General features: G+C 45.2%; 59 protein-coding genes and 1 pseudogene (1 of these 60 cut by a window edge). 8 read left to right on the plus strand and 52 right to left on the minus strand.

Going from position 1 to position 57,090, the window contains the following annotated elements:
- Positions 1-281 precede the first annotated feature (281 nt).
- From DWZ76_RS07775 to DWZ76_RS07800, 6 genes and pseudogenes are all read right to left on the minus strand, one after another.
- Entirely contained in the window at positions 282-1,685 is a 1,404-nt protein-coding gene (locus DWZ76_RS07775) for a glycosyltransferase (RefSeq protein WP_118472341.1), read from the minus strand.
- Positions 1,682-2,260, minus strand: a complete 579-nt coding sequence (locus tag DWZ76_RS14945) for a hypothetical protein (RefSeq protein WP_147353128.1) — start codon at positions 2,258-2,260, stop codon at positions 1,682-1,684. Before DWZ76_RS14945 ends, DWZ76_RS07775 begins: the two co-directional genes overlap by 4 nt.
- 509 nt (positions 2,261-2,769) lie before the next feature.
- On the minus strand, positions 2,770-4,944 hold the full coding sequence (locus DWZ76_RS07785) for a hypothetical protein (RefSeq protein WP_118472343.1): 2,175 nt from the start codon (positions 4,942-4,944) through the stop codon (positions 2,770-2,772).
- A 3-nt stretch (positions 4,945-4,947) separates the two neighbouring features.
- On the minus strand, positions 4,948-6,447 hold the full coding sequence (locus tag DWZ76_RS07790; RefSeq protein ID WP_118472344.1) for a CotH kinase family protein: 1,500 nt from the start codon (positions 6,445-6,447) through the stop codon (positions 4,948-4,950).
- Entirely contained in the window at positions 6,431-7,108 is a 678-nt protein-coding gene (locus DWZ76_RS07795; protein ID WP_118467686.1) for a DUF4956 domain-containing protein, read from the minus strand. Before DWZ76_RS07795 ends, DWZ76_RS07790 begins: the two co-directional genes overlap by 17 nt.
- A gap of 11 nt (positions 7,109-7,119) precedes the next feature.
- Positions 7,120-7,815, minus strand: a pseudogene (locus DWZ76_RS07800) (polyphosphate polymerase domain-containing protein).
- Positions 7,816-8,392: 577 nt separating this feature from the next.
- Between DWZ76_RS07800 and cobI the strand changes: the two are divergent.
- From cobI to DWZ76_RS07820, 4 genes are read left to right on the plus strand one after another with little or no spacing between them, the layout of a single operon-like run.
- Positions 8,393-9,088: a precorrin-2 C(20)-methyltransferase gene (gene cobI, locus DWZ76_RS07805; RefSeq protein ID WP_333549078.1), complete on the plus strand. Its 696-nt coding sequence runs from the start codon at positions 8,393-8,395 to the stop codon at positions 9,086-9,088.
- On the plus strand, positions 9,081-9,923 hold the full coding sequence (locus DWZ76_RS07810) for an ABC transporter ATP-binding protein (RefSeq protein WP_118472345.1): 843 nt from the start codon (positions 9,081-9,083) through the stop codon (positions 9,921-9,923). The genes cobI and DWZ76_RS07810 overlap by 8 nt, the downstream gene beginning before the upstream one ends.
- Positions 9,914-10,657, plus strand: coding sequence for an ABC transporter permease (locus tag DWZ76_RS07815; protein ID WP_233430146.1), 744 nt, complete (start codon positions 9,914-9,916; stop codon positions 10,655-10,657). Before DWZ76_RS07810 ends, DWZ76_RS07815 begins: the two co-directional genes overlap by 10 nt.
- Before the next feature lie 25 nt (positions 10,658-10,682).
- A complete protein-coding gene (locus tag DWZ76_RS07820) occupies positions 10,683-11,234 on the plus strand; it encodes a hypothetical protein (RefSeq protein WP_118467691.1) in 552 nt (183 codons plus the stop codon).
- A 208-nt stretch (positions 11,235-11,442) separates the two neighbouring features.
- Here the strand turns inward: DWZ76_RS07820 and DWZ76_RS07825 are convergent, their stop codons facing one another.
- On the minus strand, positions 11,443-13,692 hold the full coding sequence (locus DWZ76_RS07825) for an alpha-galactosidase (RefSeq protein WP_118472346.1): 2,250 nt from the start codon (positions 13,690-13,692) through the stop codon (positions 11,443-11,445).
- A gap of 183 nt (positions 13,693-13,875) precedes the next feature.
- Positions 13,876-14,178 carry a LysM peptidoglycan-binding domain-containing protein gene (locus DWZ76_RS07830; protein WP_022359414.1) on the minus strand — a complete coding sequence of 101 codons (303 nt, stop codon included), beginning with the start codon at positions 14,176-14,178 and terminating at the stop codon, positions 13,876-13,878.
- 978 nt (positions 14,179-15,156) lie between these two features.
- Here DWZ76_RS07830 and DWZ76_RS07835 point away from each other — a divergent pair.
- Together DWZ76_RS07835 and lexA are read left to right on the plus strand one after the other, a co-directional pair.
- Entirely contained in the window at positions 15,157-16,071 is a 915-nt protein-coding gene (locus DWZ76_RS07835) for a hypothetical protein (RefSeq protein WP_118472347.1), read from the plus strand.
- 182 nt (positions 16,072-16,253) lie between these two features.
- Positions 16,254-16,871, plus strand: a complete 618-nt coding sequence (gene lexA, locus DWZ76_RS07840; RefSeq protein WP_022359416.1) for a transcriptional repressor LexA — start codon at positions 16,254-16,256, stop codon at positions 16,869-16,871.
- A 186-nt stretch (positions 16,872-17,057) separates the two neighbouring features.
- Here lexA and fliB read toward each other — a convergent pair whose 3' ends face one another.
- The 34 genes from fliB to DWZ76_RS08015 all read right to left on the minus strand — a co-directional run bounded on the left by fliB (position 17,058) and on the right by DWZ76_RS08015 (position 49,108).
- The gene (gene fliB, locus DWZ76_RS07845; protein ID WP_118472348.1) at positions 17,058-18,212 is read right to left on the minus strand and encodes a flagellin lysine-N-methylase; all 1,155 of its coding nucleotides are present in this window, start codon (positions 18,210-18,212) and stop codon (positions 17,058-17,060) included.
- On the minus strand, positions 18,200-18,895 hold the full coding sequence (locus DWZ76_RS07850; RefSeq protein ID WP_118467698.1) for a TMEM165/GDT1 family protein: 696 nt from the start codon (positions 18,893-18,895) through the stop codon (positions 18,200-18,202). Before DWZ76_RS07850 ends, fliB begins: the two co-directional genes overlap by 13 nt.
- A 314-nt stretch (positions 18,896-19,209) precedes the next feature.
- Positions 19,210-20,484 (minus strand): amidohydrolase, encoded by a 1,275-nt coding sequence (locus DWZ76_RS07855; protein ID WP_118472349.1) that lies wholly within the window; start codon positions 20,482-20,484, stop codon positions 19,210-19,212.
- A gap of 3 nt (positions 20,485-20,487) precedes the next feature.
- Positions 20,488-21,447, minus strand: a complete 960-nt coding sequence (locus tag DWZ76_RS07860) for an ABC transporter permease (protein WP_106999892.1) — start codon at positions 21,445-21,447, stop codon at positions 20,488-20,490.
- Positions 21,447-22,595, minus strand: a complete 1,149-nt coding sequence (locus DWZ76_RS07865; protein WP_117795411.1) for an ABC transporter permease — start codon at positions 22,593-22,595, stop codon at positions 21,447-21,449. The genes DWZ76_RS07860 and DWZ76_RS07865 overlap by 1 nt, the downstream gene beginning before the upstream one ends.
- Positions 22,582-24,123, minus strand: a complete 1,542-nt coding sequence (locus tag DWZ76_RS07870) for an ABC transporter ATP-binding protein (protein ID WP_118472350.1) — start codon at positions 24,121-24,123, stop codon at positions 22,582-22,584. Before DWZ76_RS07870 ends, DWZ76_RS07865 begins: the two co-directional genes overlap by 14 nt.
- Positions 24,124-24,155: 32 nt before the next feature.
- Complete coding sequence (locus tag DWZ76_RS07875) at positions 24,156-25,328, minus strand: BMP family ABC transporter substrate-binding protein (protein ID WP_118472351.1); 1,173 nt, start codon at positions 25,326-25,328, stop codon at positions 24,156-24,158.
- 13 nt (positions 25,329-25,341) lie between these two features.
- Positions 25,342-26,415, minus strand: a complete 1,074-nt coding sequence (gene mtnA, locus DWZ76_RS07880) for an S-methyl-5-thioribose-1-phosphate isomerase (protein ID WP_243017792.1) — start codon at positions 26,413-26,415, stop codon at positions 25,342-25,344.
- A gap of 31 nt (positions 26,416-26,446) precedes the next feature.
- Positions 26,447-27,280, minus strand: a complete 834-nt coding sequence (locus DWZ76_RS07885) for a purine-nucleoside phosphorylase (RefSeq protein WP_118472352.1) — start codon at positions 27,278-27,280, stop codon at positions 26,447-26,449.
- 1 nt (position 27,281) lies between these two features.
- The gene (locus DWZ76_RS07890; RefSeq protein WP_107000398.1) at positions 27,282-27,893 is read right to left on the minus strand and encodes a class II aldolase/adducin family protein; all 612 of its coding nucleotides are present in this window, start codon (positions 27,891-27,893) and stop codon (positions 27,282-27,284) included.
- A gap of 4 nt (positions 27,894-27,897) precedes the next feature.
- Positions 27,898-28,710 (minus strand): DeoR/GlpR family DNA-binding transcription regulator, encoded by an 813-nt coding sequence (locus DWZ76_RS07895; protein ID WP_106999897.1) that lies wholly within the window; start codon positions 28,708-28,710, stop codon positions 27,898-27,900.
- A gap of 1 nt (position 28,711) precedes the next feature.
- Complete coding sequence (locus DWZ76_RS07900; RefSeq protein WP_117795417.1) at positions 28,712-30,025, minus strand: hypothetical protein; 1,314 nt, start codon at positions 30,023-30,025, stop codon at positions 28,712-28,714.
- A 381-nt stretch (positions 30,026-30,406) separates the two neighbouring features.
- Positions 30,407-30,658, minus strand: a complete 252-nt coding sequence (locus DWZ76_RS07905; RefSeq protein WP_118472353.1) for a hypothetical protein — start codon at positions 30,656-30,658, stop codon at positions 30,407-30,409.
- A 531-nt stretch (positions 30,659-31,189) separates the two neighbouring features.
- Positions 31,190-31,705 (minus strand): hypothetical protein, encoded by a 516-nt coding sequence (locus tag DWZ76_RS07910; protein ID WP_118472354.1) that lies wholly within the window; start codon positions 31,703-31,705, stop codon positions 31,190-31,192.
- Positions 31,706-31,752: 47 nt separating this feature from the next.
- Positions 31,753-32,406, minus strand: a complete 654-nt coding sequence (locus DWZ76_RS07915) for a hypothetical protein (protein ID WP_118472355.1) — start codon at positions 32,404-32,406, stop codon at positions 31,753-31,755.
- A gap of 21 nt (positions 32,407-32,427) precedes the next feature.
- Entirely contained in the window at positions 32,428-32,745 is a 318-nt protein-coding gene (locus DWZ76_RS07920; RefSeq protein ID WP_106999901.1) for a helix-turn-helix transcriptional regulator, read from the minus strand.
- A gap of 449 nt (positions 32,746-33,194) precedes the next feature.
- Positions 33,195-33,563 carry a ribosome silencing factor gene (gene rsfS, locus DWZ76_RS07930; protein ID WP_106999903.1) on the minus strand — a complete coding sequence of 123 codons (369 nt, stop codon included), beginning with the start codon at positions 33,561-33,563 and terminating at the stop codon, positions 33,195-33,197.
- A gap of 27 nt (positions 33,564-33,590) precedes the next feature.
- Positions 33,591-34,172, minus strand: a complete 582-nt coding sequence (gene yqeK, locus DWZ76_RS07935; protein WP_022359429.1) for a bis(5'-nucleosyl)-tetraphosphatase (symmetrical) YqeK — start codon at positions 34,170-34,172, stop codon at positions 33,591-33,593.
- A complete protein-coding gene (gene nadD, locus DWZ76_RS07940) occupies positions 34,172-34,804 on the minus strand; it encodes a nicotinate-nucleotide adenylyltransferase (protein WP_333549079.1) in 633 nt (210 codons plus the stop codon). The genes yqeK and nadD overlap by 1 nt, the downstream gene beginning before the upstream one ends.
- Positions 34,805-34,848: 44 nt before the next feature.
- Positions 34,849-35,145, minus strand: a complete 297-nt coding sequence (gene yhbY, locus DWZ76_RS07945) for a ribosome assembly RNA-binding protein YhbY (protein ID WP_022359431.1) — start codon at positions 35,143-35,145, stop codon at positions 34,849-34,851.
- A 215-nt stretch (positions 35,146-35,360) separates the two neighbouring features.
- Positions 35,361-36,653, minus strand: a complete 1,293-nt coding sequence (gene obgE, locus DWZ76_RS07950; RefSeq protein WP_118472357.1) for a GTPase ObgE — start codon at positions 36,651-36,653, stop codon at positions 35,361-35,363.
- A 59-nt stretch (positions 36,654-36,712) separates the two neighbouring features.
- A complete protein-coding gene (gene rpmA, locus DWZ76_RS07955) occupies positions 36,713-37,003 on the minus strand; it encodes a 50S ribosomal protein L27 (RefSeq protein WP_022359433.1) in 291 nt (96 codons plus the stop codon).
- Positions 37,004-37,006: 3 nt separating this feature from the next.
- Positions 37,007-37,336, minus strand: a complete 330-nt coding sequence (locus tag DWZ76_RS07960) for a ribosomal-processing cysteine protease Prp (RefSeq protein ID WP_118472358.1) — start codon at positions 37,334-37,336, stop codon at positions 37,007-37,009.
- A 5-nt stretch (positions 37,337-37,341) separates the two neighbouring features.
- On the minus strand, positions 37,342-37,650 hold the full coding sequence (gene rplU / locus DWZ76_RS07965; protein WP_106999905.1) for a 50S ribosomal protein L21: 309 nt from the start codon (positions 37,648-37,650) through the stop codon (positions 37,342-37,344).
- 139 nt (positions 37,651-37,789) lie between these two features.
- Positions 37,790-38,656, minus strand: a complete 867-nt coding sequence (locus tag DWZ76_RS07970) for a transposase (RefSeq protein ID WP_118472359.1) — start codon at positions 38,654-38,656, stop codon at positions 37,790-37,792.
- Between the two features lie 365 nt (positions 38,657-39,021).
- Positions 39,022-39,564, minus strand: coding sequence for a hypothetical protein (locus DWZ76_RS07975; RefSeq protein WP_118472360.1), 543 nt, complete (start codon positions 39,562-39,564; stop codon positions 39,022-39,024).
- A 157-nt stretch (positions 39,565-39,721) separates the two neighbouring features.
- Positions 39,722-41,002 carry a peptidase T gene (pepT, locus tag DWZ76_RS07980; protein WP_118472361.1) on the minus strand — a complete coding sequence of 427 codons (1,281 nt, stop codon included), beginning with the start codon at positions 41,000-41,002 and terminating at the stop codon, positions 39,722-39,724.
- Entirely contained in the window at positions 40,999-41,544 is a 546-nt protein-coding gene (locus tag DWZ76_RS07985; protein WP_022358599.1) for a Holliday junction resolvase RecU, read from the minus strand. The genes pepT and DWZ76_RS07985 overlap by 4 nt, the downstream gene beginning before the upstream one ends.
- A gap of 48 nt (positions 41,545-41,592) precedes the next feature.
- Positions 41,593-42,591 carry an RluA family pseudouridine synthase gene (locus DWZ76_RS07990; RefSeq protein WP_118472362.1) on the minus strand — a complete coding sequence of 333 codons (999 nt, stop codon included), beginning with the start codon at positions 42,589-42,591 and terminating at the stop codon, positions 41,593-41,595.
- An 18-nt stretch (positions 42,592-42,609) separates the two neighbouring features.
- Positions 42,610-43,179, minus strand: a complete 570-nt coding sequence (locus tag DWZ76_RS07995) for an O-linked GlcNAc transferase-like protein (RefSeq protein WP_118472363.1) — start codon at positions 43,177-43,179, stop codon at positions 42,610-42,612.
- 57 nt (positions 43,180-43,236) lie between these two features.
- Complete coding sequence (locus DWZ76_RS08000; protein WP_118293503.1) at positions 43,237-44,001, minus strand: SDR family NAD(P)-dependent oxidoreductase; 765 nt, start codon at positions 43,999-44,001, stop codon at positions 43,237-43,239.
- 67 nt (positions 44,002-44,068) lie between these two features.
- Complete coding sequence (locus DWZ76_RS08005) at positions 44,069-46,111, minus strand: YgiQ family radical SAM protein (RefSeq protein ID WP_118472364.1); 2,043 nt, start codon at positions 46,109-46,111, stop codon at positions 44,069-44,071.
- Position 46,112: 1 nt separating this feature from the next.
- Positions 46,113-47,582, minus strand: coding sequence for a pseudouridine synthase (locus tag DWZ76_RS15455; RefSeq protein WP_118472365.1), 1,470 nt, complete (start codon positions 47,580-47,582; stop codon positions 46,113-46,115).
- Complete coding sequence (locus DWZ76_RS08015; protein ID WP_270497365.1) at positions 47,582-49,108, minus strand: RsmB/NOP family class I SAM-dependent RNA methyltransferase; 1,527 nt, start codon at positions 49,106-49,108, stop codon at positions 47,582-47,584. The genes DWZ76_RS15455 and DWZ76_RS08015 overlap by 1 nt, the downstream gene beginning before the upstream one ends.
- A gap of 198 nt (positions 49,109-49,306) precedes the next feature.
- Here DWZ76_RS08015 and DWZ76_RS08020 point away from each other — a divergent pair, with 198 nt between their 5' ends.
- Positions 49,307-50,305: a nucleoside recognition protein gene (locus DWZ76_RS08020; RefSeq protein WP_243017793.1), complete on the plus strand. Its 999-nt coding sequence runs from the start codon at positions 49,307-49,309 to the stop codon at positions 50,303-50,305.
- Here DWZ76_RS08020 and DWZ76_RS08025 read toward each other — a convergent pair.
- The 3 genes from DWZ76_RS08025 to rsmD are packed head-to-tail and all read right to left on the minus strand — an operon-like array spanning position 50,271 to position 51,978.
- A complete protein-coding gene (locus DWZ76_RS08025; RefSeq protein WP_022358776.1) occupies positions 50,271-50,888 on the minus strand; it encodes a hypothetical protein in 618 nt (205 codons plus the stop codon). The two genes, DWZ76_RS08020 and DWZ76_RS08025, sit on opposite strands and share 35 nt — an antisense overlap.
- A gap of 11 nt (positions 50,889-50,899) precedes the next feature.
- Positions 50,900-51,403 (minus strand): pantetheine-phosphate adenylyltransferase, encoded by a 504-nt coding sequence (gene coaD / locus DWZ76_RS08030; protein WP_022358775.1) that lies wholly within the window; start codon positions 51,401-51,403, stop codon positions 50,900-50,902.
- A gap of 20 nt (positions 51,404-51,423) precedes the next feature.
- Positions 51,424-51,978, minus strand: a complete 555-nt coding sequence (gene rsmD, locus DWZ76_RS08035) for a 16S rRNA (guanine(966)-N(2))-methyltransferase RsmD (RefSeq protein ID WP_118467715.1) — start codon at positions 51,976-51,978, stop codon at positions 51,424-51,426.
- A 314-nt stretch (positions 51,979-52,292) separates the two neighbouring features.
- Between rsmD and DWZ76_RS08040 the strand changes: the two genes are divergently transcribed.
- Positions 52,293-52,502 carry an alpha/beta-type small acid-soluble spore protein gene (locus tag DWZ76_RS08040; protein ID WP_022358773.1) on the plus strand — a complete coding sequence of 70 codons (210 nt, stop codon included), beginning with the start codon at positions 52,293-52,295 and terminating at the stop codon, positions 52,500-52,502.
- Positions 52,503-52,657: 155 nt separating this feature from the next.
- Here the strand turns inward: DWZ76_RS08040 and pgeF are convergent, their stop codons facing one another.
- The 7 genes from pgeF to trmD all read right to left on the minus strand — a co-directional run.
- The gene (gene pgeF, locus DWZ76_RS08045) at positions 52,658-53,548 is read right to left on the minus strand and encodes a peptidoglycan editing factor PgeF (RefSeq protein WP_118472366.1); all 891 of its coding nucleotides are present in this window, start codon (positions 53,546-53,548) and stop codon (positions 52,658-52,660) included.
- Between the two features lie 70 nt (positions 53,549-53,618).
- Positions 53,619-54,005, minus strand: a complete 387-nt coding sequence (locus DWZ76_RS08050; protein ID WP_106999914.1) for a YraN family protein — start codon at positions 54,003-54,005, stop codon at positions 53,619-53,621.
- A gap of 15 nt (positions 54,006-54,020) precedes the next feature.
- Positions 54,021-54,692: a ribonuclease HII gene (locus DWZ76_RS08055; protein WP_118472367.1), complete on the minus strand. Its 672-nt coding sequence runs from the start codon at positions 54,690-54,692 to the stop codon at positions 54,021-54,023.
- Positions 54,693-54,698: 6 nt separating this feature from the next.
- Positions 54,699-55,574: a ribosome biogenesis GTPase YlqF gene (gene ylqF, locus DWZ76_RS08060; protein WP_022358769.1), complete on the minus strand. Its 876-nt coding sequence runs from the start codon at positions 55,572-55,574 to the stop codon at positions 54,699-54,701.
- 24 nt (positions 55,575-55,598) lie between these two features.
- The gene (gene lepB, locus DWZ76_RS08065; protein WP_118472368.1) at positions 55,599-56,144 is read right to left on the minus strand and encodes a signal peptidase I; all 546 of its coding nucleotides are present in this window, start codon (positions 56,142-56,144) and stop codon (positions 55,599-55,601) included.
- Between the two features lie 235 nt (positions 56,145-56,379).
- Positions 56,380-56,727 (minus strand): 50S ribosomal protein L19, encoded by a 348-nt coding sequence (gene rplS, locus DWZ76_RS08070; protein ID WP_022360232.1) that lies wholly within the window; start codon positions 56,725-56,727, stop codon positions 56,380-56,382.
- Positions 56,728-56,881: 154 nt separating this feature from the next.
- On the minus strand, positions 56,882-57,090 hold the end of the coding sequence (gene trmD / locus DWZ76_RS08075) for a tRNA (guanosine(37)-N1)-methyltransferase TrmD (RefSeq protein ID WP_118472369.1). Its footprint extends 550 nt past the window's final position; the window shows 209 of its 759 coding nt (coding positions 551-759); its start codon lies beyond the right edge, outside the window; the stop codon is at positions 56,882-56,884.

Raw genomic sequence — 57,090 nt, forward strand, 5'->3', positions numbered from 1 at the left:
ATTTACGCAGGATATTAAATGCTCCTACTGCATCCGCATTATTTTTTACTTTTAGGGCATTTCCAGAGCACTCGGTAACATGGATTATTTAAATAATGTGACATAGGACGCAATTTCCTATGAAACAAAAAGAGAGATGCCGTAAAGGTATCTCTCCCAAAATCATTACTTCTGATGACTGATAACCCATTGTAATATAGTCTCAAATCTTATTTTTCCCGCAGCTAAATCAAGACTTCCTCCCGCCGTTTCGATCAATCTAAATTGACATAGTAATAAAATTATATTCCGTTCATTTTCTTTCTTTCCAGTTTACCCCAGTTCAGTTTGTTCTTCTTGTATCCCACAAATGCAGTCACACGGACAAATGCCAGATAAAAGCGGAGAAAAGTTGTTTCAAAAAAACAAGCAGTAATAGCAAGGATCAGTTCTCGAAAAGAAAGCCTCTGGTCAATGGTATAGATTCTTGAAAAATATGCAGTTAATGTGAGTAAAATACCATACAGGGCATAGCAGGCAAGAAATACCAGCATAAATTTCACATTCAGCATATCCATCATCACAGATAAAACCATTGTAAGTATACCAAAAAATTCAATAAATGGTGACAATAATTCGTAAAACAGAAAATAAATATAGGATAAAAGTCCTACAGCTCCGTACCGTGGGTTTGCCAGCATTTTACGGTGTCCCCACATACACTGGAACAATCCTCTCTGCCATCTTTTCCGCTGCTTGCCCAATTCACTTAATTTTTCCGGTGTTTGCGACCAGCAGATGGCATCCTGTGCAAAATCAATCTTATATGGCTTACGATTCATGCGGCTGAATTCATGAAGTCTGACTACCAGTTCCATATCCTCGCCCATTGTACTGCTGTCATATCCGCCTACGGCAATCACTGTTTTTTTCTCAAATAATCCAAAAGCTCCGGATATGATCATGTTTGCATTGATTTTATCCAACAGGATACGTGCTGCCAGAAAAGAACGGTCATATTCCAGGGATTGCATTCTTGCTATTATATTTCTAGGTAGCCTATATTTTATCACATGACCTTTTTTTATGACAACACCATTGGCTGGACGGACACTTCCACCAACGGCTATTACATTTTCGTCCTCCAGAACCGGACGAATGATTTTCTCCAGCGAATCATGCTGTAAAATAGAGTCCGCATCCATGCAGATAAACCAAGGATACCTGGCTGCATTGATTCCGGCATTTAAGCTGTCTGCTTTTCCGCCGTTCTTCTTGCGGATCAAAGTAATGGGTACTTTCTGGTTCGGGCATTCATAAACATCTTCCTCAGGCTGACATTGGATTAGATGACGGATCGGGCGCGCCACTCGCTCCATATGAAATGCATCAATCAGGATCTGAGATGTTTTGTCTTTAGAACCATCATCTATCACTATAATTTCATATAGTTTATAATCCAGGTTGAGAAGTGAAGTAACTGTGTCCTTCACCGTGATCTCCTCGTTATAAGCCGGAACAAGAATGGAAACCGGTATGTAATAGCTTTGCCACAGTTTATTGTGCAGCTGTTCAAGGCGGTATGATTTGTACAGTTCAATTGCTCCTGCTACAACCGACAAAAACAAAAAGCTGGAATATCCAATCAGATATATAATAAAAAACAGATTGACACATTCCAGAAAAAAACGAAATGCATCGGTCATAAACCCGCCCTCCTTTGTGCTTTTGCTGCATCTAACTGGTACTCTAACATTTCTTTTGCATAGCGGTCATTTCCCTGTAAAATATCAGCTAATGCGTCCCTATCTGTATTCAGAACTGCAAGGCTTTTTGCAGCATTATGACGGACATACCAGTTTTTACTGTAAATCTCTTTTTTCAAAATTTCCAGTGTCTGCGGTCCGGGATACATAGCAAGAGAGGAAATACAGGCATTCTGCAATTCCCAGACCCCTTCCTTTTCTTCTTTGGCGTGATGAAGCAAAAAAGAAACACTTCTTTCATCCTGATATCTGCCAAAATAGCGGACACATGCGATCTGAATTTCCATATCCTGGCTTGTTTCCAACATAGACAGCATTTCATCCTTCCAGTTTGACGATGCATATCGAATATAATCCAACAGGTTTACCTGCATCCTTGGATGAAATTCACTCAATTTTTTCCAAAGGAGTGGTATCAGTTCTTCTTTTTTATCGAAGGAAAGAAGTCCATCTGCAAGTATTTTTTTATGCGGAAGCAGCTGCTCATTTGCATTCAGGAATTCCAATGCCTGCATAACTGCGTGTATATCTTCTGAACTGTATAACGCCCGCAAAGCATTCTCTCTGCAATAGAGACTTTTATTTCCAAGCAGTTCAAAAAGAAATGGGAAAACAATTTCCTTGGCCTGGAATTTCGTCATATGAAATATGGCAAATACATAAGCCAAGCAGGCCTTTTCCGTATCCGATTTTCTTTTATAAACCGGTATCAGTTCTTCCATCAGCCGACTTACAGATGCTATTCCCTGCTGGAATTGTTCCGGCATACTGTTTTCAATTTTATATAATGCTTCACTGAACGTCAGAAGTCTACTGGTTGACTGAAGCTCTTTAACCAGCCTTTTTTCCTGCTTTTTATTTTCCGTTATATTATCTAAAAACAACTGTCTGTATTCTTCGCAATATCGTTGTTCCCTCCTTTTCAGAACACAGGAACGATATCTTGAAATTATCTCTGTGAAGCAGTTAAACAGAATAATCCCCACACAGACAATAAAATAAAAAACAATCACAAATTGTGCTATCATTCGTGTTCCTTTCCTGTCCAGTATGTCTTCAGAACCTGGTATGCTTCTTTTAATCTTTCATGGTAAGATACTGTATTTTCCCATCCTTTCAGTTTAAGCCGTCCCATCTCGATAGTATTTCCTTCTCTGCCAAGACCTATAAACATCTCTTTGATCCCCACTGCTTCAATGCCATAATTTCCGTCATAATAATCATCATGAATCTGCATTCGGGACGGATCAGAAAAATTCAGCAGCTGCCATGGGATTCTAATTTCCACATCATCTCCGTTACAGATAAAATCTGCTCTGGAATCATAATCAGATGCAGATGGATTTCCATTACCATAATGCAGCTTTCCACTTTCAAAGGTTCTTAACGGTGTGGCAGCATCCTGATACTGACCAATAACATCCCGTAATACCATGCAGATATTTTCGAATACAGCGCTATCCCGAGCCGGTGGATCAATATAAGAATCTTCTCCTGTAATATCTTCCTCATAATTGGCATGAATGGGATTATACCGATCCTGAACCAACAGACGAGTATTATCTTTTCCATTTAAGATCAGTACAAAATCTGTAGGTCTTTCAAATTCTGCTGTACAATTTTCCATACGGGTACTGCCTGTTTTAGGGGTCGTATCAACCGGAACATACAGCGTGTCATTTTCCAGATCAAAGCCCTTTTTATGGAGATATAAATAAACATCGGAGGCATCATACTTCACACTGATGAAAGAGCCGTCTTCATATTGGATCACCATATCTTTATCCGTCCATTCGGAAGTATCCCCGTCCACGTAACAAACACTTTCTTTTTCCCCACAGTCAAATGCCAGCAAGCCAAAATGCTGGTCATTTGTCTGAGCATCTTCCCAGTAAATATTACGGCTTAAATCTACAGCATACATGGTATTCCAGGTATGCTTGAACCATTCATCCTGCCAGGAGTAGACACAGCCTCCGGAAAGTCCGGCAGCCATAATGTCTTCATAACAATCTACCAGAATCTTTCCCTGTTCTTTTTCAGAATAGTATCCAAGTCCTCTGCTGGTTACCTGATTCTCCTGAATCTCACCTCGTCCTGTGGCTGCACCAAATTCAACAGCCAAAACCGGCATTGTATGATGTTCGTTTAAAAGTCTTAAATATGCCCGATAAGTATTCCTTTTTCCGTCAGGAGTGATACAGTCACTAAAGTCAATCTTTTTATCAGACAAGCTGTTCCATGTTGTGTATTCCATACAGGAAAGGTAATCCTGATCATATGGAGATGCACTGTAGCTGACAAACTGACCGGATATAAATTTATCAGTTGCAGTTATATGTTCTGCGTCGATCCGGGCACATTTTCGGAAATATTCTGCAATCTCTTTAGGATAATCAAAAGGATCTGTTGCATTTCCACTGGAAAAGGAGATCAGACGCTGCTCATCATATCTTGTTGATTCATAGTACAGCATCCTGTCACCTGTTTCTGCAAGCAGGGATTCAAAGGCAGAGGCATCTTTTGAAGCAGTAAGATAGGTTCCTTTATACGGTTCCATATCCGGATATTTCTCATCTGTATATGCAACGGTTGTATCTTCCCATCCATTTCCGATAATATATCCCAGCACCCATTTCGAGATATCGTGTAAATAAAGTCCTGTACTTGTATCTGCATCATTATTGATGATAAGTCGTTTTCCATGGATCACATCTACAGTGACCAGGCAATTATCCAGAAGCTTTCCTGCAAAGGAGTCGGCATATGCATCCACTCGGGAGTTCTGTATATAATCATTTACCCAGATTCCCTGAAGTAAATATAACGGCTCCTCATGTTGGGAATTGTATTCATAGAACGCATTATAAAAAGACGGATTCTGGACAGAATAGACTCTCAGCGTATTTGCTCCTGCTTCCTGGATCAGCTGAAACCAGCGCAGATAGGTTTCTTTGGTGATCGCATAATCGGTAGACCATTCACCTGGAATACCGCTTCCCATGTCAATTCCTCTGACTTCAAATGGTTTCCACTTATCTTTGTCCTTTATAAGTATCTCTTTATTCTCAGTCCGGACAAATGTGTTTACATGATTGTCTCGGCCTGAGTCTACATAAAATCCGCCATAAAACACAGCTATAAATCCAATAAATACAAGCAGAATGATGGCAGATATACTGATAATAAATCGTTTCATATTTTAATCATTAACCTCATTATACTGCTTTACACGGGAGGATGCTGAATACTGACGCAGAGTCTCAATGTTTTCATCCAGCCATTTTCCTCTGTTTCGCAAGTAACCTTTTAACTGTCCTTCAGCGGCAGATCTACTGTCAAGATTTCTCGATACCGGAACCAGAAGTCCCTTTGCCTGCTGTTCCACACTTCCCCATCGTGCATCGTTTCTTGCAAGAGCTGGTGCGATAAAATCAAGGGTTTCATCGATATAACGATAAAGTGAATCCTCACTTAACAGACCTTTTCGCAAGGAATGATATCGCTGGATGATCCGTTCAGTAAAATCCTCATCTTTGATAAGCATTTCAAACCATAATCGGTTGTTCAGGAAAAATCCTGTATAAGGAAGTTCCTCCTCGAAATAGTTATTGCAGGCATTATTAAAATCCCATACACACATACGATACAGATTATCGGTTCCCTTATAAATATAAGTGGAATAGTTTCCGGCATCTGCATTACTGGAAAGCTCATTGATTATAAAGTAATCTACAAAGCTGTCTACATCTATCATAGAAGTGTAGCCATGTTTTTCCCTGTCATAATCATATGAATACAGAGTTTTTTCAAAATTTGAAAAATCCTGTCGGATTTCTTCTGTCAGTCTGGCATCCCTGTTCCTGTTTCCGGGATATTCTATCTGCAGCAGGAAGGGGGTTTTGTAGGTATACGTTGTAAAGCTGTTTAAAGCTTCTTCGCCCGCATGCTGATGATCCAGGCGAAGCAGGTATCCGGAAAATGTGCTGCGCTTGGCATTTACACGAAGTCCCAGCCTGGCGCCATCTTTTCCGCCGGTTATCATTTCAGTCATTACATATAGACCTTCATATTCACCATTAAGAATTACTTCGCAGAATCTTACATTTGGCGCATAAGACATCATTTCTCCGGCAAGATTGTAAAACATATAATTTCGTATGGCTGTTTTATCGAGCCAGGGACCGTATAATACCCATTCATGGTGCGCATCCATTCCCATAATGGAAAGCGGATTGTTTTCCCCTTTTTTATCTACAAGTCTGATGGCATAGCTTGGCTTATCAAACTTTCTTGAGGAATTACCTCTCATTCGTATACGGATTTCAGAAGATACATCTGCCGTTTCATTTGCATGATGGTACTCTTTGCTGTCATTCCCAATTATATCCATCTGAGCAGCAATTGTAGTTTCCCCATCCGTAGCGCGTGTATAAATGCGGTTGTTTCCATCATCCTTAATGGGTCTTCCCGGGATTTCTATCCCATCTGTATCAATTTTGACAATCGGAAGATATGTACACAGACCGCCATCCGCAGGATCCGTACATGGTTCCTGGGGAATTTCCTGTTCATGCTGATGAATTCTCTCCGTTTTTCGGTAGTCCTTATAAGACAATGGCGCAAAAACGGCAATCAGGATAACCGCAAAGCAGCATATAAATCCTATTATTTTATATTTCATATCAGTTATAAATTTCATCGCTTTGAGCTACAATATTAACACTTTCGATTTGTCCAAGGTTATAGAAATCATCTGTTAAAGCCGGATACTGTTTCTGAACTTTCTCCAGTATTTTTCTGGATAATTCATAAATGTACTCAGCATTTTCCTCTGTCGTATTTTTTACCCGAAGAACGACACCAGTCCCAAAATAACGAAAGACCTGGGATTCTATATTTTCACAGCGGCTTCTTTTTGCACGGATGATCAAAAGCATACGGTTATCACTGCGAATCGCTCCCATGATAAGAAAAATAAGAAAAATAGCAGAACTGCCTACTGCAGCAACCAGATAATCTCCAACTCCACAGCATATTCCCACAATAATCGTCCAGAAAATATATACAGTATCTCTGGAATCTTTTATTGCAGTTCGAAAACGCACAATAGATAATGCACCGACCATACCAAGCGACAATGCAATATTGTTTCCTATGACAGTCATAACTGTTCCTGTCATAACCGTCAGAACGATCAGTGTTACTCCAAATTTTTTGCTGTAAATCGTTCCCTTATGTGAAATCACATATGAAATAAAAATAAACAGACCAATGACAGCACTTACCAGAATATGCATTATAATTTGCTGCCAGGTCATATCCCCCTGTTGGGCAAGCAGGTTATAAATCGTCTCTTTCATTTCCTTTCCTCCTAAAACCTGTAGTTACAGCCAACTTGTCTTGCCATACAATATTTGCTCACGGAAAGCTCGCTTTTCTGAACGGGCAGAAGCATATGCTTGATATAGCTTAACAAAAAGCCATTGTATTTTACTTCCAGCACTACAGCAAAAGGCGACATTACACTGTTTAACACCAGATTTCTATCAAACACATTAAAATTCACTTCATTAGCCCGTATTCCGGAATCAAAGGTTATTCGAATAGAGTTTTCTGGCGCGATAAATGCAAATCTGTCATATTCTACAACTGTTTTAGGACGGTATGCCCACATTTCCATAATTGAATAACATTCCTGTCCAAACTCACTGCCACTGTTTAAAAGTACAGAATAATCACCCTCAATGAGAGCCTGCGCTTCCTTTCTGGATAATCTTAATGATCGCTTTCGCTGATATGGTCCCTGCTTCTGCTTCATTTCAAACAGTGCAAAATCCGCATCAGGACATTATACCCGCAAACGAAACTTCCTTCTTAACTCCAGACCATCTTCTTTTTCCTGAAAATCCCGATTTGACAAAGAATCAAAGTACAAAGAACGTACCTGGTAACCATCGGATCCATTATGTAAATCGGTATGAACCACATTTGACAGATAATTCCGGAGTTTTAAAGCTTCTGCCTGATTCAGCAGAAATTTCTTTTCTTCCCGCAGTACATCGCGCACAGTATTATTTCCTCCTGCTTTTGCTTTTTAGTAAATCCAACTCTATAGTATACATCCAAAAAATTTTTCTGTCTAGAATACAACTTCATACTATACAATGACCTCTCAGTTACTATTCAGGGGTTAGCTGGACTTGAGGAAACCGATGGTGTAGACTGATAACAGTCAAAGCCATCGGATAAGCTCATCTGTATTTGTTTTCCATTTTGGGGAACATATCCAAAATACATTCCACTGACATTAACCCTTTTTGCGGATAACTGCTTTTGGAATTCTTGTAACCCACTTTATTCCACTATTTATGAAATTTCCAAAATGGAGCGATTTGAAAATGTACTTTATTCTGTTTCGAAATAAAGTACATTCTGAAATAAAGTGCATTTTGAAATTTTTGTACTTTATGCTATAATCCTTGTATCTAAGCCATTTATTAACCACTAACTATAAAGTACAAAATTTTTTACTTTTGAAAAAGGCTAATTTCGTACTTTATTAAAAAAGCAAAAAAGGCATCGTACAAAAATTTTAAAAGTTGAACACTTGAATTTCTCACAGTTTTCACAGAAAGGAAATGTTTATGATAAAAGGAACCTTATATGGCGTAGGAGTAGGTCCGGGCGATCCGCGGCTCATGACGTATCTGGCAGTTGACACGATTCAGAAGTGCCCGGTGATTGCGGTACCGGCGGATGGAAAGGAAAATGCAGTTTCCTATAAAATTGCCAGCGGGATCGTGGAAAATCTGGATGAAAAGGAATGCTTAAACCTCACTACTCCGATGACAAAAGATAAAGCTGTTTTAAATGCAGCATACCAGGCTGCCTCGAATCAGATTATAGAGCAGCTGGAACAGGGGAAGGATGTTGCCTGCCTCACGCTCGGAGATCCGACGATTTACAGTACCTATATTTATATCCATCGAATTGTAAAAGCACATGGTTATGCAACTGAAATCATTAATGGCATTCCGTCCTTCTGCGCGGTCAGCGCCAAGCTTCAGGACAGTCTTGTTGACCGCTCAGAACAGCTTCATATTATTCCGTCCACTTATGATATTGAGGCGGCGCTGGAACTTCCAGGTACCAAGGTTCTGATGAAAGCAGCTTCCAAGATGCCGCTTGTCAAGGCGACCCTGAAAGAAAAGCATATGACAGGTATCATGATCGAAAATTGTGGTATGCCAGAGGAGCATATTTATCATAAAATCGATGAAATTCCAGAACGGGCAAGTTATTATTCGATTATTGTCGTGAAGGAAGGGAACCATGATTGAATTAAAGCATCTGACAAAAAAATACGATCATTTTCTGGCGGTCGAGGATCTGAACCTGAAAATTGAGACAGGCGAGTTCTTTGGGCTTTTGGGACCGAATGGTTCCGGAAAAACGACCACCATCGGAATGCTCTCCACTCTCCTGCTTCCGACTTCGGGTGAAATCTGGATCAACGGAGAGCTGCTGACCCGTCAGAAAAACCAGCTGAAACAAAAACTCAGTGTCGTTACGCAGGAATACTCGATGCGTCAGGATATGACGATGAACGAGATTATGGAATATCAGGGACGTCTTTATTATATGCCGATCAAAAAGATTCGGGAGCGGTCAGAGGAATTGCTGGAATTCTGCGGGTTGATCGATTATCGGAAGAGAACCGTCCGAAAGCTTTCCGGAGGCATGAAGCGGAAGCTGATGGTCTGCCGGGCACTTTTAACAGAACCGGAAATCCTTCTTCTGGATGAACCGACTGCAGGGATGGATGCATTTGCCCGCCGTCAGATGTGGAATCTTCTGAAAAAGCTGAATCAGCAAAAGCTTACCATTCTTCTGACAACGCATTATATGGAGGAAGCAGAAACGCTTTGTGACCGTGTCGGCTTTATGTGCGGTGGACGTCTGGAGGAAACAGATGCTCCGGGGCATATGATAGAGACGCTGGGGCGGTATGCGGTTGATGAGACTTCACCAGATGGGCTGAAATCACACTATTTTCATGGAAAGGAGGAGGCAATTCAGTATTTGTCCGCGTCAGAACAGGAAACAGCGCTTCGCAGTACGACATTGGAAGATGTATTTCTGGAGACAATCGGGCAGCAGCTGGAATGCCGGTAAAAATGGGTATTCTTACTGTGTTATGGGAAAAATGGGTAGAATTCCGGCGGGATTTTTATAAAATCACGCTGGCTGCCATGATTGCCCCTCTTTTATATATTCTGGTGTTTGGTCTTGGAATCCAGACCATGTCGCACGGACAATCGTATCTGAACTTTCTGATTCCGGGAGTGGTTGCCCTGACGACCATGAACGGCAGTTTCAATGCTATCGCCCAGAATTTAAACGTCCAGAGATTGTACGAAAAAGCATTTGACCAGGTCATCATCTCTCCTACCCCGCTGTGGCAGTTCATCGCGGGACAGATCATCGGTGGAAGTCTCCGGGGATTATATGCGGGAGCCGTGATTATTCTTCTGATTTTGCCGATCGGAACGGGGCTCTGTTTTAACGGCTGGTCGTTTCTCCTAATGTTTTTAAACGGATCTGTGTTTTCCACAATTGGAGTTGTGGTATCTTTTTATGCCAAAAACCATGCCGATGTGCCGCGCTTTTCGAATTACGTGATTATGCCGATGGCATATCTGTGCAATACATTCTTTTCAGCCCGGAGTATGCCGGATGGTCTGCGCCAGGTGATTGAATATCTGCCGTTATCGCAGACCAGTGCGGCGCTTCGCAGCATCGCCAATCATGAGGCATTTTCTTATACAACGATTGGGATCCTGCTTCTGTATCTGGCGTGTTTTTCGATTGCTGCGTCCTGGTTTCTGTATAAGAAAAAGAATTTATAAACACAGGGTAAGGAGTTTTCTGTCTATGAAAAAAATAGGTTTCATTCTTTTGGGAATCATTTGTATCTTATTTAGCAGCCGGTGGACGTTGACAGCGCAGGCAGGTGCTGGAACGCTGCTTTCCCTGAAGGATGGTGAATATGCCATCGAGGTAACAATGACCGGAGGAAGCGGAAAGGCTTCGATCCAGAGTCCTGCTCTTCTGACGGTGACAGATGGAACGGCATACATATCCATCACATGGAGCAGTTCCAATTATGATTACATGGTGGTAGATAATAGAAAATACGAGAATGAAAGTGCCAAGGACGCAAATTCTCATTTTACGATCCCTGTTTTGGATCTGACAAAAGAACTTACAGTCAGGGCGGATACACTGGCGATGGGAACGCCTCATGAAATCGAATATACCCTTCAATTCAATACTACGTCGATTGCGTCTAAGAGCACACTTCCGCAGGAAGGGGCGAAACGTGTGCTGATGATGGCAGCCGTTATTATTATCGGTGGCGGGATTCTGAATCATATCGTAAATGAACGCCGGAAGCGGGATTATACGGGGAAACGCCGGATTTAAATTAAAGGGATTCGTAACTGTTCAGTACCTTCACAGTCACGCGCAAAAATCCATTAAAAATTGCCTACGGCAATGGGATTTTTGCCTGCTGACCCATGTTTTCGTACGGTCAGCGCAGTAAATGCGCAGACCTACTGAACAGTTACAGGGATTCTTCTTTGAAAACCAGCTTCGGGAGAATCCCTTTTTAATGCTTTTATCTTATTTATTATTCAGCCTGCTTTTGTACATAAAACAGGCGAGAATCAAAGTCGCAGCTCTCTCTTCTACCATCCATATACTGTCCGGAAGAGGCGTCACTGGTAATCAGTCCTAAATTCATCAGTTCGTCACCATAGTGGGTGCTTACGGCACTTTCATGTCCTTCTGTATATTCCGTGACATTGTAAAGATCGGATTCTTCCAGTCCCTGTAAATACAGCCGCGTAAACGGACCATTGGCGACATTCAGTGTCCGGTACCAGCCGACCAGGGCTTCTGTGCGGTCTTCACTGACTGCCATCCAGGCAGTGATATTGTTTTCAAACGGACTGGAAAGTCTGTAAAAAGTACCATACTGAATCAGGGACCGATGCTGTTTCATAAAGGCGGTCTGAATTTTTAATTCAGATAGCTCATCTTCTCCGAGCTGTGCCAGATCCAGTTCATAGCCGAAAGTTCCGAAGAACGCGGTATTGGCACGTGTCCAAAGCGGTGTCTGACGATGAAGCTGATGGTTCGGAGAAGCAGATACATGGGATCCCATCGAGCTGATCGGGTAACCATAGGAAGTACCGTATTGAATCCGCAGGCGTTCAATCGCATCTGTATTATCACTGAGCCATCCCTGCGGTGCGTAATACAGCATACCTGCATCAAAACGCGCTCCGCCGCTGGCGCACGATTCGAACAGAATGTCCGGAAAGCGTGTTGTCAGCCGCTCATACATCTGATAAACACCCAGAATATAGCGGTGAAATACTTCTCCCTGCTGTCTGGCGGAAACTCCTCTGCTCCATACATCACTGAGACTTCGGTTCATATCCCACTTGATATAGGAAATGGAGGCGCCTTCCAGAATCGATGCAATCTTTTCATAGATGTAATCAAGGATCTCCTGCCGGGAAAAATCCAATACATACTGGTAACGTCCGTGACAAGGCGTTCGCCCTGGAACCTGGAGGATCCAATCAGGATGCGTGCGGAATAAATCGGAATCGGCATTTACCATCTCCGGTTCGATCCAGAGACCAAACTTCATGCCGAGCGCTTCTATCTTCTGTGCCAGTCCGGAAAGACCGTTTGGCAGACGGTCACGGTTTGCCTCCCAGTCGCCCAGTCCGGCTTTTGAGCTGCTTCTGGCACCAAACCAGCCGTCATCTAAAACAAACAGCTCTATGCCGCATTTCTGCGCTCTGGAAGCCAGCTGTAGAAGTTTTTCTTCGGTAAAATTGAAGTAAGTTGCCTCCCAGTTATTGATCAGGATTGGGCGCTCGCGATCACGCCAGTACCCCCTTGCCAGTCGGCGCCGATACAGCCGGTGAAAAGTCTGGCTCATGTCGTTAAGTCCCTGAGAGGAGTAAACAAGCACTGCCTCCGGAGTCTGGAAGGTTTCACCAGGGTTCAGCTCCCAGCTAAAGCCAAACGGATTAATTCCTATCATAAGACGGGTGGTTCCATGTGACTCCACTTCTGCCTGAGCCAGAAAATTACCGCTGTAAATCAAGCTGCAGCCAATGGCTTCTCCCTGAAATTCGTCAGCCGAAGGGCGTTTTAAAATAATGAACGGATTCTGCTCATGGGAAGAATGTCCCCGGGTGCTGTCAATCGCCTGAATGCCATACTCAAGCCTGCGTGTGTGGAGTGCGCGCTCTCTCGCCCATGCCCCAGAAAACTGCATCCACTCATAATCGTGGTCAGGAAGATCCAGGCAAAGACTCATCGCGGTCTGAACCTGTACAGAAATGTCTCCCTGATTGGAAATAGAAGCACTTCGGGCAATGACACCGCCCTCGACAAATATTGTATATAAAAGATGCAGCTCCAGATTAGTATGGGTATCTTTTAACGTAATAATAAGAGTTTCAGCTTCCCCGTCCTGTTCAGTATAAGTAGCAGGAAGTCCTGGCAGTTTTGGCTTTCCGGATGTAACCTGATATCCAGTAAATTGAAAATCTGAATAGGTACTTCCATCATTCTGGAGAATCTCTACTGCCGGATGCCGGTAATCACCGCTTCCGTAAGTACCGTACTCCAGCTTAATATGTCCAAGTGAAAAGGTGCGATCGTTTTCATAGAGATAAGATGCCATGTCTCTGGGAGCTAATTCAAGAAGGTATGAGAAATCTTCCTTGTCACGAATCTTTTTCCCATAATACAGCTGTCCCATATGTCCGTTTGGAAGAACCATCATGATATAGCTGATGGTCTGGTTATATAAATGAAATATCTTCGATGATTCGTGATATACAATACTCATATCCTTATTTCCTCCTGTTCATCTGTCGCTTGTCATTTAATCAGATATAGACTGTTTGCTAAACTTTATTCTACCAGAAAATAGATTAAATGAACAGACTACGGACAGGAATATGGAAAATTCTATAAATTTGATTCTGTCTCTGTTATCGGTTGTGTGTACGTGTATGTGAACGGTAACGATTTATTTATAATAACGAATGGTCAGGTAATGCCCTGCGTCAATATGGTCATCCGAAAGACTGTTCATCTGACGCAGCTCCCGTACATACTCTTCAACTGACTCCTCCGAATCTGCACAATATGTCTGAGCAATGCTCCAGAGCGTATCTCCATCTTTCAGATGAATACTGGTATAGTACTTTTCCGGTCTAGTATCTGCTTCTTCCTCAGCCATCACATACATCAGACTCCGTCCAAAAAAGCCCGAAAGCAGCATGATGAAAACAACAGCTAAAACCATAACACCTTTTTTCAACGTATACATTTGCAATCTTCTCCTCTCGTGTTTTGTTGGAATCGTCTTTTTGTATTCAAATCTGTTCTTAAAGAATGAGAAGAGATTTGAATATTATAAAAATGTCAGGAACATTTGTTCTGTATAGCTACATTATACGATACGAACAAATGTTTGTCAATGGTTTCGAAAGAAAAAAGCAAACATTTGTTCGCAGCTTGCTACTGTTCACGCATACGTGCCCAGTAACGAAATTTTCCGTGTCTTCGCATTTAAATACGGCAAATTTCTGTTGCCACCACCTTTTCTTACGGTATTTTCGGTTTCAAAAGTGCCGTAAGAAAACGCGGCTCTGCTCGTAAGCAACAGACACCTGCTCCCTATAAAAATCTAAATACTTTAGGTATATAGATTTTTATAGGGAATCATACATATTGCATAAAACTGCGCTGCTATTTCTGGCAAATATAACCACAAAAGTCGATGAAACTATTCGCGAAAGCATCCTTTCACGAATAGTTGATAGTTTCATTCCTATTTTTACTACTGAAACCATAATCTATGTATAACAATAATCATGTATAACATATATATAACATATCACGGAATCAGATTGACGCTCTTGTGGTTTCATGATAATCTATATACATAAAATAAAGTATGACGCAATTTGAAATTTCAGTTTAAATCGAACGTTATAAGACTTGGCGCATGATCTTTGCAAAGCACTTCTTTGAAATCAGTTTGATAAGCAGAGTATTATATCGCGTAACTGTCTACATGAGTATGAACAGTTACCACCTCGCAGCAAGAATGTCAGGGTATTAAACAAACAGGTAATTGTTCAGTACCTTCACAGTCACACGCAAAAATCCATTAAAAATTACCTACGGCAATGGGATTTTTGCCTGCTGACCCATGTTTTCGTACGGTCAGCGCAGTAAATGCGCAGACCTACTGAATAGTTGCATAAACAGTTACAAAAAAATAGATTGGAGAATATAGAATATGGGAGAAATTAAACAGGCAAACTTTCGAATCGATTCCGATACAGCGGATGCTTTCCGTGCATTTTGCGAACAAAAAGGAATGAACCAGGCCCAGGGCTTTGATCATGTGATGCAGGTGTTTGAGTTAAATCAAGCCAAATCCTCAATTCCAGGGAGAAGCGTCGAGATTGAGGAGTTTGAAACCATGGTTAAGTCCATTACCTCCGCATATCTGTATAGCTTGGAATTGAACCAGAATGCAGAAGCCAGAGCACGGGAGGAGTTCTCTTCTGAACTCCAGAGAAAAGAACTGCGCCTCACAGAGTTACAGAAAAAAGTGGAACAACTTCAAGCAGAAAAGAAAAAAATGGATGCGGAGTCCGCTTTGCTGACCAAGCAGGAACAGGCACTCACCGAACAGCTAGAATCGCTCAGAAAAGGTGCTGCTGACCAGGAACAGATCAACCAGATGCTGAAGGAGAAACTAGAAGAGGCACAAAATCAGCTGAAGAAAAATGAACATTCAAAAGAATCAGAAGAAATGCTTAAGAATGAGCTTTTGCAATGCAAACAGGAGCTTCATGATACTGTACTTGCTCTCTCTCACTCTCAGAAGGAACAGGAGGTAAAGTCAGAGTCCTATCAGCATGCATCCGATCGGATTCTGGCACTTGAAACTGAAAATAAAGAACTACAGCAGAAACTCACAGAGCTTACCCAGGAATTATCAAAACAAAAAGCAGATGCTGATATGGGTCTTCAGCAATGCAAAGCCCAGGCGGAGCTTACGATGGAGCGCGCACTATTCAAAAAAGAACGGGAAATGCAGGAACTCCTTCGTCAGGCGGACAAAGAAAATGCCCGTCTGGAAGTGCTGCTTGAGCAGGCAAGAGAACAGCTTAAAAAAGAAAACATTGATAAAGACGAACAATAGTTTGCATTTTGCCCGAACATATGTTACTATATATAATATAATAAGGGCTTACTATAGGCCAAACCTTTCAGTGATTCAGCTGCTGGTCCCATCAGGTGGGCGTTCGACTTGTATCCTGCCAGAATCACTGTATATCCGATATTAAAAACATTTTATATACTTCATCGACAGGAGGAATCTATATGGCACAGGGACGTATTACAGATAAACAGAAAGAGATCTTGGAATTTATTAAAGCATGCATTTTAAAGAAAGGTTATCCGCCGACGGTACGTGAAATTTGTGAAAAGGTACAGCTTAAGTCTACCTCTTCTGTCCACTCTCATCTGGAACAGCTTGAGAAGAACGGATATATTCACCGGGATCCGACGAAACCGAGAGCCATCGAGATCGTTGATGACACCTTTAACCTGTCCCGCCGTGAACTGGTGAATGTACCCCTTATCGGTACTGTAGCAGCCGGTGCGCCGATTCTGGCTGATGAGAATGTGGAGAACTATTTCCCAATTCCGGCAGAACTGCTTCCGAACAGCGAAACTTTTATGCTGAAGGTTCGCGGCAATAGTATGATCGATGTGGGCATCTATGACGGAGATCGTGTTATCGTGGAACAGACCAGTGTCGCAGAGAATGGCGAGATCGTGGTTGCACTCATCGATGATTCAGCTACCGTTAAGCGTTTCTTCAAGGAGAACGGTCACTATCGTCTCCAGCCGGAGAATGCAACCATGGATCCGATTATTGTGGATAAAGTACAGATTCTTGGCAAAGTAATCGGTCTGCTGCGCCTTATGCGGTAACCTCTTGATTTACTGACGCTTACCTTTTGCTTATTATCATGAAAATGACAGAAGCATTATGTGGCAAAATTTAACTCAAAAGCTCTATGCTATTCGTTGACGTCCGGAGATACGGTACGCTCAATTTTATAGAATAGAGCTTTTTTGTTCGTATGATTCATTTTTGCAATATGCTTCTTTCGGTGATTAAACCGGCGCATACCGCTCAAAAAGCCAGTCTTCCAGTGCATTTAAGTTATCATCGGAATGTTCTACTTCCCGGGCATATCTCCAGGAGATTTCTTCCACATCCTCCATGGAAAGTTTCTTTCCATTTTCCAGCCATCGGACCATCAGAAATTCCTGTATCCAGCGGACAGAGAACAATGCCAGTTCCATCTTGGAACAGACCATATCGTCGTAGACAGCCCCGCAAAAATAGGTATAGACAAAAAACATTAAAAGCTGCTCGCCCAGATTTTCCCATTCTTCTTTGTGACTTCCTAAGCTTCCATATGCCTTATGAAATTCTTCGCAAATTTTATGATAGGTTTCCTCACTTCCCTGATACAGCCACTTTTCAGCACCATCCAGCACATCATCCCATTCCGGACGCAGGCGTTCCAGACCGCGTAGTACCTGCAATTCTTCTATCTGGCGTGCCCACCGATGGAGAGATGCTGCATCAATGCCTTTTTCAGCAAGACTTTCTGATACAAATTCCTGAAGTTTTTTTCTCTGATGATGAGCTTCACAGTTTCGCAAAAGTTCATCAATTTCATATTCCTTCTGCTCTTCCACCCGGATCTGATATTGTTCTGTCAGCTGTTCGGATGCCGACATTCGGAGTGTCAGAGGAAGGGATCGATCCTGTAAAATCGAAAACAGAACATCTCTTGTATCTTCCAACTGGGAAAACATCATAAAATCGAATTCTTCAAAATCGTCCTCCAAATCGTCCTCTTCTTCCAGAAAACGGACCGGTTCTTTACAGGAAAGAATGATTCTAGCCGCCTCCGGACAGGACAGGGAAAGAGACAATTCCCGAAGTCCCTCGTATTCTTCCGTATGTCTCGGGTACATCCGGCAGGTATCACAAAGAGAATCTGGTCCCAGTGCTTTATAAAGATCGCAGAGATTTTCTTCATTTAAAAATGCACAGCGCCGATTGTTCTGGTAAAAACATTCTTCATCCCAGTCAATAGAATTGCGTAATCGCGTTCCGAACTCGCTCTTTTCATTTCCATATCGCTCCAGAGAGGTTTCATCAATCATGATCTGCCATCCGGCACAGCAGCTATCCGGACAATCTCCTGCTGTACAGACAAATTTATCATAATAATGTGGTTTTAAATATCGCATTTATTTTCCTTCTTTCTTTTTATATAGATCCAGGCACATAAGGCAGTAAAAATAACAGCCGCAGCAATCCATACCGGCCATACCGGAATCGGACAGACTCTTGCGTTCATCATGTTCAGTCCCTGATGAAGTGTGAAAGCACCAAATATGGAAAAAATAACAAATGCCAGTGTATTCAGCAGCCCATCGGGAGTTTTGCTCTTTAAAAGATATCCAACCAGCATTCCGAGAATATCCGCTGCAAAAAGTCCCAGAGAGCACCCAATCCATACAACAAAGGCTGATTTCATGCCTTCATTGGCTCCGAACGTGATGGCTGTAAGCTGAGTCTTATCTCCCAGTTCTGCCACAAAAAATGTACAAAAAACAGCTAAGGGTGCAAACTGAATCTTTGATTTACCGCCCTCATCCTCTTCTTCTTCATCATCACCGGCAAGAGTCGATGCGGCGAAATACAGAAATGCAAGTGCTGCAATCATCTTAATAAGCCAGTCAGGAATAAATTCACTGACAAGTCCGCCCGCCAGAACCGCAAGACCATTCAGAACAAGAATCGCCGCCGCAGTTCCTAGTATAATATCTCTCAACTTATATTTTGAAGTGAGAGCAATCAGCATAAGCTGGGTTTTATCGCCCATCTCTGCGATAAATTCTGTAAAAAACACTTTAAAAAACAGCATCATTTTTCATTTCCTCCTAGATGTAATGCATGTTCCCTCACCGCTCACTGTCGATTATGATGTCCTCCCTTTTTTGCATCAATGCACAAAAGAAAAACTCATGTATATCAACTGACAGCTATGCATGATACAAAAACTGTCGTCCATCGATATACATGAGTCTCATTATTTAAGATTTGCCAGATTATACAGTTGCTATAATCAGAATGTTGACAAACCACACTTTCGCGCTAACTACTCCCTCATGGAATATTGAATTTACTTGATAAATAGTATCAAATAAAGAATGTGTTGTCAACGGAATTTAACGCTTTTACCTACGATTGTCTCATTCGGGTTATGATCTCATTTGCCTTTTTGTAAACTTCCTTTGGCTCCACCCCAATGAAGAATTTCTGGTCTTCATAGAGGATCTTGCCGTTGATCATGGTCATCTTCACATTCTGTTTGCTTCCGCTGTATACCAGGTTTTTCATCGGGTTGTTGATAGGTTGCATATTCGGCTGGTTCAGATCGATCATAATCAGATCCGCCTTTTTGCCTTCTGCAAGGCAGTCGCAGTCTGTCAGTCCCATTGCTTTTGCACCGCCGGTTACTGCCATTTTCAGAACTTCTTCTGCTGGTACTGCAGATGCATCCCGATCATGAAGTTTTCCCAGTCCCGTCACTAAAAACATTTCCCGGAACATATCCAGGCAGTTGTTGCTGGCTGGTCCATCTGTGCCGATGGCCATATTGACTCCGTGTTTCAAAAATGCCGTAGTGTTGGCGATGCCGCTTGCAAGTTTTGTGTTGGATCCAGGATTGGTTACCGCTGTCAGTCCTTTCCTGCGGAAGAGTTCTATTTCCTCATCGGTAAACCAAATGCAATGATATCCACCGCCCCCATGTTCAAATAAGCCCAGGGAATCCAGATAAGCTGCAGGTGTAGTTCCATGGCGCTGTACACACTCTGCCACTTCCCGTTCTGTTTCTGACATATGAGCAAATACAGGAGCCTTGTAGCGCTGTGACAGCTCGGCAATCTTTTTTAAGAGTTCTTCGGAACAAGTGTATTCTGCATGAAATCCCAGACAATACCTGATCAGCTCATCATATTGGTTGTAGGTATTAAAATCTGCCTCCACTTCCTCCAATGAAGAGGAAAAATCATTGATTCCGCTGACGAGTACACTCCGGAATCCACATTCTACCGATGCTTTAGCCATCATTTCTGTATTCAGATACATATCAAAGCAGGAGGTAATACCGCTGGTCAGGTATTCCATGATTCCCAGTTTGGAGAGCCAGTAGATATCATCCGGCTGTAATTTTGCTTCCATCGGGAAGATCTGCTTTGTCAGCCAGTCCTGCAGCGGCATATCATCCGCATAGGATCGAAGAAACGTCATGGCTGTGTGCGTATGTGCATTTTTAAAGCCCGGCATGATGAGATTTTTTTCTGCATCGATCTCACGGTCCCACACATTGCCGCATTCCTTATGAGGACCTACATATGTAATAGTGTTCCCTTCGACCCATACCTCTCCGTGGATGATATCCATATTTCCATTCATCGGAAGAATCTGGGCATTATAAAAACGAATATTCATGTTCTACCTCTTTCCTTTGTCGTAAATCTCTCCAAGTGCACGAGGAGCACGATTGTATTTTGAGAAGAAAATCAAAAGCAGCATTGTAACGATATAAGGCAGCGTCATGGCAAGATCCGAGTAACTGCTGGGCATCTGCATCTTCTGGACAAGATAATAGCCTCCGGATCGGGCAAAACCAAACAGCAGGCAGGATCCAAGTGTAGGAAGGATCTTCCAGTTTCCGAATATCATGGCTGCAATCGCCAGATATCCGTATCCCACATAGATGTTGGAAGAAAAGTTCGCTGAAATGGAATAAGCAAAGCTGATTCCAGCCAGACCGGACAGAGCACCGGATACAAGGACTGCAATCAGACGGATCCGGGTAACATTCTCTCCTGCTGCGTCTACTGCGTGAGGATTATCTCCACAGGCACGAAGATTCATGCCATAACGCGTTTTATACAGCACATACCAGGCAACAACTGCGATCAGAAGGATCAGGATCTCAAATGGATAGACATCTTTAAATGCGGCTCCAATTACTGGGATGCCGGAGAGCAGCGGAATTGTAAACCGTGCAGACACACCCAGAACAAATTTTTCCGAAGCTGCACCGAACACAAGGCGGTTTAAAAGTTTTGTAAAAAATGCAGTCAGTGACATAGCCAGGATATTGATCACGACTCCGCCAATGATCTGATTTGCCTTCAGACGGATACATAACAGTCCATATAAGAGCGAATACAGCATTCCACCTGCCATGGCACATACAATTGCGAGATAATAAGGAACCTGGGAATTGCTTCCAAAATAGCCTGCAGCCAGAACGGCCACAAAGGCGCCTATAAATGCCCCCATTCCCTGCAATCCCTCCAAAGCCAGATTCGTCACGCCGCTCTTTTCGCTGTAGATCCCTCCGATTGCCATTACGAACAGCGGGATCGCAAAGGATAAACCATCAATCAGGATTCGTTCCATCAGCTGATCCCCCTTTCTGTCTCTTCATTTAACTCTTGTTTCATTCGATTCACTTTGTAACGGATATATACACCGCAGGCGGAAAACAGCAGGATCAATCCGGTGATAACGGATGCGATCTCTGATTCCAGACCGGATGCTGAATTCATGTAGGTACTGCCCTTGCTGATCACTGTGATCAGAAGAGATGAAAATATGATGCCGATGGGATGGTTTCCTGCAAGAAGTGCCACTGCGATGGCATCAAAACCGGTGCTTGGAAGGACGCGGGGCTGAATCGAACCAAAATACCCCAGGTAGTACGTCACTCCTGCCAGGCCTCCTAATGCACCGGAGAACATCATCGCCATGATCATGCTTTTGCCAACATTGACACCTGCATACATGGCCGCTTTTCTTCCAAGTCCCACGCATTTGAGTTCATAGCCAAATACGGTGCGATCTAACACGAACTTCACCAGGACTGCAGTCAGAACTGCAAGAAGGATTCCTAAGGGAATATCCATTTTCAAGTTTCCGACGGGTGTGTCCATCAGAGTCAGGCGGGATGCTTTCGAGACGGCCTGGGACTGCCTGGAAACCGGATTGATATAGTACGTGTTGATGAAAAAGCTGATCACATACTGGGCCGTATAGTTTATCATGATCGAAGATACGACTTCATTGATATTAAATTTGTATTTTAACCAGCCAATAAGTGCACCGATGAGTGCACCAACGACTGCTCCGACAATCAGTACGCATGGCTTAGCCACCGCTGCCGGAAGGGAACTATATCCGATCACCAGAGTTGTGATAAAACCAGAGGTAAGCATCTGACCGGAGACACCGATATTAAAGAGTCCGGCACACATACCGACTGCTACTGCCAGAGACGCAAAAAGCATCGGAGTCCAGGCATTCATATAACTGGTGAAGTCGGTCAGCATATTCTTATATCCGGCATAACTCGGTTTCGGGAGGAATCCAGCCCCCTGAAGAAGGTTACCATAGGCCGACAGAGGATTCTTGCCAAGCGAAAGAATGATCACAGCTCCAGCCAGAAGGCTTAAGAAAATGGCCGACATGGGAATGGTGATACCCTGGTATTTTTCATTTCCCAGGAGTCTGACAAGCATCTTTTTCAATCTGTGTTTAATTTTCAGCATTTTGGTGCACCCCCATCATAAATTCTCCCACTTCATTTGATGTAAGCGTTTTTGCAGCTGCTATTTTCTGGATTTCTCCATTATATATTACTCCGATGGTATCTGCACAATTCATGATCTCATCCAGCTCTAACGAAATCAGCAGGATTGCCTTTCCTGCATCTCTCTGTCGGATAATCTGCTTATGGATATTTTCGATGGCTCCGATATCCAGACCTCTGGTTGGCTGCACAAAGATCATCAGAGGAGACTGAAGTTCAATCTCTCTTCCAATGATGGCCTTCTGCTGATTACCGCCGCTCATGGAGCGGACAATGGTCTTGTTTCCCTGACTGCTCCGGATGTCATACCGGTCAATCAGTTCATTTCCGTACTGGGAAAATTCTGCTTTATCCAGTACACCTTTATGGGAAAATGGTTCTCGGAAGTAGTTTTTCAGTCCCAGATTTTCCTCCAGGGTAAAATCCATGACCAGGCCGCAGCTCTGCCGATCCTCCGGAATATAAGAGATTCCTTCCAGGGTTCGTTTGCGGATGGAGTAATTGGTGATATCGACTCCATTCAGAAGAATACTACCTGAAGCTGCCTTCTCAACTCCTGCAATCGCATCTGCAATCTCAATTTGACCATTGCCGGATACTCCGGCAATGGCAAATACTTCTCCGCCGTGGACAGAAAAGGATACATTTTTTACTACTTCAAAATGATCCTGATTTTTTACAGTGAGATTCTTTACCTCTAACACAGTCTCCCGGTAATGAGGCTCTGATTTCTCTACTTCAAAAGAAACTTCCCGTCCAACCATCAAATTGGCCATCTGCTTTGTAGAGGTCGTGGCGACATCTAGAACATCGATGAGCTTTCCTCTGTTTAAAATCGCACATCTATCTGCAATTTTTTTGATTTCCTCCAGCTTATGGGTGATCAGGATGATGGTTTTTCCATCATCTCTGAGGTTGCGGATGATCGTCAGCAGGGATTCAATCTCCTGAGGCGTCAGCACTGCTGTCGGCTCATCAAAGATCAGAATTTCAGCTTCCCGGTACAGCATTTTCAGGATCTCGACACGCTGCTGTGTCGATACACTTGTATTTTCGATCACATCGATCGGATTGACTTCCAGACCGTACTTCTTAGAAAGCGCCTCGATCTCCTGATCTGCTTTTTTTAAATCAACATAGGGAAGGATTCCAAACAGTTTGTCTTTCTTCTTTAAACCCAGAATAATGTTTTCTGTAATCGTGTAATTCTGTACCAGCTTAAAATGCTGATGGACCATACCAATATTGAGTTTTGTTGCGTAGCTTGGAGAATGAATCTGTTCTTTCTTATCCCGGATGAAGATCTCACCTTCATCCGGTTCATACATACCAAATATCATGCTCATCAAAGTTGATTTTCCGGCACCGTTTTCGCCAAGCAGTGCGAAGATCTCACCTTTTTTAATTTGAAGCGTCACATCATCGTTTGCCACGATACCTGGGAAACGTTTTGTGATGTGCTTCATTTCAATGATATATTCCGACATTTAAGCCTCCTCATTTTCTGGTACAGAACGTATTATTTCAATCCTGGGAAATTTTCCGGCTCAATTCCGTTAAAGTTTGCTGCCGGAACGATAGTTCCATCTTTTACAAGTTCATATGCTTCGTCCATCTTCTTCACGGTATCCTCAGACATGCTTTGACGTCCTTCCTCTGTTACATAACCAACAGAATCAGAATCTGCACCTAACAGAGCGTTTGCTCCCTGGAAACCTCCGTCTGCGATAGCATTTAATTGTTTCTCTACGTTCATGCTCATAACTTTCAGTACAGAAGTCAGAATAATGTTATCAGAACCGTTAGCACCATCATCATACTGGTCTACGTCACAGCCTACTACTTTTACATTGCCAGCTTCTTTAGCAGCAGTAAATACACCGTTTCCAGAACCGCCTGCAGCTACGAACAGAATATCACAGCCCTCATCGATGAGAGCTTTTCCAACAACTTTACCGGTTGCTTCATCTGCAAAGCTTCCAACATAGTTTCCACCTACATTTTTATTGGTAACGTCAACGCCTGCGTAAGATGGGATCTCTACGATCTCAACACCGGTATCATATTTCTCATTTGCGTAATTGACACCACTCTCAAAACCGTACTGATAGTTTACATTGCTTGGGTATGCAATACCGGTTACTACAGCTACCTTTTTGCTTTCAGACTCCAGTGCAGCTGCCATTCCCGCGAAGAAACCTCCTTCCTGCTCCTTGAAAGTCATTGCATAAATATTATCACATTCGATGTCATTACCCTCAGAATCGGTCGGATTCGTATCTACAAGGATAAAATCTACATCTGGGTTATCGGTTGCGATGGTTCCGATTCCGGAGAATTGGAAGCCCGGGCATACGATCACATTGTAGTCTGCAACGATATCAGCAACTGCCTGAATAACTGCAGCCGGATCACCGGTTTCCTCGCGAACCGGAGTTACGGTTGCTCCCGGATGAGACTCGATAAATTTCAGGATACCGTTGTAGTTATCCTGGTTAAAGGAGCCGTCATCTACACCGGATGGACTGGTCACGATGGCGATCTTTAAATCTCCATCAGCGTTCTCAGCAGAAGCTGCTGCTGTTTCAGCCGTATTTTCCTTTGTCTCGGCTGTATTATTGTTTCCACCGCATCCTGTCATTAACGCTGCGGATACTGCTACACCTGCTACAATACCAAATAATTTTTTCATCAATCTTTTCCTCCTATTTTTTGTTTTTGCCAAACATATTTGCAAGACTCTCCGTATACGGTGGTCTGCAGATTCCTTTTTCCGTTACAATTCCGGCGAGCAGCGTGTGATCGGTTACATCAAATGCCGGATTATAACATTTGACACCCTCCGGTGCCATCGGTTTTTCATAAAATTTGCTTTTGATCTCTTCCGGACTTCGAAGTTCGATCTGGATATCATCGCCAGTTGCACAGTCAAGATCGATGGTTGAACTCGGTCCTAATACATAGAACGGAATTCCGTAATGTTTTGCAAGGATTGCAACACCACTGGTTCCAATCTTATTGGCCGCATCACCGTTGGCAGCGATACGATCACAGCCTACGAAGCAGGCCTGGATCCAGCCGTTTTTCATTACAATGCTGGCCATGTTATCACAAATCAATGTTACATCGATTCCTGCCTGATCTAACTCATATGAGGTAAGTCTTGCTCCCTGAAGAAGCGGCCTTGTCTCATCTGCAAATACATGGAAATTCATGCCCTGCTCTTTTCCAAGGAAGAGAGGTCCTAAGGCAGTTCCATAGCGGGAGGTGGCTAAGGGTCCGGCATTGCAATGTGTCAGAATTCCGTCTCCGTCCTTAATAAGGCTTAAACCATATTCAGAAATCGCTCTGCACATCTGGCTGTCCTCTTCCTGAATATCCATGCACTCTTTCTTCAGATATCCAAGAATCTCTGGTACAGAAGCATCGCTGTGGCTTGTCACTACCTGCTCCATGCGGTTTAATGCCCAGCTCAGGTTCACTGCCGTTGGACGGGAAGAGTTCAGATAATCCTTATACTCTCTGAATTTCTTTAAAAACTCATCGTAATCCCCGGTTTCAATCGTTCCGGCCAGAACATACATTCCAAATGCCGCACAAATTCCGATTGCCGGTGCTCCCCGGACTTTCAATTCAAAAATGGCATCATACAGATCCTTCGCCGTTCCAAGGGTCAGGTATTCGGTAACCGTTGGAAGCTTAGTCTGATCAATGATGATCACAGCTTTGCCGTCTTCATGCAAGTACACATTTTTGATTGCTTCTGACTGATTGTCCACTTTATCATCTCCTTTGTTTTTTATTCATCACTCAGATCATTTTACCGATTCGAACTATGGATTCCGTAATCAGCTGTTTAAATAACGGTGCAACACGGTCAGCTGTTTCCTTCACTTCCTCCGCACTCAAAGGCTGATCAGTCATTCCGCATCCCAGATTGGAAATGCAGGAAATACCGCAGACCTTCATGCCCATATGATTGGCAGCTATGGCCTCGCATGCGGTGCTCATTCCTACTGCATCTCCTCCAAGTATCCGGCACATTTTTACTTCATGGGGAGTTTCAAAATTCGGACCGGACAGCTGGATATAGGTTCCCTCCTGAAGCGGAATCTGAAGGTCTGCAGCAGCACCCCGGATGATCTCACAAAGGTCCTTACGGTAAATCTCAGACATATCGCTGAAACGCTCTCCCAGCATCTCCTCATTGGGTCCGATGAGAGGAGACGGTACAAAATTACTGATCTGGTCGGTGATCATCATAAAATCACCGGCTTTGTAATCATAATTCACACTGCCGGAAGCATTGGTCAGAAACAAGATCCGGGCCCCCATCATCTTCATGAGACGGGTGGGAAGAACTACATCCTCCATGGAATATCCTTCATAGTAGTGGACACGTCCCTGCATGATTACGACCGGGACACCTCCTACGTATCCAAAGACAAATCTGCCCTTATGTCCGCTGACTGTGGACACAGGAAAACCCTCAATATCATGATAATCCAAAACAGCTTCTACCCGAATGGTATCTGCATAATCACCGAGTCCGGATCCCAGCACCAGTGCCACCTCCGGCTTAAAATTAATTTTGTCTTTAAAGCACTGATAGCATTTTAATAATCGTTCATACGCCTTTGTCATATCAGACCTCCTCGTATTCTTTGATCACAACCGGATGTCCTGAACAGAGTGCAAGATGATAGATCTTTGCAGCATCCTCCACATAAACACTGTTTGTATATGCTTCCGGTAATGTTCCGCCGATAGCCACGACACCGTGATTGGCCATCAGACAGGCATTTTTCCGTTCCAGGATTGGAACTGCATTCAGACCAACCTCTGCACTTCCCTGCTGTGCATAAGGACTTACCTCCAGTTTCCCTTTTAAGAAAGGAATCATTTCAATCAGTACAACTGGAATTTCCTGATGGTTTACCGCAAAACTGCTTGCATAAGGAGAATGTGTATGCACCACCGCATTAGCATGGGACAGGTGACGGTAAATCTCAGCATGCATTTTCCACTCGGAAGATGGCTTGTGTCTTCCTTCGACCAGATTGCCATCCAGATCAATCACTACGATATCCTCTTCCGCCATCAAACTGTAATCATAGGAGCTGGGAGTAATTACGATCCACTGCTTCTCACGAAAGTAAGCACTGATATTGCCGCTTGTTCCGGCCATCAGCTTTTCATCATAGGCCTTTTTCGCTGTCATCAGCACATTTTGTTTCAGTTCCTTCAAATCTGTCATAATCTTATCGCTCATCTCCTTTGGTTTTTGATTTTCTTTCCGCTTTCCCTTCCAGGACAGGGATCTGATGTGCCTGGAACCATTCCCATAGGTCCGGATTGGTTTTTCGGATGGAATGATCCACAACCACCTGACTGAGCTGCTCCAACTCTCCGATCACATACACCTCGTTGCGTCCGATCTTCGTATTGTCCACCACCAGGATCTTATGTTTCGCCTGCTTTAATACCTGACGACGGATATCTGCTTCTTCACGGGTGGAATCTGTAATACCTGCCTCCAGACTGCAGCCGGCACTGCTGACAAATGCATAATTGATAAAGCAGGTTTTCATCTGTTCCAGTACGGTCTGTCCTTCAAACGCTTCCCGATCGCGATTCAGCTCACCGCCAAATAAAATAAGACGAATCTGCGGATTCGCATCAATCTCCTTTGCCACTGCCAGAGAATTGGTCATGACGGTCAGCTTGCCGGGAAAATCCGCTAATTGCTTTGCAATATGAAGAGCCGTGGTACTGCAATCCAGAAAAATGGAACTCTTTTCGTGGATCCATTGCATGCAGAGAGATGCAAGAAGCTTTTTCTCTTCCTGCATCACCTTGCTGCGAACCGAGATGGGAGTTTCATTGCCAAAACCTTCGTTTAAGTAGGCACCTCCGTGAACACGGTTTAATTTCTCCTGTTTTTCCAGTTTTTCCAGATCCTTTCGAACCGTTTCTTCCGTAACTCCCATTTCACGGCTCAGATCCGTCACCATGACTACTTTATTCTTCTCCAGCATGGACAAGATGTATTCTGCACGTTCGATTGCATGCATATTATTGATAGTCCTCACCTTCCAGGTAATTATAGAAAGCGGTATTGCAGAAGCGTTCAACCGGTACAACTTCCAGACCGTCGGAGATTTCCGTCAGTTTTTCAACAACCTCATCTTTATCTTCCGGTAAGGTAAATGGATGAATGGAATACGTATCGTTCGTGATTACGCAATCATAGATCTGATGATAATCAGTCTCCGGCATATCTGTTCTGGTTGAAGAATAAAGCGGCTGCCACCAGGATGCATAGATCAGGCCCTTTGCTTCTTCATTTCCTTCATTTTTCTTTGCGTACGTCTTGATTACTTCGTCAAAACGATTCATATCCTCAAGATTGTCGAACTCAAGCTCAAGGTCATATTCTACTGCATATACCAGTGCAAGATCTTCATATTCTTTTACTTCGTAGGTTGGAGTAGCCTCCGGGATCGGACCCCACTCCGGCAGATACTGGTAAATACTAATCTTCGGCTCAAGCTGAACCTTTGCTGTGATATTCTCGCTGTTCAGGAGCCCCATCAGCTGATGTACATGTTTGATATCAGAATGACCGTACTGTAAGGTCAGTTCCGGTAAAAAGCGGGCACTGTATGCAGCAGATTTTAATCCATATCCGGTGGTTACCTTGTTCTGTACAGCTTCTTTTCCAATCTCTGCCAGTTTGCTGTCATCAAATAAGATAAAGGAATTCCATGCCTGGTCCAGTTTCGCGTAAATGTCTGGATCATTTGACATGCCAAGGTAGTTTCTTGCGTCTCCATTTGCATTGGCAATTGCCATCAGAAGACTGATTTCATCCTCAGCTGTAAAGGCATCTTCTGCAACGACTTTTTTCGCAGTTTCGGAAGTGATGAGGCTGGTATCCAGAGCAGCAGCAACGTATCTGGCATATTCATTCGTCTCATCCATCTTTACCCCATATTGTTCAAGACGATCTTTAATCTTATCTTCCGGATAGCTAAGAGCAAGCTCTTCATAATCAGCAGCAGCCACAGCAGCTTTCACAGCAGAAAACCAGGTCATGTCCCCCTCGACAGCCGGTGCCTCATCTCCTGCTACCTTTTTCAGGTCAGCGGAAAAAGCAGCACTGTCCGGATCTTCTTTGATCTGTACATCGAAAAACTCTGCCAGGTATTCTGCCTCATGGGCATCAGCCTCTTTGGTTTCTTCCTGAGCTGCTTCTGTCTCCTGAGCAGCAGAAGTCTCAGCCGGTTTGGTCTCTGCGCCGGTCGGTGCTGCATCCTTTGCACCACAGCCCCCTACCATCGCGGTTGCGGCCATAGCAGCCATCATTACTGCAAGTTTTTTTCTCATCTCTTCTTCTCCTCTTATATGTATTTATTAGTTTTGCTACTAACTAGCAGCTGATTTATTTACATACATTATAAGCACCTTTTATAGGAAAAGCAAGTACTAATCTTTCTTTTTCTTTGTTTTTCTGTTTTTTGTTTTGTTTTTTCACCATAGGATGAGGTTTTCTATGTCACAAAAAGATCCCCCGAAAAATCGAAGGGATCTTTCTAGGAGAGCTGAATTGGAATCCGAGCTTCCAGTTTGCAAGTTTAAGTTCTGATTTAGCTAATCACTTGCAAAAGTAAATTCTGGCAAATCAAAATATCATGATTTTTATGGACGTTAGTTTTGCAAAGTTCTTCAAAACTGGAATTTACTATTAGAAACAAGTTGTTTTATGCTTCATATGCTGATATACCCTTGAATAATGTACTGTTTCACTTCAAATACGTGACCGTAGCAACAACACTTAAGCTTTCGCATAACAACAATTCCCGGCTCGCCCAGAAGTAACTCCAAGGATGATTTTCCCTCACTGGCTGCCACATACGCATCCATCTTCGCCTGTTCCTCATCCGTCAGCTGAATATGCCACCAATTATGTTCCTCATGGCACTTGGGACACGGCTGGTTGATTTTGTAAAGTCTTCCCATAGTCTGATCTCCTTTCGATTTTTTCTGCCCAACTATATCATCATCGAATTCGAATTTCCAATTAGCGGTTTCTGCGGATAACGTTTTGAGTCAAATTTTCGCTCAGACGTTCCTGCCTGAAATCATAAAGCGCTTTATCATAATTCCGGTTTTGGAATTCTTGTGACCCAATCCATTCCGTGTTTATAACCCACTTCAGTACACTATTTTTGAAATTTCCAAAATGGAGCGATTTTAAAAAGTAAGTTTTGAGTTAGGTTTTGAACTCTTTCAGACCGAAATCCTTCTTACCATGAAAAATGGCTACGGAATTGCTTCCGCAGCCGTTGTGCCTGAAAACCGTACCTTGGCACCGTGATCCCTCACAGGTTTTTTACAGGGTGATTTGAAAATCTGCATGATATGCTTTTCCAAAGCCGTCTCCATGAACCGAAACACATAACCCGATAACAAATAACCGATAAGCGATGACAATGAACCGTAACCACTCGTAATTTTTTGTTAGAAGTATGCCCTGTACGGAAATTCTACTTAGATATCCACCTCAAACAGCACCGTCTGATTATAACGATCCAGTGCAATCTGCATTTCCATGATCGTATTGGAGATGCGGTCATATTCCTGCCGGATCAGTTCCGGATCGTAGTTGATATACTTATACTCCGGTGCCGAACCAGAAGAACCGAAGGAGTTGCCATAGACTCGCGTTTTTGGAAGTCTCTTGCGCATATCGTCAAGCACCGTCTTTCTCTTGTTGAGCTGCGCCATCCGGATTAGGATGCCGTCAATGCTCATTTCCTGAGCGCCGACCTGCACTTTTGCGGTGGCATTGGTCAGATTCAATGTGTGCTTGATAGTAAGGATCTTCCTGTCAATCTCATCAATCGTATTCGCAACAGTCATGTAATCATATTCCGGAACGACTGGTTCCTCGTTGACCGCAGCCACGTAAGTACTGGATGTCGATTCCTTGTTTACCCAGAATGCCTTGTCTTCTTCTAGGCTTCTCAGCATCTTATTTGCATAAGCCGATGTAATTTTATGCATGATTTTCGCCTCCCACAATGTTCTTATCAATATAAATAAAAATGATCTCAGTCCCACAGCTCCCAGAGATATCTGGTAAAAAGCTTCATTCCTTCTTTCATACACCGATCTCGGTATGCTGCCAGTTCCTTCTCCGCTGCAAACCATTGGTCCAATATTTCCTTGTATTCCGGCACATCGGACATGGTATGCACACAGTAATAACCTTTATCTTTTTCCTGCTCTTTTTCTTCTTCGGTTTTCAGCTTTTCACCAAACATCCCGTATTTCCGGGTGAAAGCCTCTCTTGCCTGATCATATGCTTCTTCATATGGATTTTTCCGGTGACAGGTTTCCTCGTTTGCCTCCCGAAATAGAAATTCCATATGTTCTAGGATCCGGTTCCATTTCCGCACATTCTCTTCTTCGGTTCCTGTGAAAGATCCCGGATATCCATGACCGTTGATACGTAGATCGTTGAGCATGTTGGGGATGATAACAAGAAACCACTGGTCAATCGCCCAGGCATCACGGTAGCAGTATCCGTAACGCAATCTCTGACAGATGCAGATGATATCTTCTTTCCAACGTTTTATCCATTCCAAGGGGAAAACGTGAATCGGTCCGTAAGTAAGAAAAACAGGACATTCCGGTTTGCGCATCTTACGTTTCCGTTTCTTTCGCAGAATATCATTTAACATAAATTTATGTTCCGATTCCATGTTTCACCGTCCTCTCCGCTATCATTTGTTTCTGATCCGATTGTAAATCATACGGCAACGGATGTCATTCAACCATCGGTTTAAAATTCCCCATAAACGAGGAATATCCCCGTCAATGACGAGGATATCTTCAATCGTAGTATGCAATAATCTACTTAAAATAATGAAGTTGTCGATGCTGGGTAACGATTTACCGGACAGCCATTTGTAAATGGCCTGCGGATTTTCAAACCCGAAAGCTCCCTGGATTTCCCGAATCGTATACCCTTGTTCCAAAAGCAGTCTTCTTATGCGTTCCCCTGTCTCTTCCGGCTGGATTGACAAATACATTGGTTCCATACTTTGCACCTCCATGATTCAGGACCGTGTTTCTTGATAACGTAAATATTCTACCACGGAAAGGACAGACCCACCAGTACCAATCATACTATAGCAGTAGGGAATGTAGGGTTTTTCCTACCACTATTATATGATCTTTTAAAAAAATATCAATATATATACTTATTGCTTTGATACAACACTTCTCAATAAACAAATTGCGTTCGTTGCAATTAGCGTATTCCAACCTTGTAACTCGTTTTATTTCACTATTTTTGAAATTTACAAAATGGAGCGCTTTTAAAAAGTAAGTTTTGAGTTGAAAGGAAAACACTTTATCAGCCTTGTTCACGATAGATGGGAAAACACAGATTTCAAGTTTTTCTCTCTTATTCGCGATAAAAGGGAAAAACCATTTGCAGGTTTTTCCCTTTCTGTTCGTGATATAAAAGGAATGAAACAAAAATCTATTACAATTCCTCCACATTCTCAACTACTTTTCCGTCTCTCCAGATGCGCTCCAGATCATAAAACAGTCTGTCATCGCGGGAGAAAATGTGTACGATCAGATCGCCGTAATCCATCAGGATCCATCCGGCAGTCTGATAGCCCTCGATCTGACGGCACTCATGACCGGCTTTGCCGAGTTCTTCCTCTACATTATCTGCCATTGCCTTTACCTGGCTGGCGTTGCTTCCGTCTGCGATGACAAAGTAATCAGCCAGTACAGATACTCCATGAATATCAATGACGCGAATATCTTCGCCTTTTTTATCTTCCAGCGCCTTTACGGCAAGTTTGGTCAGCTCTTTTGCTTCCACGGGGATTATCCTCCTCATTATTTTATTTAAATCCTGTTAATGTGTCTATTGATGAACATGACGTTCATGATAGTATTCCCAGGTCTGTTCGGTTGTATCATCCTCTGCCGTGCCCGTTTCCTTTAAATAATTGCGAGTGCTGTCCAGAATCTGATACAGCGCTTCGTCCAGATCTTCAAATGCAAGACGGCGGAGCTTCGGCAGATTTGGCGCCTTATCACGGCGCGGTTCGATGTAATCGGCTACGTACAGGATCTTGTCTAACAGGGACATCGCCGGTTTTCCGGTCGTATGGCAGGCGATTGCAGATAAGACCTCTGGATCGGTAATACCATACTTGTGTTCTGCCATCCATGCGCCTAATTTTGCATGAATCACAGCCGGAGCCCGCAGTTCGCCTTCAGTCAGTTCAATGCCGTGCTCCTGGCATTTGCAGATGATAGTCGCATCATCATAGCGCTTTGCACAGTCGTGGAGAAGTCCAGCCATCTCCGCCTGATCCAGATTGGCACTGTAACGCATTGCCAGAGCCATGCATGTGTATGAAACACCCAGCGTATGTTCATAGCGCATCGGGTTCAATTTCTTTTTCAAATGCTTCCGTATCTCTGTAATTCTTTCGTCCATTACACATTTACCTCCTGATACAAGCCGTGCTGTTCGATATATTGACAGACTTCCTTCGGCACCAGGGAACGAACGTCTGCTGCGTGTCCTGCCCGGAAAGCCGCGCGGATCTCCGCCGAAGCGACATCCATTTCACGGCAGTGAAGACGCAGAATATGCGCCTGATATTTCTGGTTTAAATAGGAAATCTGCTCATCCAGCGAACGATCCGCCTCCTCATGCTCTCTTGCTGCCGCCAAAAATGTGACGGCTGGAAGAACATATTCGGGATGATACCATTTTTCAATGTCCATAATTGAGTCTGCGCCCGCGATAAAGAAAAATTCAACATCCGGATATTCTTCTTTCAATAAGCGAAGCGTGTCTGCTGTGTAGGTATTTCCGCCGATTCTGCGAAGTTCAAAATCAGACAGCTTAAAATAAGGATACGGCGCGATCGCAGCTGCAGTCATTGCCAAACGGTCCTTTGCCGCTGTGATCGTATGATCCTTTTTATGCGGCGGGATCCTGGAGGGCATATACCAGATGCAGTCAAGATCATATTCTTCATACGCCTGTCTTCCCAACATGATATGTCCATTATGGATCGGGTCAAATGTTCCCCCCATAATACCGATCTTTTTCATCGTCATCCGTATCCTTTCTGTCAGAGATTCATTCGCAGAATGCAGCTCCTTTATTTTGGCAGAACGATCTTACGTTTCTTCTCGTCCTTTGCCTCTTTATAAAGAACAATTTTCTTGCCGATTACCTGTACTACCTGTGCGTGGGTACGCTCAGCCAGAACGGCTGCCAGCTCATTGCCGTCATCGACGCAGTTCTTCAGAATATTCAGTTTAATTAACTCGCGGGCCTCCAGCGCCTCTGCCACAGCAGCGGTCAGTTCTGGCGTCAGGCTGGATTTGCCGATCTGGAAGATCGGATCCATGGTCATCGCGAGACCTTTTAAATAAGCTCTCTGTTTGCTTGTCATAAAATCTATCTCCTGTTAAAATTCAAACTCAGATCCAGTGTGGATTTCTGAGTTTGAAATATTGTAAATGTGTAACTATTCAGTAGGTCTGCGCATTTACTGCGCTGACCGTACGAAAACATGGACCAGCAGGGAAAAATCCCATTGCCGTAGGCAATTTTTAATGGATTTTTGCGCGTGACTGTGAAGGTACTGAACAGTTACGTAAATGTCAATTATTTATAGTAATCAAATTCAAGACCATACATACGAACTGTATCGCCCTCTTCGATGCCAGCCTCTTCCAGCTCAGCCAGAATACCGCTGTCCTTTAAGAATTTCTGGAAGAACTGGAAGCCCTTCTCAGAATCAAGGTTTGTGTAACCAAGCATCTTCTCGATCTTCGGTCCTTCTACCACATAAATACCATCTTCATTGCGTTCCACGGTATACGGAAGATTCTCGCCCTGATACTGGTACTCAAATTCTTTTTCGAAAATAACTGGCTTGCGGTCAACCGTTTTCAGCAGATCATTTACATGGTAAAGGAGCTCTTTTACACCCTGTCCGGTAACTGCAGAAATGGCAAATACCTGGATGCCTTCCGGCTCAAATTCGCGTTTTAAGCGCTCTACCGGGTCTTCCCAGTCCTCTTCGCCGGTATTGTAAATCGAATCTACCTTGTTGGCAGCAATCACCTGCGGACGCTCTAAAAGCGACGGATTATATGCTTTTAACTCCGCATTGATGGTACGGATATCTTCAACCGGATCACGTCCCTCGACGGATGCCGCATCCACAACATGAACGAGAACCTTGGTTCTCTCGATATGGCGCAGGAAATCATGTCCCAGACCGATTCCCTGGGAAGCACCCTCGATGAGCCCCGGAATATCTGCCATGACAAAGCCTTGTCCATCCTGCAGATCAACCACGCCAAGATGCGGGTTCAGCGTCGTGAAATGATAATTGGCAATCTTCGGACGTGCATTGGAAACGCGTGAAAGCAAGGTCGATTTACCGACGTTCGGGAAACCAACCAGACCAACATCTGCGATTACCTTTAATTCCAGCTGTATCCAGAGTTCCTGTGCCGGCTGTCCCGGCTGTGCATACTTCGGAACCTGCATCGTCGAGGTCGCAAAGTGCATATTTCCAAAACCGCCCTTGCCACCTTTTAAAATCACTTCTCGGCGGTTCTCGCCGGACATATCCGCGATTACCTTACCGGATTCAAAATCCTTGATAACGGTTCCTTCCGGAACCTTGACAATCAGATCCTCGCCGTCTGCTCCGTGACAGCGGCGCTTTCCGCCCTGCTCTCCGTCGCCAGCCACATATTTGCGGACATGACGGAAATCGGTCAGGGTATTCAGTCCGTCGTCCACTTCAAAAATGACATCGCCGCCGCGACCGCCATCGCCGCCGTCCGGACCGCCAGCAGCTACGAAAAGTTCCCGGCGGAAGCTGACATGACCGTCGCCGCCTTTTCCGGATCTGATATAAATTTTTGCACTGTCGGCAAACATAAATACCTCCTTCTGATCTGAAAAAAGCTCCATACAATCCGTATGGAGCTTCTTTATAATTATTCGTTAATTGTTCTCGGGTAAACAGAAACCTGCTTTTTGTCTCTGCCCTTTCTTTCAAACTTTACGACGCCGTCAACCATAGCGAATAATGTATCATCTCCACCGCGTCCTACGTTCACACCTGGATGAATCTTGGTTCCGCGCTGTCTGTAAAGAATGTTGCCAGCTAATACGAACTGTCCGTCTGCTCTCTTCGCACCAAGTCTCTTGGACTCAGAATCACGACCGTTCTTTGTGGAACCAACACCTTTTTTATGAGCGAATAACTGAAGGTTCATTTTAAACATGCGTTACACCTCCCTGAATCGAATTTTAATGTATTTATCTCCATAACTCTCCGCGATATCGGTAAGTCCAAGTATCAGCGAATCCATCAGGAGTTTTGATTCCGCACTTACAGTACCGGTAAAATGAAAAATAAACTGACCTGTCTTTTCATCCACACTGCCCTTAAAACTGTCATCGGTAAATTTCTCCACCGAATTAGCCATATTGACAGTCAGAACGGATACAGCCGCACAGACAATATCTTTGCCGTACTCATCATATCCAGCATGTCCCTTTACTTCCACTCCCGTGGTACATCCTTTGGAATCGGAGTATACGTCTACTTGAATCATTTCAATTAAGCGTTGATCTTTTCGATCTTAACTTCTGTAAAGAGCTGTCTGTGACCATTTTTCTTATGGTAGCCAGTTTTTCTCTTATACTTGTAAACGATAACTTTTTTGCCTTTGCCTTCTTTAACAACTGTTGCGGATACAGTAGCACCCTCAACGGTCGGGCATCCGATCTTCATCTCACCGTTGTTAACAGCCAGAACCTGATCGAAAGTAACAGCTTCACCTGCAGCAGCACCGAGTCTCTCAACTTTGATTACATCGCCCTCGGCAACCTTATACTGCTTACCACCTGTTGCAATAATCGCGTACATCTGATGGCACCTCCTATTATCATTACTCGCCAGCTATGGCGGCTTACGCACTTTTAGCCTCGCTGTGCGGCACACTTAGATATTCTAGCATCGGAATATGGATCTGTCAACGGTTTTTTCTTGAATTTAGGAGAAAATTTTAAACCAGTGTTACGGATAAAGCTGCTTTTTCCAAGTCCTCATAAGTACCACCAAATTGTTCAAGGGCTTGTTCCTTTGTTAGTATGCCTTTTTCAATCAGGTTTAAAAGTATTTTAGCCTCACCAACCTTCTCCCCTTCTGCAAACTCCGCCTTCCGTATCAATTCCGTTTCCCTCTTCTCGTCATACTCAAAAATACACACCTCTATCGCCTCCGCTCGATTCTTCCTCAGAAACTCTGCCAATATATTTTCATCAATACATTCCGTCACAGCCTTTTCAGCTGCCTGATTGATATCTTTGTATTCAATCGCATACCGCCGTATTTTATGAACCAACAGCATATACTCTTTCAACAACCGGCAGGTTCCCAGGATCTCCAGATTTTTATCCAGATTGATATTTAAAACCTTCACAAGCAATTCCAGCTCAGGATGTTCTGTCTTCTGCATGAACGAATGTGACAATTTAAGCAGACCCTCCGCCTCCCGCTCTTTTTCTCCATTGTAGAATACTACAAAATGCGGTGTCGGCAATTCCACCAATGCCGATGCGTACAAGGTCTGGTTCCGGACCAGCATCTGGTACTCTTTTGCCACATAGAACAGAAAACGCAGTGGCATATTCGGATTCCATGTCGATTGATGTTCATATAAGTTTAACTGCATATCCAGCAAAAATGCCTGATCGTTTTTCATATTCATATATACAGCATTTTTCAGCGTCACAATCTCCAATTCTTTCGGATCTGTATAATGCGAATGATTCACTGCATTGTACAGACTCAGCAGATTCTCCCTTGTGCTGAACAGCATCCGGAACAGCGTGTCCTTGTGATTTCTCCGCACCCTCATTAAATTCCCCATAATTCTCCCCTTTCTGACAGGAGAATCTGGCTTTTCTGAGAATCCCCTGCTCTTTCGTATTGCCAATTTGGATAAGCATAAGATTTCTCAGATTAATAATTAGAATATAAGATTGCTTGAATTGCAGATAAAGAAATATATATGCTTGATGAGTCAAATGTAACACATCTGGTTCGGATATGCAAGTACGAATTTTGCAACTATTTATTCTGTAAATACGCACAAACATATAACGGGTGTATTTCCTGTATGTGAAATGATACATACAATATAGCTAAAAGCGATTCTATATATTTGTGCAAAAATAAGGAAATATTTTTCAAAACCATATTATGCATAAACATATTTGTATACACTTGGAGATTTTAAACCTGGTAGCGGGGGAAGGGGAAAATAGCAACTATCTTTAAGCCAGTTCCATTAAATGATTGATATAAAATTTCATCTAAAAAAACATAATCTAGTTCGTTATCAATGTCTGCAACAAAAAAATGTTCCAGATTGATGGGTATTTCTGTCGCTGCTCTGGTTAGTGGCTGCTCCGTTTCCTCTGCTGCGGATACATTGTTTATAGGCTGCATATTGGATAACGCTTTTTGTGACAATGTTTCATTTGCGCTGACGCTTCTATTTTTACTGGTATGACTGGTAATAAGGTACATGAGAGTGAATCCACCAAAACAAATCATAAACGACTGCCATCTGAAAAAGTTTACATGAAAATTCCGATTAAAAAATAGATTCAAACACACCCCAGCAAACGCACCACCCAGACCAAACAGAAATGCTTTGTTTGAGAGCGAAAAATCAAGCGGAATTGTATCCGTTTTTTTCGTTAGCTTTTTAGCACAAAAATATCCGATTCCATAGAAGTCTAAAAAATATAAAATATCCAGTATGAAGCTCATCCTGTTTCCATAATAAATTTTATAATAGAAATAATGAAATGGATTCCATTTAACAGAAAAATTGATATTGACTTACCAGTTCATGAAAGTAAACAGGCAATTTGCACTATTATATAAGGGCAATTTGCCTGTTTAAAGGATTGTCTTTATTTCATAATCACTCTACACTGCTTCTTATGACAGCAAACTTTTTCCCAATCTCCACTAGAACCCTGGACGTCTTCTCCAATGACGCCACCGGAATAAATTCATATTTTCCATGATAGTTATATCCGCCGGTGCAGAGATTCGGGCACGGGAGCCCCATGTAGGAGAGGCGGGCGCCGTCGGTGCCGCCGCGGATCGGAACGACCTCCGGCTCGATGCCGCAGGCTGCCATCGCCTCTTTGGCGGTATCGATCAGGTACATGCACGGCTCAATTTTTTCTTTCATGTTGTAGTAGCTGTCCGTTACTTCGGCGATCACGGTGCCCTTACCGTATTTGCGGTTCAGAAAATCGGCGGCTTCGGCGAAAAATTTCTTTTTCTGTTCAAATTTTTCATGGTCGTGATCGCGGATGATATAATTTAACTGCGCCTCTTCTACATTTCCGCTCATTTCATCCAGGTGATAGAATCCCTCGTAACCTTCTGTGTACATCGGATTTTCGAAGACCGGCAGCAGGCTCTGAAATTCCATGCCGATGAGAAGGGCATTTTTCATCTTGAGCTTCGCATCTCCCGGATGGATGCTGGCTCCCTGAATCCGGACTTTGCCGGAAGCGGCATTGAAATTTTCATATTCGATCTCGCCGATCGGACCGCCGTCTACCGTATAAGCAACCGCTGCACCGAAGTCTTTCACATCGAAACGATCCGCGCCGCGTCCGATCTCCTCGTCCGGCGTAAATCCAATGCAAATCTCGCCGTGCGGGATCTCCGGGTGGCTCAGGAAATATTCTGCCATCGTCATGATCTCCGCCACGCCTGCCTTATCGTCGGCGCCCAGAAGCGTGGTTCCGTCGGTTACGATCAGATCCTGACCTTTTAAGTCGGCTAAAAACGGAAATTCTGAAACTTTCATGACAATTTGTTTTTCTGCATTTAATACGATATCTTTGCCGTCATATGCCTGGACGATGCGCGGCTTTACGTTTGTTCCGGTTAAGGACGGCGCGGTGTCTATGTGGGAAATGAAGCCAAGTGCCGGGATGGTGGTTTTCTGTCCAACGCCGGATGCACCGTGAGCAGAGGTACTGCCTGTATTATCCGGAATGCGTGCAAACAAGTATCCGTACTCGCTCATCCGCACATCGGATGCACCCATTTCTTCCAGCTCGCGTTTCAGCTCATTGGCTAACAGAAGCTGTTTTTTTGTGCTCGGGCAGGTGTCATATGCCTCGTCTGACTGCGTATCATATGATACATATTTCAAAAAACGTTCTACGGCTGTTGTCATGAAAAATCATCCTCTCTTTCTCCTAAATCCCGGCTCAGCGGTTCCAGATAATGGACTAATATATCCCGGTGGCTTTTGATGCGCCACGTTTTATCCATTTCCTCATATGTAAAACTCTTCCGTCCGCCCTGCTGCATCCGCTCCCAGTATGCGTCCAGATGGAAAAATGGCAGGTAGTAAAGTTCATCCCTCTGTGAAAAATATATAATTAAGAAAGCAATCCCGCCCTGCTCTTCAAATTCCCGCATAAATGCGACCTGATGCGGATGGACGTTCTGCAGTGGAAATGTATCTGCCGCGCATTCTTTCGCATCAAAGCAGACCGGGACGCCCTGAATCGCGCCGATGTAATCGACGGTACTCTTCTGGTCGAAATACGCCAGCGTGATATGGCGGCTGGTTTTATCAATCGAGACGGGTGTGATCGGCGTCGGGATTTTCTGGATCAATGCCAGCTTTTTCTCACGGTAAAGATCGTTTGTGTGGTTTATCATATCCTCCAGGGTTGAACCACGAAGTCCCCGGCTGTTCCAAGTCCCCATGTTGTTGCTCCTCCACTTATTTTTTTGATTTTTCGCACAATTTAAAATTTACGGGCGATGATTGGCTGGGCGTTTTGGAGCTGATTTCATCATCTCTTCCATCTGTTTCATCTCCGCTGGCATAGGCGCGGTAAATTCTTTGCCCGCCAGATATGAAAGCGGCTCGGAGATCGTTTTCGGCATTACCAGCCGCCACGCATGAAGCATCTGCGAACGGACGCCGAAGCGTTTCTTCACTTCCTCATTGACCCGGGGATCGCCGTACTTTGGATCCCCGGCGATCGGGTGTCCGATGGAAGCCAGGTGGGCGCGGATCTGGTGGGATCGTCCGGTAATCAGATGAACCTCCAGAAGGGTATATCCATTTCCAGATACCAGCGGTCTGTATGCAGTCCGGATCGGCAGACTTCCAGGGGTCTCCTCTTTTCGGATCGACACCTGATTCGTCTTTTCATTTTTCGTCAGCCATCCCTCGATCCGGGCTTCGCCTTTTACGATTCCCCGCACGACGCAGACATAATATTTTCCCAGACTCCGGTCCTTGATGACCTCGGACATGATCTGCAGTCCCGGCAGGGAACGTCCAGCTGCCACTATGCCGCTTGTGTTGCGGTCGAGGCGGTTGCAGACGGACGGACGGAAGCACGCCAGGTCCTCTTTCTTTAATTTGCCGGAATCCAGCAGATAGTCAATCAGGTATTCAACCAACGATTCATCCGTCTCTTTCGCTTTCTGGGACAGCATTCCAGATGGCTTATTGATCAGTAAAATATATTCGTCCTCGTAGACGATATCGAGCTTTTTCTTTTGAACCTTCTGAATCTTCACTTCCGAAAATTTCTCGATCGTCTCCTCTGCCAGAAACAGCTTGATCTCATCGCCCTCGGTCAGATGTTCGGAACCGTCGCATTTTTTTCCGTTCAGGGTAATATTTTTCTTCCGCATCATTTTATAAATGAAGCTTTTTCCCGCCAGATTCAGATATTTTGCCAGCAGCTTGTCCAGGCGCTGCCCCGCCTCATTTTTAGATACTGTCAGCATCCGCATGGCTGCCGCCTCCCTTTTTTACATCGATAATCCTTTTATTACGCGCACACCGTACTCTACAGTTCCATCGTCCTCATACTCTGACGCCGGTTTCAGGCTGTGAATCCGCTTGTCAAAGGTGCTGCGTGAGGTCACGATTTTCAGGTTCGGATCCAGTTTGTTAGCCTTTAACAGTTCATTTAAACCTGCCTCCGCGCGCTTTACATTCAGCTTTGGATTAATGCAGTACACATAGATGCCGGTCGGGTGAACGACGGTCACATCGGACGGAATCACATCTTCCGGTGTCGTCAGAACCAGATCATAGAGAACTTCAAATTTTTCCTCATACGGCATATATGCCTCATGAAACGCCTGCTCCGGTGTATGGTATTTGAAAATGGCAATCAGCGGGGAAGCGAGATTCGCCGCCGGAAGTACCGTGACGATCGCCATGACCGTCAGAATTTTTTTGATGGAATCATTGTCTGTAAAAGATCGCCCAACCAGCTGTGCGATGATAAATAACGCCAGAAGTGCGATGATAAAAAGCTGTTTCCGCTTGAAATGATTGCGGTAGCCGTAATCGCCTTTTTTTATCTTTTTCACGGTGTAAAAATCCTTTCTATCATGTTTTTATTGAATGATACTAGCTTTTTGTCTGATTTAATGGTTTAACGCCTGCATCGCGCGCAGAATCCACTCATGCGGAACTATCTTGCAGAGCACAAAGAATGCCTTCATCCATACACCGTAAATCGACACGCTTTTTCCCGCCATACAGTCGCGGATGGCAAGTTTTACAACTTTGTGCGGATCTGCCATCACCAGACGCTTATAAAGAGGAATCTCCCCGGTTGTCTCGGCAATGTCGAAAAATTCGGTTTTGACCGGTCCGGGGCAGACCGCCGTCACGCCGATTCTGCGCGGGCGGAGTTCTTCCCGCAGGGCGCGGCTGTAGCTTAAGACAAATGCCTTGGTTGCCGCATAGATGGCAAATCCCGGCTGCGGCAGAAAGGAGGCTGCTGACGCGAACTGGAGAATCCGGCTGTTTTCGCTCATATAGGGAAGCACCATATGCGTGACCGCGCACAGCGCCTCGCAGTTGAGCTCTACCATTCCCGTTTCATCGTCAAGCGGCAGGTTCCCGACCGTTCCGATTTTACCAAAGCCGGAAGCATTTACCAAAAGCTTTACGTTGGGCTTGCGCGCCGCCAGCTCGTTTTCCAGCGTCTCCCGCTGGGATGCATCCGTCAGATCGATGGCGAAACACCGCGCCGGGATGGGCAGCGTCCGTTCCAGCTCCTGCATCCGGTCCATCCGGCGGGCAATCAGCCAGACTTCCTGAAGTCCCGAAAAGCGATCCGCCAGCTGTCTGGCTGCCTCGCGCCCCATGCCGGAAGAGGCACCTGTAATTATCGCAATTTTCATGAGAAATTCCTCCCGTCTCAAGTATGTACGCTCGGAGTCGTTCCTGCATTCCGAGCGTACATACGTTTTATTTCTTCTTGTGCACGTTCCGGATGGTTTTTTTCTTTCCGCTTCCGCTGCTCTTTCCACCTACAGCGCCGCCAAATCCCCCCGCATTTCGTCCATTTTCATTTACGCCGGTCTGTTTGTGCCCGGTCATACCGCCCACAGCCGGTCTTTTGGCGTCTTTTGCACGATTGGCAGCAGCCGGTTTTGTCGTCTGGCTGCCATGATGCGTCCCTTTATATCCGCCAGCCGCGAAATCGCGTCCTTTGATCTGCCGCGGACGGATCAGGCATTTCTTATCAAAACCGATCAGATCCGTTCTGCCTGCCAGACGGAGTGCTTCCAGCACCAGATCATAGTTTTTCGGGTTGCGGTACTGGATCAGCGCACGCTGCATCGCTTTCTCATGCGGGTTGGTCGGCACGTACACCTTTTCCATCGTGCGCGGATCATATCCCGTGTAATACATACACGTAGACAGTGTGGATGGTGTCGGATAGAAATCCTGCACCTGCTCCGGCATGTAGCCGAGGTCCCGCAGATATTCTGCCAGTTCGATCGCCTCCTTGAGCGTGGAACCCGGATGGGAGGACATCAGGTACGGAACAAGGTACTGCTTCATTCCCAGCGAGTCATTCATTGCAGTATATTCCTTCATGAACTGGCGGTAGACCTTATTCTCCGGTTTTCCCATCCGTTTTAATACATTATCCGATATATGTTCCGGCGCTACCTTGAGCTGTCCACTGACATGGTACCGACAAAGTTCCCGCAAAAATGCCCGGTTTTTCTCCGCCAGCAGATAATCGAAACGGATGCCCGAACGGATAAAAACTTTCTTCACCTTCGGAATCGCCCGCAGTTTCTTTAACAGGGAAATATAATCGCTGTGATCGGCATTCATATTTTTGCACGGCTGCGGGAACAGGCACTGTTTGTGCGGACAGGCGCCGTAGGTCATCTGTTTTTCGCATGCCGGGTGACGGAAGTTTGCCGTCGGACCGCCGACATCGTGGATATACCCCTTGAAATCTGGTTCCTGGGTCAAAAGTTCTGCTTCCTGAATAATTGATTCATGGCTGCGGGTCTGCACGATGCGTCCCTGATGGAAGGTCAGCGCACAGAAGCTGCATCCGCCGAAACATCCACGGTTGCTGATCAGGCTGAATTTTACTTCCGTAATCGCCGGAATACCACCCGCTGCATCGTAACACGGATGCCAGGTTCTCATGTATGGAAGTGCGTAGACATCGTCCATCTCTTCCTGCGTCAACGGCTTCGCCGCCGGATTCTGGACCACATAGAGGCGGTCGCTGTACGGCTCAACGAGACGTTTTCCTGAAAATGGATCCGTATTGCTGTACTGGGTGTAAAAACTTTCCGCATACGTCTTTTTATCAGAGGAAACCTCGCGGTAAGACGGCAGACGGATTTCATCGTAAACGGAATTCAGATTGTCTGCCTTATAAACGGTTCCTTCAATGAAGGTGATATCCTTCGCCTCGATGCCGCTGGCCAGTGCATCCGCGATCTCCACGATCGAGCGCTCACCCATTCCGTAGGAAATCAGATCTGCCTGGGAATCCAGCAGAATGGACCGTTTCATTTTTCCGGACCAGTAATCATAATGTGCCAGACGCCGCAGGCTGGCTTCGATACCGCCGAGAATGATCGGCTTTTTCGACCAGGTGCGGATCAGGTTAGAATAGACGATCGTCGCATAATCCGGACGTTTTCCCATCTCGCCGCCCGGTGTGTAGGAATCCTTTGCGCGGCGCTTTTTGGAAACAGAGTAATGATTCACCATCGAATCCATATTTCCGGCACTGACCAGCCATCCTAGACGCGGCTCACCCAAAATCTGGATGGATTTCTGATTCTTCCAGTCCGGCTGGGCGATGATGCCTACTTTATAGCCGTGCGCTTCGAGCATACGGCTGATGATCGCGTGGCCGAATGACGGGTGATCGACATACGCATCCCCGCACACGTAGACAAAATCGCAGCTCTCCCAGCCGCGCTTGTCCATATCCGCCCGGCAGATCGGTAAAAAATCATGTATCATTTTATCTTGCCCCCTGTATCACTTCCCGGTAGTCCCGGATATAAAAATCAGCTAATTCTTTCTTTTCTTCGGTCATGGAAAGTGAAAATACGTCCTCGACCGCGCCAACGCGCATACCAGCCCGTTTTCCAGCCAGAATCCCCGCCGGGACGTCCTCAAATACCAGACATTTTTCCGGCTGTACGCCCAGATCCGCCGCTACTTTCAGATAGATATCCGGCGCCGGTTTTCCTGCTGCCACCTCACAGGCAGTTGCCACCACACCGAAATAGGAACGGATATCCAGAGAATCCAGCACGGCTGCTACCATATCCTGTGCATTGCTCGTTGCAATTCCCATGCGGATTCCTTTTTTCTTTAAAAATGAAAGAAATTCCGCAACACCTGATTTCAGCGGTACCTCATGGCGGTATTTATCGATCGACATTTCAATCCAGATCGCCTTGATCTCATCCAGGGTCATCGGCAGCTGGAAGCGATCTTTAAAATAGATTGCTGTCTCGGAAAAGCTCATGCCCTCGATCACCTTCTCAAGATCTTCCGGACAGTCATAGCCGTAACGCTTTAAAAAATCCACATCGATCGCTTTCCACATCCACATGGAATCGACCAGGGTGCCGTCGAGATCGAAGAGGACGGCGTCTACTGTGTTCCAGTTGATTTCAGGAGGTGTGTTATTTTGGGTGTCTGACAAATTTTCGTCATTCGATACACAATTTTGTGAGGTTAGCATTCTTTCTTTTAACGCTCTAATTTCATCTTCCGTCAGCGCCCGGTACTCTCCCGTCGCCAGTGCCTCATCCAGGGCAAGCAGTCCCATCGAAAGGCGTTTCAGGTAAATGACTTCGCCGCCCTCTGCCTCAAACATCCGCTTTACCTGATGAAATTTTCCTTCATGGATGGTCAGGCGCGCCTCGCAGAGGTCTTCTCCTGCGTCGTTCCATTTTTTCTCGATCACAAGCTCTGCCGGCCGTACCGGTGTGCCATCCTTCAGCGTCAGTCCTGCCTGAAAGCGCGCTTCGATTCCTTCTTTCAGTGTTCCCTTTACGCGTGCAAAATAGACCTTATCCACGTGTTTTTTCGGTGCCAGAAGCTCATGCGCCAGCGCACCGTCGTTTGTGATGAGAAGCAGTCCTTCCGTATCAATATCGAGGCGTCCGACCGGGAAGAGGTCTTTTCGCTTTGCTTCATCAATAAGGTCAATGACAGTCTGATAGCGCCCGTCTTCCGTTGCGGAAACGACGCCCTGCGGTTTATTTAACATATAATATTCCGTGTCTGCCCAGCCAACCGGCTGTCCATCCAGTGTAACCCGGGTTTCGTCCGGGAATATTTTTCGGTCAGACTCGCGGCAGACGGTTCCATCGACCAGAACCCGCCCTTTGCGGATCATCTCTTTTACCTGACTGCGTGTTCCCTGCTTCATCTCTGCCAGGAAACGGTCTAAACGTATACTTTTACCTTGTCCCATCACTGCCACCTCCATCCGGGATTGTATTTATTTTTAAGCTGACCGCCCCGTTTCTGCGCCCAGCCAAGCGGAAATCCATCCACACAGATTAGTACAAGACCATCTGCTGCCTCTTCCTCTGCGGCTGTCAATGTCTCGCCCTTTAAATAGCGGATCGTGCGCTCATCCGAGGCATTAAAATTTAAGTAATTTACAAATTCCTGCATCCGCAGGTTCATTGCCAGCGCCTGGGATGGTTCAAACCGCCCTTTTTTCAGTTCTCCGAGCAGAAGTCCGGTACGCAGACAGCGGAGCGGCTTAAAATAACGTGTATTGTCGCCTGCCAGCGCTGCCGGGAGGTAATAGATGCGCTCGCCGTCACGGTAGAATTGCTCCGGATTCCAGGTTCTTACCGGAAGCTGGCGCAGAAGCTCAAACAGGGGGGAAAAATCCTCGGCGGTCTGGTTTTGCGCCACGTTTTTTCCCTTTCCAAACATTTTCCCTTTCGCTTTTCCGGAAGCCATCTGTCTGGACTTACCGTCTTCCGCCACACGGCACAACCGCGCTTCTATTTTCTCTACCAAAAGTGGATCGCTCAATGCTTTCTCACCGGCATTTTCCAAATTCTTGACATTTGCGTCTGGTTTCTCCGTCCGCTTCTCCAACAGCGCAACAAAATGTCCTTCGCCCTCCAGACGGTGCGGAAACAATCTCAGACAGCCCTCAATGCCACGGCTTCCCTCAAAGCCATATTCCGGTTTCTGCGGCACGACCGCCATCTGCGGATATTTCTCCAGAATATACTCGATCGTTCCCTCGTCCTCGTCCCTGTCAAAGGTACAGGTCGAATAAACCAGTTTCCCGCCCGGCGCAAGCATCTGCACGGCACAGTCGAGAATCTGGCGCTGCAGCGGCGCATAATAATCGGGACCTTTTTCGTTCCAGCTCTTTACCATCGACGGATCGCGGCGGAACATACCTTCGCCGGAGCACGGCGCATCGACCAGAATCTTATCAAAAAACTCCGGCAGGATGCCAGCCATTTTTTCCGGTGCCTCGCTCGTTACACAGATATTTCCCGCTCCGAACATTTCCAGATTTTTAAGAAGCGCTTTTGCGCGCGAATTGCTGATATCATTGGAAAACAGGACACCTGTACCGGCTAATTTCGCCGCCAGTTCCGTACTTTTACCGCCCGGTGCCGCGCACAAATCCAGAACCCGGTCGCCCGGCTTGATCGGCAGCCATGCCGCTGGTGACATCGCACTCGGTTCCTGCAAATAGTAGAGTCCCGCGTAGTACCACGGATGCCTGGATGGGCGTTCGCCCTGATAATAAAAACCGTTCTTCGTCCACGGCACTGGTTTCAAATTCCAGTCCGCCGTCTGTGCCATCTCTAAAAACTGTTCCGGTGTCAGCCTGCCCGTGTTGACGCGCAGCCCTGAACGCGGCTCTTCCTCATACGAAGCCAGATACTCCGGGTATTCCTCCCCCAGAAATTGTTTCATTTTTTCAAGAAATTCTTCCGGCAGTTCTCGGTAATCCAATCGTTTTCCTCCTGTTTTTGTCTATTGCTCTGTATATCCATTTATAATCGTGATTCTAAAGACTTTTTCTTCGCGCTCATTCGTTCTTTCTTTGTTCGGTATGCCGGTTTTCAGGCTTCCAAAAGGAATGAGCCATTTTCTGTCTACATATATATAATCTATCTTTATATTACTTTTTAATGATAGAAAGGCGCTCCCATGCCATATATAAAAAAAATATTATCCGCCCTGTTCCCAGCACTTATCCTGTCGCTTCTGCTCTCGCATCCGCGTCTCTCTGCGGATGGGGCACAGAAAGGACTTCTTTTATGGTTCAATACGGTCTTTCCGACGTTATTTCCCTTTATGCTCTTCTCAAAGCTTTTAGCTGAACACGGCGGCGTCCGGCTGCTTCTAGCGCCATTTCACCCGGTTTTGAAACATCTTGGGATGTCTGTCTACAGCGGCTATGCCCTGCTTGCCGGGCTGCTCTGCGGTTACCCGATGGGAATGAAAACTGCCGCCGATTTTAACCGGAAATCGCTGCTTTCGGCACATGAAAAACGGCTTCTGACCGCCATCAGCGCTTCGCCAAGCCCCATGTTTATCGCCGGATATGCTGCACCTAGGCTGAACCCGGCAGTTCCGTCAAACTATCTGGTTCTGGCACTATATACGCCGCTTTTATTGGTTGGAAGTCTCCTATGCATTTATAATAAAGTAACTTCTTTTAGCCTTCAAAACCGATTTTTTTCGAAAGAAACCGGCTCTGTCAAGCCTGCCCGCACAAAATCCACATCTGTCTCCGTTCCCGCTTCCTTCGACACCATCCTGATGGACTGCATCGAACTGCAGGTCCGCATCGGCGGTTTGATCATGCTGTATTCGATCCTCGCTGCCTTTGTCGACGCCTTCTGTTCCGGCACGCTGCGTCTGGTTCTGATCGGGACGGCTGAAATGACAACCGGCATCGATGCGATCGCCCGTTCTGGTGCCATATTCAGTATCCCGGTTCAATCCGGCGCGATGGCGGCATGTGCTGCGTTCGGCGGGTTATCCGGGATCGCCCAGACAAATTCAGTCATACGGGACAGCCGAAAAGACAGAGAAAAAAATGCCGGACTTTCCATCCGGCATTATGTACTGTGGAAACTGGTTCACGCCAGTCTCTCGTTCGTTCTCTTTATTCTGCTGCTTCGCCGGATGCCGCCTGTGTAGCGGCCGCTGCTGCCTCGGCGCCTGTGTTCTCCTCCGGCTCGGTCACGACACTGCCAGCCAGCTCATTACGGTTGGAAGATACGACATCGTAGCTGGACTGCATCGAACTCATGTAAGACTCGAAACGGCTCTGCGCGCCCTCCATCGAATGCTTGATGATGGTCTGCAGGCTGCGGAGCATGTCGTCCGTGTACTGAACGGAACCCTGGCGGATATTGTTTGCCTCTGTGACAGCGTTGTCTACGATCTGCTGTGCCTGTGCATTTGCCTGCTCAATAATGCTGTTTGCTTCTGCATATGCACGCTGCATGATCTCATGCTCATTAACCAGCTCATTGGTCTGGGCGGTCGCCTCGGCTACCATCGCGTCTGCCTGGGAACGTGCCTCCTGCAGAATCGCATCCTGGTTGCTGATGATCTTCTGATATTTCTTGATCTCCTCCGGAATGCGAAGACGCAGTTCCACGAGCAGTTCTTCAATCTCTTCTTTATTTACTAAAATCTTCGTGTTGGACAGCGGCTGAAACTTGCAGCTGTCGATATAATCTTCAATTTCTGTGATGATCTGTTCAATTCTGCTCATAGCTTTTCTCCTTACTTACATTCCCTGTCTTCCTGAAGCGCCTGGTATTTCTCCTGTACTTGTTTTGCAATGACCGGATCGAGAAATTCGGAAATGTCTCCGCCGTACATCGCAACCTCTTTTGCCATACTGGAACTTAAATACGCGTATTTAAGGTTCGTTGTCAGAAACAGGGTATCTATTTCGGGTGCAATCACCCGGTTCATCTGCGCGAGCTGCAGCTCATATTCGAAATCCGTGATCGCACGCAGACCACGCACGATGACCTTTGCGTGATTCTGGCGCATGAAATCGACCAGAAGTCCGTCAAACGACTGCACCTCCACGTTAGGAATGTCTTTTGTCACTTCCTCTAACATCTTAACACGTTCTTCGACAGAAAACAACGGAGATTTTGCGTTATTACACAAAACTCCCACGATGACCTGATCAAAAATTTCGGAGGATCGCTTTATAATATCAAAATGTCCGAGCGTCACCGGATCAAAGCTGCCCGGATAAATGGCTGTTTTCATCTTTTTTTCTCCTTTGGTATTCAAGCTTTTCGGATAAACAGATGTTTATTCGTCTTATATATCTTCTCTTTTTCGAGATGGTATCCCAGTTCTGAAAGGTAGCCGCACCCGGTCTCTTTCGATGCCTCTGTGATGATCATCGTATGTTCATCTGCCAGGGACGAATGCGCCAGATAAGTAAGCACTTCTTTCTCCCAGAGATGGTTGTACGGAGGATCCATAAAAATGAAATCAAACGCACTCTTCCGGTTTTCTATCCGTTTCAATGCATCCGAAATATCACAGTTTAACAGCGTCGCCTTATCAGCTAGGCGGGCCGCTTTCAGATTGTCACGGATGCAGTCCGCCGCTTTCGGATTCTTCTCCACAAAAACAGCTTCTTTTGCCCCGCGGCTTAAAGCTTCGATCCCGATCGCCCCGCTTCCGCTGAATAAATCGAGAAATGTGCATCCATAGATATCATTCTGAATCATATTAAAAAGAGTTTCTTTGATACGGTCCGTCGTCGGTCTCGTATCCATTCCCTCGATCGTCTTTAAAGTAAGCCTTCTGGCACTTCCTGCTATTACCCGCATGGATTTTTCTCCATCTTACTAGAAATATTAATGTATTTTGAACTGCAACCGTAAAATTCACCAAACAGTTTGCGTATTTTTTAACACTACATCTGTTCTATTATAGTATGAGTTTTACTGATATACAAGCATAAAATCGGATCAATACTAACTTTTTTCCCTACATTGTGGGTGTTTTGCCCCAAAATGTCAATTTGCACAAAACCTTCTAGTGTATTTCACTTTTAAGATCCGCATACTGAGAATGTAACAAAAAGAGACACCCGGACAAACGAAAGTTTGAAGGGGCACACGCAAAAAAGGAGGCGTCTGTTATGTCTAGTTCCAACAACACTAACAAAACCAATGTACCGGAAGCCAAGGAAGCGATGAACCGCTTTAAGATGGAGGTTGCCAATGAGATTGGCGTTCCGTTAAGCGAGGGCTACAATGGTAACCTGACCTCCGCACAGGCTGGTTCCGTCGGCGGCTATATGGTCAAAAAGATGATTGAGGAACAGGAAAAAAAGATGGCTGGTAAATAAGGCATCGTAGGGCTCTTCTGAATCTTCGCTGAAACGGCGGAAAAAACGGCAGCAGCATGATTGACAAAACCGGACTTGAACGACCGATTTTCAATCATGCTGCTGTTCTTTTCTGCAAAACATTCATTCACTTGTTTGACAGACAGATTGTATACTTACTTTAGCGATAAAAATGCCGCCAGATTCCCCCTCTTATCTCCCATCACGCGGTGTGAATATAAAAGATCCGGATTGCATTTCGTACATACATTCGTCACAGCCAGATGCTCCGGCAAAATTCCGGCATCCAGGAGCACCAGGCGGTTCGCGCCCCAGAGGTCAAGCTGGTACTTGCCATTCCCCTTATTCATGAGAATCGATTTCCCATTCCAGGAATAACAGGATGTTGAATCATCCTGACTGATTTCTGCTCCAAATTCTTCTTTAAATGCGTCTGCCACATCCTCACTGACCTCATAACAGTCCCGGCAGATGCTCGGTCCGATGCAGACGCACAGATCCTTCGGCTTCGTGCCGAACGCCTCTCCCATCGCCTCGATCGTTTTCTGTCCCATCCGGTGAACGGTTCCCTTCCAGCCGGAATGCGACAGTCCGATGGCATGATGCACCGGATCTACAAAATATAATGGTACACAGTCCGCAAAAAATGTAACCAGCGTCATCCCCGGCACGTTTGTGATAAGCCCGTCGATGTTTTCATAATCGCGTTCCCGCCAGATTCCTTTTCCAGCGTCCGCTTCCGTAACAAGACGGATATTCGTCGTGTGCGTCTGATGGCTGAGCACCATCTTTGACACATCCGTTCCCAAAATCCGCGCCATTTTCCGGTAATTTTCAAGCACATCGTCCCGGTTGTCGCCACGCGTCAGCGAAAAGTTCATCGTCCCGAAATATCCCTTGCTCGCCCCGCCAAGCCGGGTAGAAAATGCGTGGCGCACCATCCTGGTCTGCTCTAAGAGCGGAAAGGTAAAATAAGCCACTCCCTTTGACTCATGAAGGGTAATTGGTGCCGGATGAACTGTTTTTTGTATATAGGTAAGCGCCATGATTGTCACATCCTTTTTCTGTCTCTTGCTCAAATCTCGTTGTGCAGTTTTTGAATTCTCTCATTTGTAATTATCCGCACCAGAACGCGTCCCGAATTAATCTCACGTTACTGCCAAGCACCGCCACCACATCAAACCGGCACGGCGTGTCCTCGGAAATATGATAACGCGTCATATAATACCGGGCGGTACGAAGAATCCTCGCCTGCTTGCGGGCATCCACTGCCTCCGCCGGATCGCCTTCGTGTTCATCGCGGCGGTATTTGACCTCGATAAAAACCAGGTAGTCTCTATCTCTTGCGATAATATCAATTTCACCCTGGCGACAGCGGAAATTCCGGCAGAGAATCTGATAACCGTGCCGGGTGAGATATTCACACGCCAGAGTTTCATATTCAGTTCCGATGGCACGGCGGTTGAATGAATTTCCATGAAGATGAAAGTTTCTTTCTCCCATTCAGCTCCCTTTCTGTTATTTCATCCCCTGCATCGCGGCTTTCTCGCCCAGCAGCTTCTTCAAAAAGGTTCTCCGGTGGATCGGGCATGGACCATAGGTTAAAATTGCCTCGTTATGCATCTTGGTTCCGTATCCTTTATGCTTCGCAAACCCGTATTCCGGATAGATTTTATCGTACTCCATCATCATATGATCCCTCGTCACTTTTGCCAGGATACTGGCTGCCGCGATCGAGACACTTTTTGCATCGCCCTTGATAATCTTAATCTGCTTTTCCTCCGAAATCCCCGGAATGATGACCGCGTCATTTAAAAAGATATCCGGCTCCTGCGGAAGCTGTGCGACTGCCTGACGCATTGCTTCATAGGTCGCCTGCAAAATATTGATGGAATCGATCACCTCCGGGCTTACAATTCCAATTCCGTAGGCAGCTGCCTTTTCTTTGATTTCCAGAAATAATTCTTCCCGGCATTTTTCCGACAATTTTTTGGAATCGTTCAGCCGCAGAATCGTACAGTCTTTCGGAAGTACCGCGACCGCCGCCACCACCGGACCGGCTAATGGACCTCTGCCCGCCTCATCAATGCCGCAGACGATCCCTGCACTTTCGTACTGATGTTCATAGGCGCGCATTCCTTCGAGACGCGCCAGTTCTGCTTCCAGTTTTTCTCCTGTTAGTTTTCTCATGTTTTCCTATACCTCCGGCACTTCCAGCGTCACGCGCCCCAGTTTGCCGCTGCGGAAGTCATCTAATAGGAAGCCAGCCGCTTTTTTCGTATCCAGCTCGCTGCCCTTTAAAAGACAGGAACGTGCCCTTGCGATTTCACGCAGAATTTCCCAGGCTTTTTTTGTATCTTCGCCGTCCCCAGCCGTATTCTCAACCAGCGTCACACCATACCGCTCTTCCAGGCGCTTTCCGTAACGTCCGGACATATTTTTGATCAGCTCGGCTGCCAGCTCTTCCTTATCCAGAATCTCATCGTTGATCGAGCCGATAAATGCAAGGCACAGTCCCACATTCGGATCTTCAAATTTCGGCCAGAGGATTCCCGGCGTATCGAGAAGTTCCAGTGTCTTATTTAAGCGGATCCACTGGTTTCCCTTAGTAACACCCGGTTTATTTCCAGTCTTGGCGCAGGCTTTTCCGGCAAAGGAATTGATAAAGGTCGATTTTCCGACATTCGGAATGCCGACTACCATCGTCCGCACCGGGCGGTTTTTGATACCGCGGCGGCGGTCACGCTCAATTTTTTCCTTGCATGCCTCCTGCACCAGCGGCTGGATCTGCTTCATTCCCATGCCGCTGCGCGCGTTGATGCGGAGTGCATGGATGCCCTGCTCCTTAAACCATGCGATCCAGCGCTCTGTACAGCCGTCGTCCGCCAGATCCGCCTTATTTAAAAGGACAATCCGTCCCTTTCCCTTCGCAAGCTCATCAATATCCGGGTTGCGGCTGCCGAGCGGCACGCGCGCATCCACCAGCTCAATCACCAGATCGATCAGCTTGATATCTTCCTTCATGGCTCTTTTTGCCTTTGTCATATGTCCAGGGTACCATTGTATCTGCATGAAATTTTCTTCCTTTCTTAGAACCTATCTCGACGAAATCAACCCAAACCGGCTAACCGGCTGGATCCGCAGCCAGACCTTTCCTTTGATCTGCCGGAACTTCACATTTCCCACATTGGAAAAGCGGCTGTCCTCACTGCCGGAGCGGTTGTCACCCAGCAGAAAATATTCGTTTTTATCCAGACTAATCGGATATTCCGCCAGTCCAGCCAAAGCCGCCTTACCCAAGTCGTTCGGGGCGTCTGATTTTTCATTATTAATGTAAATATAACCGTCCTTGATCTGCACCGTCTCACCTGGCAGTCCAATGACGCGTTTTATATTGTAATTTCCCGTTTCTTTTTCAAATACAATAATGTCATAGCGCTTTGGGCGCATCACGCGGTAACTCAGGCGGTTCATCAGAACCTTTTCGTTCTGCGACAACACCGGTTCCATTGATTGACCGCTCACCCGTATCTGTGTCCCCATCGCAAACACGGCGAACCACGCGATCGAAATTACCACCGCGATATCCACGATCCATCCAACCACCAGACGGATGCGGTTTTTATCCTCTTTCAGCTCCATATGTCACTCCCTCTCTATCCGTTCCCCATGAATCATCGCTCATGTCGCAAGCGACCGCGCTCGGCGCGAGAATGTGCCAGGACACATTCTTTTTTATAATAGGAAATCACAAGGAATTTCCTATTATACGAAAAAAAGCTGCTGCACAGCTCCTCCCGCCGCGCCGGACACACATAACCGCATATCCGGATGCACAGCGGGCTGACCTGTACAGCAGCCCCATCCGCTTCAGAAATTATTTTACTAACTCTTTTACCTTCGCTGCCTTGCCGATTCTGGATCTCAGGTAGTTCAGTTTTGCTCTTCTTACTTTACCTCTTCTTACTACTTCAACGTTCTCTACAGACGGAGAATGTAACGGCCAGGTCTTCTCTACACCAACACCGTTGGAGCTCTTTCTAACAGTGAAAGTCTCGCGAACGCCGCCGTTCTGTCTTTTAATAACAGTTCCCTCGAAAACCTGAATTCTCTCGCGGTTTCCCTCTTTGATCTTAGCAGATACACGTACTGTATCGCCTACGTTGAAACTCGGAACGGTTTCCTTTAACTGAGCTGCTTCAATGTTCTTAATAATCTCGTTCATCTTTGTGAACCTCCTTTAAAATCTTTGATGTTCTTAATACGATCTTTTATCCCGTAAAAACGTGCTTTCTGTAACAGCGGAACATCTCTTTATTTCACAGAATATGATTTTATCATAGAAATCCTTGATTTGCAAGGACTTTCTGCTCTCTTTTTTAGAGTTTTTTTGTTTCTTTTTCCTCTTTCTGACGAATCAGCTCTTCCAGATATTTCTTCTCTTTCTTATCCAGAACCGCATCTTTTAAAAGATCCGGGCGGCGTTCCAGCGTCCGTTCGATCGATTTCTGACGGCGCCAGGTCTCGATATTTTTGTGATGCCCGGTCAGAAGTACGTCCGGGACCGCCTTATCCATAAATACAACCG

It is taken from the genome of Clostridium sp. AF35-15 (assembly GCF_003477745.1).
Taxonomy (GTDB): Bacteria; Bacillota; Clostridia; order Lachnospirales; family Lachnospiraceae; genus Otoolea; species Otoolea fessa.

What these genes read in the sequence shown, in the direction of transcription:
- DWZ76_RS07835 (WP_118472347.1), top strand. Translation starts at nt 15,157, where the DNA reads ATGGGAGAAATTAAACAGGCAAACTTTCGAATCGATTCCGATACAGCG.
- DWZ76_RS07790 (WP_118472344.1), bottom strand. Translation starts at nt 6,447, where the DNA reads ATGAAATTTATAACTGATATGAAATATAAAATAATAGGATTTATATGC.
- DWZ76_RS15455 (WP_118472365.1), bottom strand. Translation starts at nt 47,582, where the DNA reads ATGGGACAAGGTAAAAGTATACGTTTAGACCGTTTCCTGGCAGAGATG.
- cobI (WP_333549078.1), top strand. Translation starts at nt 8,393, where the DNA reads ATGATAAAAGGAACCTTATATGGCGTAGGAGTAGGTCCGGGCGATCCG.
- DWZ76_RS07860 (WP_106999892.1), bottom strand. Translation starts at nt 21,447, where the DNA reads ATGGAACGAATCCTGATTGATGGTTTATCCTTTGCGATCCCGCTGTTC.
- DWZ76_RS08040 (WP_022358773.1), top strand. Translation starts at nt 52,293, where the DNA reads ATGTCTAGTTCCAACAACACTAACAAAACCAATGTACCGGAAGCCAAG.
- DWZ76_RS07885 (WP_118472352.1), bottom strand. Translation starts at nt 27,280, where the DNA reads ATGACAAAGGCGTATGAACGATTATTAAAATGCTATCAGTGCTTTAAA.
- DWZ76_RS07815 (WP_233430146.1), top strand. Translation starts at nt 9,914, where the DNA reads ATGCCGGTAAAAATGGGTATTCTTACTGTGTTATGGGAAAAATGGGTA.
- rsmD (WP_118467715.1), bottom strand. Translation starts at nt 51,978, where the DNA reads ATGCGGGTAATAGCAGGAAGTGCCAGAAGGCTTACTTTAAAGACGATC.
- DWZ76_RS07795 (WP_118467686.1), bottom strand. Translation starts at nt 7,108, where the DNA reads ATGAAAGAGACGATTTATAACCTGCTTGCCCAACAGGGGGATATGACC.
- DWZ76_RS07915 (WP_118472355.1), bottom strand. Translation starts at nt 32,406, where the DNA reads ATGGAATCGGAACATAAATTTATGTTAAATGATATTCTGCGAAAGAAA.
- DWZ76_RS08050 (WP_106999914.1), bottom strand. Translation starts at nt 54,005, where the DNA reads ATGGGAGAAAGAAACTTTCATCTTCATGGAAATTCATTCAACCGCCGT.
- obgE (WP_118472357.1), bottom strand. Translation starts at nt 36,653, where the DNA reads ATGTTTGCCGACAGTGCAAAAATTTATATCAGATCCGGAAAAGGCGGC.
- DWZ76_RS07895 (WP_106999897.1), bottom strand. Translation starts at nt 28,710, where the DNA reads ATGCATGCAATCGAACGTGCAGAATACATCTTGTCCATGCTGGAGAAG.
- DWZ76_RS07870 (WP_118472350.1), bottom strand. Translation starts at nt 24,123, where the DNA reads ATGTCGGAATATATCATTGAAATGAAGCACATCACAAAACGTTTCCCA.
- nadD (WP_333549079.1), bottom strand. Translation starts at nt 34,804, where the DNA reads ATGACGATGAAAAAGATCGGTATTATGGGGGGAACATTTGACCCGATC.
- pgeF (WP_118472366.1), bottom strand. Translation starts at nt 53,548, where the DNA reads ATGGCGCTTACCTATATACAAAAAACAGTTCATCCGGCACCAATTACC.
- DWZ76_RS07910 (WP_118472354.1), bottom strand. Translation starts at nt 31,705, where the DNA reads ATGCATAAAATTACATCGGCTTATGCAAATAAGATGCTGAGAAGCCTA.
- DWZ76_RS07825 (WP_118472346.1), bottom strand. Translation starts at nt 13,692, where the DNA reads ATGAGTATTGTATATCACGAATCATCGAAGATATTTCATTTATATAAC.
- fliB (WP_118472348.1), bottom strand. Translation starts at nt 18,212, where the DNA reads ATGCGATATTTAAAACCACATTATTATGATAAATTTGTCTGTACAGCA.
- DWZ76_RS07865 (WP_117795411.1), bottom strand. Translation starts at nt 22,595, where the DNA reads ATGCTGAAAATTAAACACAGATTGAAAAAGATGCTTGTCAGACTCCTG.
- DWZ76_RS07810 (WP_118472345.1), top strand. Translation starts at nt 9,081, where the DNA reads ATGATTGAATTAAAGCATCTGACAAAAAAATACGATCATTTTCTGGCG.
- DWZ76_RS08005 (WP_118472364.1), bottom strand. Translation starts at nt 46,111, where the DNA reads ATGATACATGATTTTTTACCGATCTGCCGGGCGGATATGGACAAGCGC.
- DWZ76_RS07900 (WP_117795417.1), bottom strand. Translation starts at nt 30,025, where the DNA reads ATGAGAAAAAAACTTGCAGTAATGATGGCTGCTATGGCCGCAACCGCG.
- rplS (WP_022360232.1), bottom strand. Translation starts at nt 56,727, where the DNA reads ATGAACGAGATTATTAAGAACATTGAAGCAGCTCAGTTAAAGGAAACC.
- DWZ76_RS07850 (WP_118467698.1), bottom strand. Translation starts at nt 18,895, where the DNA reads ATGATGCTGTTTTTTAAAGTGTTTTTTACAGAATTTATCGCAGAGATG.
- DWZ76_RS07890 (WP_107000398.1), bottom strand. Translation starts at nt 27,893, where the DNA reads ATGACAGATTTGAAGGAACTGAAACAAAATGTGCTGATGACAGCGAAA.
- DWZ76_RS07875 (WP_118472351.1), bottom strand. Translation starts at nt 25,328, where the DNA reads ATGAAAAAATTATTTGGTATTGTAGCAGGTGTAGCAGTATCCGCAGCG.
- DWZ76_RS07960 (WP_118472358.1), bottom strand. Translation starts at nt 37,336, where the DNA reads ATGATTCAAGTAGACGTATACTCCGATTCCAAAGGATGTACCACGGGA.
- DWZ76_RS08025 (WP_022358776.1), bottom strand. Translation starts at nt 50,888, where the DNA reads ATGAGCAGAATTGAACAGATCATCACAGAAATTGAAGATTATATCGAC.
- DWZ76_RS07820 (WP_118467691.1), top strand. Translation starts at nt 10,683, where the DNA reads ATGAAAAAAATAGGTTTCATTCTTTTGGGAATCATTTGTATCTTATTT.
- pepT (WP_118472361.1), bottom strand. Translation starts at nt 41,002, where the DNA reads ATGACAACAGCCGTAGAACGTTTTTTGAAATATGTATCATATGATACG.
- DWZ76_RS07785 (WP_118472343.1), bottom strand. Translation starts at nt 4,944, where the DNA reads ATGAAACGATTTATTATCAGTATATCTGCCATCATTCTGCTTGTATTT.
- DWZ76_RS07920 (WP_106999901.1), bottom strand. Translation starts at nt 32,745, where the DNA reads ATGGAACCAATGTATTTGTCAATCCAGCCGGAAGAGACAGGGGAACGC.
- DWZ76_RS07775 (WP_118472341.1), bottom strand. Translation starts at nt 1,685, where the DNA reads ATGACCGATGCATTTCGTTTTTTTCTGGAATGTGTCAATCTGTTTTTT.
- rplU (WP_106999905.1), bottom strand. Translation starts at nt 37,650, where the DNA reads ATGTACGCGATTATTGCAACAGGTGGTAAGCAGTATAAGGTTGCCGAG.
- DWZ76_RS08055 (WP_118472367.1), bottom strand. Translation starts at nt 54,692, where the DNA reads ATGAGAAAACTAACAGGAGAAAAACTGGAAGCAGAACTGGCGCGTCTC.
- rpmA (WP_022359433.1), bottom strand. Translation starts at nt 37,003, where the DNA reads ATGTTTAAAATGAACCTTCAGTTATTCGCTCATAAAAAAGGTGTTGGT.
- rsfS (WP_106999903.1), bottom strand. Translation starts at nt 33,563, where the DNA reads ATGAGGAGGATAATCCCCGTGGAAGCAAAAGAGCTGACCAAACTTGCC.
- yhbY (WP_022359431.1), bottom strand. Translation starts at nt 35,145, where the DNA reads ATGACAAGCAAACAGAGAGCTTATTTAAAAGGTCTCGCGATGACCATG.
- coaD (WP_022358775.1), bottom strand. Translation starts at nt 51,403, where the DNA reads ATGAAAACAGCCATTTATCCGGGCAGCTTTGATCCGGTGACGCTCGGA.
- DWZ76_RS14945 (WP_147353128.1), bottom strand. Translation starts at nt 2,260, where the DNA reads ATGCAGGCATTGGAATTCCTGAATGCAAATGAGCAGCTGCTTCCGCAT.
- DWZ76_RS07970 (WP_118472359.1), bottom strand. Translation starts at nt 38,656, where the DNA reads ATGGGGAATTTAATGAGGGTGCGGAGAAATCACAAGGACACGCTGTTC.
- DWZ76_RS07990 (WP_118472362.1), bottom strand. Translation starts at nt 42,591, where the DNA reads ATGCGGATGCTGACAGTATCTAAAAATGAGGCGGGGCAGCGCCTGGAC.
- DWZ76_RS07830 (WP_022359414.1), bottom strand. Translation starts at nt 14,178, where the DNA reads ATGTATACGTTGAAAAAAGGTGTTATGGTTTTAGCTGTTGTTTTCATC.
- yqeK (WP_022359429.1), bottom strand. Translation starts at nt 34,172, where the DNA reads ATGGACGAAAGAATTACAGAGATACGGAAGCATTTGAAAAAGAAATTG.
- DWZ76_RS07975 (WP_118472360.1), bottom strand. Translation starts at nt 39,564, where the DNA reads ATGAGCTTCATACTGGATATTTTATATTTTTTAGACTTCTATGGAATC.
- ylqF (WP_022358769.1), bottom strand. Translation starts at nt 55,574, where the DNA reads ATGCAGATACAATGGTACCCTGGACATATGACAAAGGCAAAAAGAGCC.
- DWZ76_RS07855 (WP_118472349.1), bottom strand. Translation starts at nt 20,484, where the DNA reads ATGAATATTCGTTTTTATAATGCCCAGATTCTTCCGATGAATGGAAAT.
- DWZ76_RS07905 (WP_118472353.1), bottom strand. Translation starts at nt 30,658, where the DNA reads ATGGGAAGACTTTACAAAATCAACCAGCCGTGTCCCAAGTGCCATGAG.
- lexA (WP_022359416.1), top strand. Translation starts at nt 16,254, where the DNA reads ATGGCACAGGGACGTATTACAGATAAACAGAAAGAGATCTTGGAATTT.
- DWZ76_RS07985 (WP_022358599.1), bottom strand. Translation starts at nt 41,544, where the DNA reads ATGGGGACTTGGAACAGCCGGGGACTTCGTGGTTCAACCCTGGAGGAT.
- DWZ76_RS08000 (WP_118293503.1), bottom strand. Translation starts at nt 44,001, where the DNA reads ATGAAAATTGCGATAATTACAGGTGCCTCTTCCGGCATGGGGCGCGAG.
- DWZ76_RS08020 (WP_243017793.1), top strand. Translation starts at nt 49,307, where the DNA reads ATGCCATATATAAAAAAAATATTATCCGCCCTGTTCCCAGCACTTATC.
- lepB (WP_118472368.1), bottom strand. Translation starts at nt 56,144, where the DNA reads ATGGAGCTGAAAGAGGATAAAAACCGCATCCGTCTGGTGGTTGGATGG.